Annotated in this window: 38 protein-coding genes; 23 read left to right on the top strand and 15 right to left on the bottom strand. The window is 41.7% G+C overall.

The window, feature by feature from the left end:
• From VK179_15780 to VK179_15755, 6 genes are all read right to left on the bottom strand, one after another.
• On the bottom strand, positions 1-1,366 hold a 1,366-nt coding region (locus VK179_15780), incomplete at its 3' end, for a hypothetical protein (GenBank protein ID HLO60210.1).
• Between the two features lie 39 nt (positions 1,367-1,405).
• Complete coding sequence (locus tag VK179_15775; GenBank protein ID HLO60209.1) at positions 1,406-2,584, bottom strand: glycosyl hydrolase; 1,179 nt, start codon at positions 2,582-2,584, stop codon at positions 1,406-1,408.
• A gap of 142 nt (positions 2,585-2,726) precedes the next feature.
• Entirely contained in the window at positions 2,727-5,105 is a 2,379-nt protein-coding gene (locus VK179_15770; GenBank protein ID HLO60208.1) for an ABC transporter permease, read from the bottom strand.
• 205 nt (positions 5,106-5,310) lie between these two features.
• Positions 5,311-6,231, bottom strand: a complete 921-nt coding sequence (locus tag VK179_15765; GenBank protein ID HLO60207.1) for a T9SS type A sorting domain-containing protein — start codon at positions 6,229-6,231, stop codon at positions 5,311-5,313.
• A 25-nt stretch (positions 6,232-6,256) separates the two neighbouring features.
• Entirely contained in the window at positions 6,257-8,653 is a 2,397-nt protein-coding gene (locus tag VK179_15760) for a PEP/pyruvate-binding domain-containing protein (protein ID HLO60206.1), read from the bottom strand.
• 125 nt (positions 8,654-8,778) lie between these two features.
• Complete coding sequence (locus VK179_15755) at positions 8,779-9,189, bottom strand: hypothetical protein (GenBank protein ID HLO60205.1); 411 nt, start codon at positions 9,187-9,189, stop codon at positions 8,779-8,781.
• Between the two features lie 403 nt (positions 9,190-9,592).
• Between VK179_15755 and VK179_15750 the strand changes: the two genes are divergently transcribed.
• Both VK179_15750 and VK179_15745 read left to right on the top strand, forming a co-directional pair.
• Positions 9,593-10,003: a hypothetical protein gene (locus VK179_15750; GenBank protein ID HLO60204.1), complete on the top strand. Its 411-nt coding sequence runs from the start codon at positions 9,593-9,595 to the stop codon at positions 10,001-10,003.
• Positions 10,004-10,147: 144 nt separating this feature from the next.
• Positions 10,148-13,582 carry a hypothetical protein gene (locus tag VK179_15745; GenBank protein ID HLO60203.1) on the top strand — a complete coding sequence of 1,145 codons (3,435 nt, stop codon included), beginning with the start codon at positions 10,148-10,150 and terminating at the stop codon, positions 13,580-13,582.
• 1 nt (position 13,583) lies between these two features.
• Here VK179_15745 and VK179_15740 read toward each other — a convergent pair whose 3' ends face one another.
• Complete coding sequence (locus tag VK179_15740) at positions 13,584-14,642, bottom strand: alpha-L-fucosidase (GenBank protein HLO60202.1); 1,059 nt, start codon at positions 14,640-14,642, stop codon at positions 13,584-13,586.
• A 210-nt stretch (positions 14,643-14,852) separates the two neighbouring features.
• Here VK179_15740 and asnB point away from each other — a divergent pair, with 210 nt between their 5' ends.
• The 14 genes from asnB to VK179_15670 all read left to right on the top strand — a co-directional run bounded on the left by asnB (position 14,853) and on the right by VK179_15670 (position 32,551).
• Positions 14,853-16,520, top strand: coding sequence for an asparagine synthase B (asnB, locus tag VK179_15735; protein ID HLO60201.1), 1,668 nt, complete (start codon positions 14,853-14,855; stop codon positions 16,518-16,520).
• Positions 16,521-16,594: 74 nt separating this feature from the next.
• Positions 16,595-17,068, top strand: coding sequence for an Lrp/AsnC ligand binding domain-containing protein (locus VK179_15730; GenBank protein ID HLO60200.1), 474 nt, complete (start codon positions 16,595-16,597; stop codon positions 17,066-17,068).
• A gap of 282 nt (positions 17,069-17,350) precedes the next feature.
• Positions 17,351-17,569, top strand: a complete 219-nt coding sequence (locus VK179_15725; GenBank protein HLO60199.1) for a LuxR C-terminal-related transcriptional regulator — start codon at positions 17,351-17,353, stop codon at positions 17,567-17,569.
• A gap of 159 nt (positions 17,570-17,728) precedes the next feature.
• The gene (locus VK179_15720; GenBank protein ID HLO60198.1) at positions 17,729-19,033 is read left to right on the top strand and encodes a S8 family serine peptidase; all 1,305 of its coding nucleotides are present in this window, start codon (positions 17,729-17,731) and stop codon (positions 19,031-19,033) included.
• Between the two features lie 26 nt (positions 19,034-19,059).
• Positions 19,060-21,027, top strand: coding sequence for a hypothetical protein (locus VK179_15715; protein HLO60197.1), 1,968 nt, complete (start codon positions 19,060-19,062; stop codon positions 21,025-21,027).
• Between the two features lie 18 nt (positions 21,028-21,045).
• Positions 21,046-22,071, top strand: coding sequence for a hypothetical protein (locus tag VK179_15710; protein HLO60196.1), 1,026 nt, complete (start codon positions 21,046-21,048; stop codon positions 22,069-22,071).
• Between the two features lie 11 nt (positions 22,072-22,082).
• A complete protein-coding gene (locus VK179_15705; GenBank protein ID HLO60195.1) occupies positions 22,083-24,218 on the top strand; it encodes a hypothetical protein in 2,136 nt (711 codons plus the stop codon).
• Between the two features lie 2 nt (positions 24,219-24,220).
• Positions 24,221-24,391 carry a hypothetical protein gene (locus VK179_15700; protein ID HLO60194.1) on the top strand — a complete coding sequence of 57 codons (171 nt, stop codon included), beginning with the start codon at positions 24,221-24,223 and terminating at the stop codon, positions 24,389-24,391.
• The gene (locus tag VK179_15695; GenBank protein ID HLO60193.1) at positions 24,384-24,653 is read left to right on the top strand and encodes a hypothetical protein; all 270 of its coding nucleotides are present in this window, start codon (positions 24,384-24,386) and stop codon (positions 24,651-24,653) included. Before VK179_15700 ends, VK179_15695 begins: the two co-directional genes overlap by 8 nt.
• Positions 24,643-25,380 carry a hypothetical protein gene (locus tag VK179_15690; GenBank protein HLO60192.1) on the top strand — a complete coding sequence of 246 codons (738 nt, stop codon included), beginning with the start codon at positions 24,643-24,645 and terminating at the stop codon, positions 25,378-25,380. The genes VK179_15695 and VK179_15690 overlap by 11 nt, the downstream gene beginning before the upstream one ends.
• A gap of 12 nt (positions 25,381-25,392) precedes the next feature.
• Positions 25,393-27,213 carry a trypsin-like serine protease gene (locus VK179_15685; protein ID HLO60191.1) on the top strand — a complete coding sequence of 607 codons (1,821 nt, stop codon included), beginning with the start codon at positions 25,393-25,395 and terminating at the stop codon, positions 27,211-27,213.
• Between the two features lie 28 nt (positions 27,214-27,241).
• Entirely contained in the window at positions 27,242-30,067 is a 2,826-nt protein-coding gene (locus VK179_15680) for a glycoside hydrolase family protein (protein HLO60190.1), read from the top strand.
• Between the two features lie 24 nt (positions 30,068-30,091).
• The gene (locus VK179_15675; protein HLO60189.1) at positions 30,092-32,122 is read left to right on the top strand and encodes a papain-like cysteine protease family protein; all 2,031 of its coding nucleotides are present in this window, start codon (positions 30,092-30,094) and stop codon (positions 32,120-32,122) included.
• A gap of 24 nt (positions 32,123-32,146) precedes the next feature.
• Entirely contained in the window at positions 32,147-32,551 is a 405-nt protein-coding gene (locus VK179_15670) for a cupin domain-containing protein (GenBank protein HLO60188.1), read from the top strand.
• Positions 32,552-32,565: 14 nt separating this feature from the next.
• On the opposite strand, the gene VK179_15665 is transcribed toward VK179_15670, so the two are convergent.
• From VK179_15665 to VK179_15655, 3 genes are all read right to left on the bottom strand, one after another.
• The gene (locus VK179_15665; protein ID HLO60187.1) at positions 32,566-32,793 is read right to left on the bottom strand and encodes a hypothetical protein; all 228 of its coding nucleotides are present in this window, start codon (positions 32,791-32,793) and stop codon (positions 32,566-32,568) included.
• Positions 32,780-33,043, bottom strand: coding sequence for a BrnT family toxin (locus VK179_15660; protein ID HLO60186.1), 264 nt, complete (start codon positions 33,041-33,043; stop codon positions 32,780-32,782). Before VK179_15660 ends, VK179_15665 begins: the two co-directional genes overlap by 14 nt.
• 102 nt (positions 33,044-33,145) lie before the next feature.
• Positions 33,146-34,051 (bottom strand): helix-turn-helix domain-containing protein, encoded by a 906-nt coding sequence (locus VK179_15655; protein ID HLO60185.1) that lies wholly within the window; start codon positions 34,049-34,051, stop codon positions 33,146-33,148.
• A gap of 182 nt (positions 34,052-34,233) precedes the next feature.
• On the opposite strand from VK179_15655, the gene VK179_15650 reads away from it, so the two are divergent.
• The 3 genes from VK179_15650 to VK179_15640 all read left to right on the top strand — a co-directional run bounded on the left by VK179_15650 (position 34,234) and on the right by VK179_15640 (position 37,145).
• Positions 34,234-34,770 (top strand): flavodoxin family protein, encoded by a 537-nt coding sequence (locus VK179_15650; protein ID HLO60184.1) that lies wholly within the window; start codon positions 34,234-34,236, stop codon positions 34,768-34,770.
• Between the two features lie 30 nt (positions 34,771-34,800).
• A complete protein-coding gene (locus VK179_15645) occupies positions 34,801-35,775 on the top strand; it encodes an aldo/keto reductase (protein ID HLO60183.1) in 975 nt (324 codons plus the stop codon).
• 95 nt (positions 35,776-35,870) lie between these two features.
• The gene (locus VK179_15640; GenBank protein HLO60182.1) at positions 35,871-37,145 is read left to right on the top strand and encodes a PQQ-binding-like beta-propeller repeat protein; all 1,275 of its coding nucleotides are present in this window, start codon (positions 35,871-35,873) and stop codon (positions 37,143-37,145) included.
• A gap of 7 nt (positions 37,146-37,152) precedes the next feature.
• On the opposite strand, the gene VK179_15635 is transcribed toward VK179_15640, so the two are convergent.
• Positions 37,153-37,380, bottom strand: coding sequence for a hypothetical protein (locus tag VK179_15635; GenBank protein ID HLO60181.1), 228 nt, complete (start codon positions 37,378-37,380; stop codon positions 37,153-37,155).
• Positions 37,367-37,630 carry a BrnT family toxin gene (locus VK179_15630; GenBank protein ID HLO60180.1) on the bottom strand — a complete coding sequence of 88 codons (264 nt, stop codon included), beginning with the start codon at positions 37,628-37,630 and terminating at the stop codon, positions 37,367-37,369. Before VK179_15630 ends, VK179_15635 begins: the two co-directional genes overlap by 14 nt.
• A gap of 200 nt (positions 37,631-37,830) precedes the next feature.
• Here VK179_15630 and VK179_15625 point away from each other — a divergent pair, with 200 nt between their 5' ends.
• From VK179_15625 to VK179_15610, 4 genes are all read left to right on the top strand, one after another.
• A complete protein-coding gene (locus VK179_15625; protein HLO60179.1) occupies positions 37,831-39,090 on the top strand; it encodes a PQQ-binding-like beta-propeller repeat protein in 1,260 nt (419 codons plus the stop codon).
• Positions 39,091-39,199: 109 nt separating this feature from the next.
• Positions 39,200-39,880 carry an ABC transporter ATP-binding protein gene (locus VK179_15620; protein ID HLO60178.1) on the top strand — a complete coding sequence of 227 codons (681 nt, stop codon included), beginning with the start codon at positions 39,200-39,202 and terminating at the stop codon, positions 39,878-39,880.
• Complete coding sequence (locus tag VK179_15615) at positions 39,868-40,896, top strand: permease (GenBank protein ID HLO60177.1); 1,029 nt, start codon at positions 39,868-39,870, stop codon at positions 40,894-40,896. The genes VK179_15620 and VK179_15615 overlap by 13 nt, the downstream gene beginning before the upstream one ends.
• A gap of 3 nt (positions 40,897-40,899) precedes the next feature.
• A complete protein-coding gene (locus tag VK179_15610) occupies positions 40,900-44,019 on the top strand; it encodes an ABC transporter permease (protein HLO60176.1) in 3,120 nt (1,039 codons plus the stop codon).
• Between the two features lie 106 nt (positions 44,020-44,125).
• Here the strand turns inward: VK179_15610 and VK179_15605 are convergent, their stop codons facing one another.
• Genes VK179_15605 through VK179_15595 form a run of 3 tightly spaced genes read right to left on the bottom strand, consistent with a single transcriptional unit; the run spans position 44,126 to position 47,639 of the window.
• Positions 44,126-45,448 (bottom strand): glycosyltransferase family 4 protein, encoded by a 1,323-nt coding sequence (locus tag VK179_15605; protein HLO60175.1) that lies wholly within the window; start codon positions 45,446-45,448, stop codon positions 44,126-44,128.
• A 17-nt stretch (positions 45,449-45,465) separates the two neighbouring features.
• Positions 45,466-46,536: a GTP-binding protein gene (locus VK179_15600; GenBank protein ID HLO60174.1), complete on the bottom strand. Its 1,071-nt coding sequence runs from the start codon at positions 46,534-46,536 to the stop codon at positions 45,466-45,468.
• Entirely contained in the window at positions 46,533-47,639 is a 1,107-nt protein-coding gene (locus tag VK179_15595) for a PQQ-binding-like beta-propeller repeat protein (GenBank protein ID HLO60173.1), read from the bottom strand. The genes VK179_15600 and VK179_15595 overlap by 4 nt, the downstream gene beginning before the upstream one ends.
• Positions 47,640-47,766: the final 127 nt, after the last annotated feature.

Genomic DNA, 47,766 nt, shown 5'->3' with positions numbered 1-47,766 from the left:
TTCCGGAGAGATCAATTAATTCTATTTCCGCATATCCCTTGATTCCGCTAATATTCAGATAAGTGCTAAACGGATTCGGATAGATACTGACTTTGTTTTCGATTTCCGTATCCGTGGGGGTAATATCTTTATTCCAATAGTAAAATCCCTTCGTCCATAATTCCTGTCCAATATAACTATTGTACTTTTCCAGGATATTGTTTTCATCATAGATGTATTCAAACATTTCATCGTTGGTAAATCTGCTGTTATTTGTTGAAATAATAAGATTACCTTTTTCATTATATATGGAGTCTACATTGCTTGTCAATTCCCATCCATAATCCTGCCACCAATATCTGTTTAAATGAATTCTGTGACCTGCATCATCAAATTCATGATTTTCTTTATATTCACCCAGCCAGTCACATGTACTTTGATCCCATTTCCATTGAACTGTCTCGGTCATTCTGTTTAAATCATCAAATGAACAGGTTCTCTGGTAAGTGGGTTCCCATGACGTTGTCACGGAATCCCATATCAGATTTCTGTCCAGAATGCGATTCCCCTTTTTATCCCAGATCTCTTCATATTTCGCATACAGGTTCCATTCTTCGGAATTAGTCTTTCTCGAATAAACGTTGGTAGTTTTGGCCGAATCGGCATAATTGTATTCAAGTTTTGATACACAGACCCATTCGCTGGTTTCATGATTATAATTAAAACTTAAATTGATGCTGTCTTTTTTGTTTTGATTATATAACCATTCACTTTTTGAGCTGATGTTCCATGTGTTTTCTGATGTATCATAAATAAACCCGGTTTCAGTTATTTTTAATCCGGTTTCGTTATATTCTTGATCATTATATGACTGATAATACCATCTGTGCGAAAGTGTGTCCCACATTGAAAATATAAACTTCAGTGTTTTGCCGTCTGCCCTTTTGTACCAGTCCATTTTATATAATCCTTCAAAGTCTTTTCTTTTTTCATTCCATTTTTCATACATAATTTGAGAATCCAATGTGTCACTATAGAAGTGTTCGTCTTTAGCGGATCCGGACCAGTCATTTGTAAAGAAATTCCAGTAATACACAACTTTCAGTATGGTATTACCCTTTTCATCATATTCAAATTCTTTTCTTTCCGCTTCATAGTGGGAATTTTTTTCCTGATCCCAGAAATACATTTGTTCCCGTTTGATTTTGCCGGATGATTCATCATAGGTATAAATAATCTTGGTACTGTTTAAAGAATCATAATCTCCGCCGTAGAAGTAAGAAACCATACTATCATATTGCACGAAAGTTCTGTTCCTGGGTACGGGTATTTGACATGTGGCACTGATGGATAGGAGAATAAAAAACAAGAGAACGATGATTTTCATAAATCTAAATATTTGAGATAACCATAAATTGACACATTGCTATTTTACAACCGAATACTTTCCGTTTATACCATTAAATTCTATTTCGTCCAGCGTAAGGACCCTTTCTGAATTTGTTAATGCTCTTATATTTTCCGGATCATTGAAGGCAAATAATATCCATCCCCACGGCATATACCAGGTCCATTGGGGCTGCTTTTCAAACAGGGCAGGGGTGGGAATGTCACCTACTTCTCCCAGGGCAATGGGTTTTCCTTTTGCCAGGGCCAGGAGGTCGTCATGATGAGATTGTTTATAATCGTTCCTGTACACATCGGCAGCAAGAATATCCACATACTGGTCGCCCGGATAGAATAATTCATAATCCCAGGCTTCATCACCCGGTATATCCCTTGGTGCATTGGTATTCCAAACCCAGATTAGGTTGTTCAGGTGATGGTGATTGGTGAAATAATTATACATCATGATCCAGAGTCTTTTGAATCCCTGTTCCCCTTTCTGGTTACACCACCAGAACCATACACCGTTCATTTCGTGATAGGGTCTCCATAGAACCGGGATATCCTCTTTCTGCAGTTCTTTCAGGTACCCGGCTATCTTATCGGCCCCGGCCTTCCAGGCATCATTCAGCGGAGAGCCTTCAGTCACCAGTGAGTCCCACTGTGAAGCAGACGGCCTGTTTTCCATAGCCCATATCGATGAACCGTTACAGCAGTCCCCTTCGGTCGGGAAACATCCATGCCACATCAGCGTTATGATATGTCCTGCGGCATATTGCTTTTTGGCTTCGCTAATCAGGTTTTGACGGGCTTCATCCAGTGTGATATCAAGAAATACTGCCTTCGGAGAATTGCCTTTCAACGAATCCCTCTCTTTTTTGAACGACTGCCAGTCTATTGCAGGTAGGTTGGCGGGTCCGCAATGCTGGTAATCCATGGCATCAGCTCCTTCAACACAGAAACTGAAATCTGATCCCCATATAACCGCCTGTTTCCCGGTGATTTTTTCAAGCTGGTCGGAATATTCTGATCCCTTCCCACAAAAATTATGTTGCGCTGAAAGGGTATATTTTCCCTGTATGTCCTGTATAAAATAATACAGGTTTTTTGTCCTTACGGATGCATCCGGGTTAACCGGGTCAATATGTTTCGGGGAGTCTTTGCAGGAATTCATGGTAAGCAGAAGAGAGGTTAGTATTAAAAAATAAAATATTTTCATTGTTTGAAATTATTTGTTATAACTCAAACCTGAAAATACAAATTAAACATCAAACGTCAAACCCCAAACCTCAAACATCAAACCTCAAACATCAAACCCAAACCTCAAACTTCAAACCTCAAACCTCAAACACCTAAATACGTCATTCATATTTCAGCGCTTCAACAGGGTTTTTGTTGGAGGCTTTCCAGGATTGGAATCCTACAGTGAGAATGGTAAAAACAACTACAATCACAAATGCCAGGGCAAATACCGGCCAATTAACCGGGGTTCTGTATGCAAAACCTCTCAACCACATGTTGGTAGCATAAAAAGAAAGGGGACTTGCGATTACAAAAGCGATCAATATGAGCCTGATGTATTCTTTCGATAATAAGGTAAAAATTTCGAAAGGGCTCCCGCCATTTACCTTGCGTATTCCTATTTCCTTAATCCTGCGCATCGTCATAAAGGTAGACAGACCTATGAGACCGAGACAGGAAATAATTATGGCCAGGATACTCATAAACCCCAGGAAAGTGGCGATCACCCGCTCAACAGTATACAGACCTTTAAAATCATCCTGAACAAATTTTAAATCCAGCATGTAATCCGGTTTAAGTAATTTAACCTTATTCCTGATTCCAGTTAAGGTCGAATCGGTCTGTTCCGCCTTCATCTTGATATAACATTGATTAGACTTTGAATTTGAACCGATCGGGAATATAATAAGTGGTTCGATGGGTATCCGGAGTGATCTGTAATTAAAATCTTTCACAACGCCTATTATATTTAATTTCCGTCCATCACTTGAAGTCAATTGTTCTCCCAGGGGATCCATGATGCCAAAAAATAATTGTGCTTTTTCATTGATTACAATATTGATCTCATGGTCAGGATTCTCATTAAATTCATCAGCATCCAGATATTGCCCTGCTTTAATAACAAGACCAAAGGTTGCGGCATAGTTCTTATCCGTACTTAAACCGTTTACCAATACAGTGTCTGTCCCGGTTTTTCCTTTCCAGTTCTTTATTCCTACATTCAACTGGTGGTTAATAATACTCTGGTAAAATGTATTGGTTATTGTAATATTCCGGATTCCCGGTACATTATTCAGCTCATTCTTTAATGTCGCAGACTGTATGCCTTCAGGTATTCCAAAATAACACAGGTTGTCAATGTTTTGTCCCAGGTTTGCATCGGTAATATAGTTCAGCTGTTTTCTCACAATAATTGTACTGATAATAAAAAGAAAGGAAAAAGTGAACTGGGCAATAACCAGTATTTTTCTTATCCTGGTTTTACCTGTTTTCTTGTCAGGGATGTTCTTTATTGTGTCCAGTGGATTTAATGATGATAAATAGAAGGCCGGGTAACTGCCTGATATCAATCCGGTAAACAGTATAACAAAAGCAAGGCTTAAATATAATCCCAAACTAAGGTAATTAACCGACAGCTTCATGTGAAGGAGATTATTAAAACCGGGAAGGAGCAACTCTACCATAATCATAGCCAGGATATGAGCTATAAAAACAATAAGTAACGATTCACCGAGGAATTGGAATACTATCTTTTGTTTTGTTGCTCCCGTGATTTTTCGTATACCGATTTCCTTAGCCCTCGCTGTGGATTGCGCTGTAAGAAGGTTCATAAAATTTAAGCAGGCGACTGCCAGGATTAAAAAAGCAAGCAGGATTGCAAATCTTACATAGGCTATGTTACCGGTTGCAAAATCACCTTCCAGTTTTTTTGCATTCAAATGGATTTCCCTGATCTTTTGAAGACTGATTACAGCATCTGTCTGTTTTCTGTTTCTTTGAATAATGTCTCTGAATTGATCTTGCAGCCGCATAATATCAGTGCCTTTCCGCAGTTGAACGAAGGTATAATTGTAGACACTCTGCCATCCCCAAACATTTTCACCACTGGCTTCTCCACTATAATTTACTGCCGGCATGACGCAATCGAAGAAAAAATTACTGTTTTTTGGAACATTCTTAACCACACCGGTAACGGTGAAAAGTTGGTTCGGGTATTGGATCATGGTTTGACCGACAGGATTCTCCTCACCAAAATATTTATGCGCCAGTTCTTCGGTTATAAGAATATCATTCGGTTTTAATAGGGCACTTGATTTATCACCCTTTATGAATTCGATGTCAAACATGTCAAGGAAGTCTTTATCGGCAAATACCCGGAATGCTTTTACAAGGTTTTCCCCTTTTTGCAGGGAAATCTGCATGGTGTGAAACCTTGTGGATCTGATAATATCCGGGTATTGATCCTTTAGGGCTGCAGCAAGCGGGAATGGTGAAGTGGATTCACGGTGTAATCTACCGCCCCAGGTTTCTGTCGTAATAACCCGGTACAGGTTATCTTTATTCTTTCGGAAACGGTCAAAGCTGACCTCATATCGAATCCATAACAGGATCAATATGGCACATGCCATACCTGTGGCCAGCCCAAAAACATTCAGGATGGAATGAACAGAAAACCTCCTGATATTCCGCATGGCTGTTTTCAGATAGTTTCTTAGCATAGCTTGGTACTTTCGAAGATATTCAATTATTAATCAGATAGTATTCCCGTTTCAACCGGTAGTCAAATTATATACCAGCTAAATTAATATACAGGAATACAAATGATTGAATATTAAATCACAAATCAATCCTCGAAATATGTCCAGAATTCAGGCAGTTTCTGTCCATAAGATAGACAGAGCAGATTTATTCAATTACCTTTTGCTATTGTATTACAAACTTTGAACTGTAAGAAATTCCATTGTTACTGAGTTTTACTACATACACGCCCTTTTCAAGCATGCTGATATCGATTGGCGAGGATAAGTCCGATTCTTTGTAAAAGCTTAATTGTCCACTGGTATTGAAAATCTTAATATCCCACATACTGGTCTCCTGATCTGACAGGGTAATACTCATTTTTCCTCCGGGCATGATAACAACCACAGGAACTTTTGATCCAGCCGGATTGTTTGGGGATAAAATAATATCTCCGCAAGCTACCTGCTGATAGCACCGGGATTGCTCTGTCTGGTATTTAACCTCTCCGTCCTCAGAATAACATACCAGGTAAGAACCTCTTACTCCCGGGTGCCCCGAACAGGAATTCCCTTCCAGCAACCCGCCAAGCCAACCTATGCCTTCAATAAAGGTATTCGCACTGCCGCAATGAACCGTCATAATATCCAGTACATATTGTTTTCTTCCATTGGGTAAAGTGGTTATATCCGAAACCGGGTATTCCATTCCGCCTTCAACCTGTATCGTATCACCAACTTCCACGGTGAAATCATAAAGCATTTTCTCCGAATCATCTTCCTTGTCCATGTAATAAATTCGGTCAGCACTGTCCCGGATTGCTCCCATATATTTATGTGTAACAAGAAAGGGGGTTTCCAGGTAGATGATTCCTGTTTTATATAACTTAAAATAGGTTCTGGTTCCAACTACGGTATCCCCGTCTATAAAATATTTGTATTCCTCATCGCCATTATAATGAACGAATACTTCCCCGTCACAACTGTTATTGAACTCAAAATTGATTCTCCATACCGATCCTGTTTTAATCGGGAATCTTGATTGCTGAGCCTGCACAAGAACTATTGAAAGAAAAAAGACTGTAATAATGAGTAACTGTTTCTTCATGATATCCGTCTATATTTAGTAGTGATCAATAAATCCTGGCTTGTTTTATATAAAGCTTCCTTCGGCCATTCACAATATCCACCTTAAATTCGATGTCGAGAGGCTGGCACTCTGAATACAGCCGGCAGTAATGGTCATTGATGGCCTGGCACCAGGCTGTCAGTTCTTCAATTTCAGCATTGCTTAAAACCGTCTTCCCTTCCATTCCCGGGGCGTTGCTATGGTTAATGTACTCAATAACATCTTCAAACGTATAGCGAATGATCTGATCCGGTATATACCCTCCTTCGGGATTCGTTATGCTGATCTCGCCTGCCTGCACATTGATTGTGAATCCCGGGTTGTAAATATTGTACAGATTGGTTGTGATGACCACTCCGTTTGCCGCCTCGTCGGGGAATGACCGGTGCACCAGAACAGCCATGGCAACCGTCTGATGATCAATTTTGAAATACTCGCGTTCCTCAAATGCCTGCAAATTCCACAAACTGGCCCACACCTTTTTAATCGCCTTTTCTATCGTCTTGTCGGGATCACCCGGAATCCCGGTATAGGAATCATACAACCCGGCACCGTTGAAACCTTTCACATCTTCAGAATTGGTGGATGAACGGAACCTGATATTTGTAAATCCACCAGTCTGATTGATTTTTGCAATTACGAGCGCCAGCAGATCAGGATCCAAAGGACAAGATTTAATGCTATCCTGTAACCGGATCAATTGAGATTTCCTGTATTGAAAATCAGTATGAAATCTTGACTCAGAAAGCATTTCTCTCATTAACTTGTCAAGTGAATGGGTACGCATATGCTGCCAGTAATAATAGAAAGGAATGGCAAACGCTCCTTCCGGAAGAGAAATGGATCCGTATGGTGTAACACCGACATTCATTAATTCGGCAAAATTCGCTGCTTTTCCACCGATGGTCCTGACCGATTGAATTCCGGAATTTTCAAGGTTAATCAAGCCCTGCGTAATTGTGTCACACGACAGTTTTGTTATTTTCGACGGTTCTTTGCCATTCCAGAATTGAGTGGCCTCATCCAGCGTGGCTTCACGTAAAATAAACGTATCAAGGGTGACTTTCAGATAAACCAGCTGATTGGTGAGCGACCCAAGCAAAGGATTGGTCCAGCCGTCACGCAATGCCATATTTGGTGCACCGCGATTGTGGCTGAGAACGTTGATATGACTCAGGGGTGTCTGGAATTCAGTTGTAATAATGCCTGCCACAACTGAAATATCGTTAGGTATGCCGTTCAGCACCACAATATCGTGCCTGCCGGCATACTCTGTTTTCAGCTCGTCAAGAGTGAATTTCTTCAGGTATCCATAAGCTTCTTCAGGATTCAGCGGTTGATAATTCTGGCCTGAGAACAATTCATTTGAAGTAATTGATGGTATCGAATTACATTCGTCCCACTTGAGGTTATTGGCGTAAAACCTCAGATTATTCCCCACATATGTCGTTTGTACAACCTTATTGTAAACTTCTTCAATCTGCCTGCAACTCAGTTGGTCTCCCGAAAAGAAGTCGAGTGTATAAATGCCCGAAGAAACAAACAGGTTCAGTGTGGCCAGGATATATTTGCGATCCGGATTATTGGTATATTGTTCCTGGTTGAACATCGCATGTCCTTTGTTGTACCCCAGTACATCCCTGGCAAATTCATAGTGGATGAAATACTTTTCGGAGTTTATATAGTAAACGTCATCGTCTTTAATGGAATAGAGGATTTTAACCGACCGGATTTCGCTGAATACCGGGTTAAGCGGGGGACCCGCCATAAGATTAAAAGATTCAGGCCGGATTAATTTCCTAAGAAAATCTGTGCCTGCAGGGTATGAAGTCTGCATCATGTCATACACTGCATAGGATTGGTTAACCGGGTATTCCTGCGTGTAGTACCCGTTTTTCTGTATGACCAGGGTATCCATGGATGAAAGCCTTGCGGTGGATTTGGTAAGGGCAACCGCGATAACCCGCGTCACATATTGATCAGCATTATAAACAAATTTGGTTTGATACGATTGGCCGGATGCCATGTTGGCTTTTAAAACGTAAATACCGTTCAATAACCTGAGAGTTTCTTCGCCAGTACCTACATTGATCGTAAAATTCCGGATCAGCTGCCCCGACATATTGTAAATACTGATCGTTCCGGATGTGGTAATATTCCATGATAATAAATTACCTCTTATATTGATTTCTCCAACGGTTACGGTATCATTGCCATGACTGATCCTGAATTCTCCCAGGCTATTGGTATAAATGGCACTATCACTGTCTTTAAAATGAACTTCGGCACTGGCAATGCCTTCTCCGGAAAGTAAATCGACCACTTGTCCGGATATAATTTCCTGTGCGGTAGCAAGAAAAGAAATCCAAATCAGAAAGAAAACAAGACCTGCCCTTATCATGTGCGGTTAATCAACGTGTAATTTCTTACAAAGATCAATTTAACCACTTATTGGTTGCGTTAATAGTTGAAATTAATTGCACCATATCCGTGCTTTCTGGCAACCAATGCTTAAGCCGCATTGATTCAAGGTAGTGTTTTATCTTCGTATGCGAGGCTTAAACCGGCACCATCAAATAGTAAGTAGGTAACGACTTTTGAATAAGGACAATAAGTTGACTTGCAGTACCTGAAAAGTTTCAGGTTATCCTGAACCTTGACAAGCTCCATAAAAACCAGTTGATTAGTGGGCTTACCATCTACATACAAGGGTAGTTTTCTAAATTCTTTACCATTGGATGAATAGGAGACTATTTGTTCAAGTGGGAATGAAATTTTGGTCCCATTATTTAATATTAATTTTGCCTGTTTTTCCCCGATAATAAATTTCTTGCCCACGTAAGCACTGTCTTTGGTGACAACCCGCGATTCATGATTTCCTGCAAATCCTAATAGACAATAAGGAATGAAGGCAATCAGAAGGTATAGTTTTTTCATAAAAGTTTCCGATTAATTTCTTAAACATAGTATACTAGAAAATAAAAATCGACAGCCAAAATCTGTCAGCCGAATAACTTACAATTGAAGAACTATAATTGGCAGTGGGTTGAGATATATAACAAAGAAAGAAGATAAGTCTTTTATAACATGGTTACAACAAAGTCAGAATTTTAATGTTTTTTACAATTTGGGTTAAATAATTCCCGGCATCCTAAAAATACTGTCTTTAAAAAGAATAATTCTTTAAAGCACTGCAATTAGAAGAAGATTTATATGTGATATATAAATAGTGTCTATATAAGGTTACTATGCAATATATTTAAGCTCCGGCTATTTTTTTCATTATTGGCCGGAATAATATTATTTTTGGAAAGCACCCGATAAACCAATATTCTCGTCCATGGTAATACTTGAAGATTCAAATGTAAGTTTGGAATTTGTACCTGAAATTCCGGCAATCATCTGGAAACCATTGAGGTACCTGTCAGGTGATTCATGGCGAATTCCATTTGTAAAAGGAATGGATTTTATGGAGGAGAAAATCAAGTCGATTCCCAACCTGGGTCGGATTAATGACACCCGCCAGCTGAAAGTTGTGAAACCGGATGATCTCATTTGGCTGAATGCCAATGTAAACGACAGGGCATACGGCTTTGGGGCCAAGAAAGTAGCGTTTGTTTTGCCTTATAGCGTTTTTGGAAGGCTGGCGGTCAACTTCTATGTTGACTATACCAATAAGAGAACGGATAACCAATTTCAGATCAAGGCATTTTCGACCCTGGATGAAGCACAGAAATGGATTGGTTCCTGATCTTGATGAATTATACAAATCTGGCACAACGAATATAAAGCGACATATTGAAATAGTCTGGTGACGATAAACTATGTCAATGAAATATAGTAACTTTCGTTTTACCAGGTATAATTGTTACACTGGCCGATACAAACTTTACAAATGACTTTCAAAGCAGTTCTCTTCGGAGTTCTTCTTTATCCCTTTTACATGGCAGGGGGTCAAACTCCAACTATTTCAGTTACAACATCGAAACCAGTTGGTTCCCAATTACGATTTGAGGTTTCTTCACTGTCTGACAATACCGTTGTCCAGGTAGACTTCGGTGATGGCATCCTTGTTAATAAAACAATTCATTCGTACACTTCTGTTATTGAAGGGGTTGTTGCCGGGAATAAAACCGTTAAATGGTATGCGCCGACAATAGTATTGTTCGCATGTGCAGGCCAGCAGGTTACTTCCATCGATGTTTCAAACAGTATAGTGCTTAACTATCTGTATTGTTCATATAATCAAATAGGTTCACTCGATGTAAGCAATAACACAAGGCTTGAAACATTGATCTGTATGGGTAACCAGATCGATAAACTCGATGTTCGCAAGAACGACAGGATGATACTTCTTGCCTGTTCATATAATCAACTGGATACACTGGATGTAAGTAATAAGCCTTTTCTGACTACGCTGGAATGCTCTTATAACGCATTATCTTATGTTGACGTTACGGGTGATTCTCAACTGATGAATATCAGGTGTGAACATAATAATCTGACAAATCTGGATTTAAGCCGGGATTCTGCACTTAAAGTTCTTGATTGCAGTAATAACCAGCTTACTTCACTTGAAACTGGCAGTGCTCGTGGTTTATCCGAACTAAATTGTTCTGCAAATAACATTCATTCATTGAATGTCACCAATAACCTTTTACTTTCAAGCCTGACATGCGGCAACAACCAGGTATCCTCTTTGGATGTCAGCCAGAATACTGAACTTATAAACCTGGGTTGCGGATATAACAACATCAGCGAACTTGATATATCAAACAATACGCTCTTAACTACACTGAATTGCAGCGTAAATCAAATAAATCAAATCGATTTTTCGCATAATCCAAAACTATATTACATTTCTTGCGGATATAACCGGTTGACAACTCTTGATGTAAGTAATAACTATGAACTGAGGACATTATTGGCGTTCGATAATTTAATATCGGTTTTTAAACCGGGTGCAATTGGTTCGCTTCAATATCTGTACTTAAACGACAATCAAATCAGTCATTTGGAAGTCTCTGATAATTCAGGATTACTGGAACTTAACTGTGGAAATAACCTGTTGTCTGATCTCGATGTGCGAAGCAACCAGGTTTTAAATATTCTGATTTGCAGCGATAATAAACTTAATTCTTTAGATTTAACCGGAAACACTAAACTCGGTAGCTTATCTTGTGAAAACAACCTGTTGACTAAACTGAATTTAACCGGGTTAAAATTCCTGGATGTACTTAATTGTTCTGGTAATCTCCTGGATACACTAATTCTTACAACTAACCACACACTTGCTTCCTTATACTGCATGAATAATAACCTTATATATCTCGATATCAGCCACAACCTGGTCCTGAAACAAATGGATTGCACCCTTAACCGGTTTAAATTCACCTCACTTCCCGTTAAACAAGATATAAGTTACAACTATGCACCTCAACAAGATATTCCTGTACCAGGCGAGCTCCAGATGGGAGAAGTAATGGATTTATCCGATCAGTTGTCGGTTAATGAAGATACAACTCAGTATACCTGGAAAACAACATCTGGTGAAGTGCTTATAAAAGATCTTCATTACAGGCTGAAAAACGGCAAAACGATCTTCCTTTTTGCACCTGGTGACAGCGTTTATTGTGAAATGACAAATGCAGCCTTCCCTGATTTTGCCAATACAGGAGGGCTGAAAACAGGAAAGATCAAAATTGCCGGACAAAATGCAGATTTGTATATGATTACATCCGGTGATATTAGCTCCGAAATATCTTTCTGCATTCAGGCAGAACATGACAGCACGCCGGTTTTGATTGATTTTGGCGACGGCCAATTTATAAAGGATACCCTTTGTGATACTTTACTCACAAGAATTAAAGGAAAATTGACGGGTAACGACCCTGTTAAAATATTTGGCAACGGAATCACACACTTTATTTGTGATTCGAATCGGCTGACTGCGTTGAACACCCAAAATGACAGTGCTTTAAGGGAACTATCATGCAGGTACAATAACATATCCAGTCTTAATCTTTCCCGTAACCACGCGTTGACCCGTTTAAACTGTGAAGGAAACCGATTAACTATTTGTACGCTGCCTCTGAAGGATACGCTGTGGAATGCTTATTCCTATGCACCACAGCAACCGGTTACTATTCCTAAAACAATTGATGCCGGTAAAGAAACAGACTTGAGTAAATTTCTTTATGTAAGCGGATATCCCACAACGTATCAATGGAAGACAACGAAGGGTGAAATTCTTAAGCAGGATACTGATTATGTAGTTCTTGAGGGCCGTACAGTTTTCTTACTAAACCCACATGACAGTGTTTACTGTGTAATGACAAATAGCATCTTCCCGGATTTCAGGGATAGTTTTGAATTTAAAACAACCAATACAAATATCATATGGCAAGGGGAGAATATAATTTTGACTACTTCACATGTTACCGGGTATGACCTTGTTTTTAAATTTCAAGCCGGTGAAGATTCTACTTCTATCCAGATTGACTTTGGGAACGGAACGCCTTTTAAACGAATTATTAATTCAACACCCACCACAATTAAAGGTAAGCGCAATGGTTATAATCCTATACGGATTTTTGGGAAAGGTATTACTCATTTTACCTGTGATTCCGATAAGATAATAACGCTGGATACAGAAAATGAACCCGAATTGGAGATGCTATCCTGCAGGTATAACAATATTGATTCATTGAATCTCGGGTATAATGAAAATTTGAAACAATTGTTGTGTGAGGGCAATCAGTTAAATTTCTCAACCCTTCCTTTACGGAAAGATGGCTGGACATTTTACTCCTATGCCCCGCAAATAGAGGTTACAATTCCACAGGTTTTGGAAACAGGAATTGAATTGGATCTCAGCCGTCATTATATGGTCAATGGCACAGGTACTGTTTATTTGTGGCAAACAATCCATCATAAACCTCTTTTACCGGATATTGATTATACTTATGAAAACGGAAAATTCGTTTTCACAAAAGCATTAGCCGACAGTATATTCTGTGAGATGACAAATACTGTTTTTGCTGATTTTTCAGGGTCAAATGCCTTGAAAACAACCAATATTAAAATAGTTCCGGGTATTCCAACTGGTAGTTTTGAGGTTGGCACTCCCGAAATATGTGTATTTAAGCATATCCTGCAGATTACCTGTGATAATAATACGCAATTATTTGTCTTTGCTATAGATGGCCGGTTAATAGAAGGAATGAATCTTGCAAAGGGAATAAACAGAGTGCCTGTTTCAGACGGCATCTATATTATCAAACTGGTAAATGATGGAATAGTAATATCAAAAAAACTGGTAATCCTCTAATTTATCGGTCCAACCAAAAGCCTCGAATCAAATTCCCCAGTTTTAAAAGACTATCCCTGTCTTCCTTTCTGTAAGAACCTGTTTTATCCGGTGCTGTGGACAACAGAATGTTGCTTCCGCCACGGGTATAGCTTTGTTTGATATAGTTATATAAACTGTCCACAGGATAAAACCGGCTACCCGGATAGGTAAACCACACAGAGCCCTTCATTAACCCGTTTCCCAGCGAAAGGCTGTCACAACGCTGCGAAGTGATCTCGTATTCAAAGGGCAGATAGTATTGGTTCCCGTCAACTATTCTGGTGCAATTGTGCCCTTTTTCAGGTGGTAACCTTTCTTCACCGTTCAGGATGTCTGTTGGAAAATACCGGATCGTGGTTCCATCCTGCACATGTTGGTTGAAATGTACAACAGTTCCGGGATTTTTTGTTTTAAGCAGACTGTAGATTTCCTGCTCCGAAAGGGTGGTGTCGCACCAGCAATACATGTCGAGCCAGAATTCGGAAATAGTTCCGTAATCAGTTGCCAATTCACTGAGCTGGCTTTTTATAATTTCTTTTGGTGAGGTCTTACTGAGTTCATCCCTGATTATTGGATTCCAGCCAGCCGGGTTCCAGTCCTTTCCTCCCCATAAACAATAATAGAGGCATGGTTTGATATTGTATTTTCTGCAGGCGTCGACGAATAACTTCACTACATCTTCATGAAAGCCGCTGCTGGCCACATCAAAACCGGTTGCTTTGCTGTCCCACAGGCAAAAACCTGAAGTATGGCGTGAAGTAAGCACGGCATACTTAATTCCTGCTTTTTTAAAGGTCTCCATCATTCCCGGAAAATCAATCTGATCAGGATTGAAAATTCCGGGATTTATATTCTGAGATATCTCTTTCCCGATAAAGGTGTTGTCATTGAAGTGTACAAACGCTCCGAAACGGAGATTCTCCCAATCGGCAATAGTGGCTGTTTTTTCTCCGGCAGGCATCGATTCTTTGTTTTCTTGTTGACATGATGTAAAGCATTCAAGAATAAATAGTGAAGCTGCAAGCAAGATTGTCTTCATTCTGATATGGTGTATTTAATCCTATTAAGATAAGAAATTCTGAAAATTAAGCATACTTTAAAACAATTTATAACAAAATCAACCATAATATTTAAATACTGATTATATTTGCATCAAATATGTGTCATATTAAAAGTAAATGGCAATAATTAATTACAGATTGTATAAAAAGATCAGAAATCAATAAATAAACTTCTAAAGTATTGAATCATGTGTGGAATTGTTTGTGCCTTTGATATTAAGGAACCGAAAGCCCATCTTCGTGCTGAAATTTTAAAAATGTCCAGGAAAGTAAGGCACCGCGGACCGGATTGGTCCGGTATCTTTTCAAATGACAAGGCCATTCTGGCTCATGAACGCCTGTCGATTGTCGATCCGGAATCCGGTAAGCAACCGCTCTTCAGTAAAGATGGTAAGCTGGTCTTATCAGTTAACGGTGAAATATATAATCATCAGGAAATCCGCAAACATTTTGAAGGGAAATACGAATTCCTTACAAACTCCGATTGTGAAGTAATCCTTGCGTTATACTGTGAAAAAGGTCCTGCTTTTTTGGAAGATATGAACGGTATATTCGCCTTTGCTCTGTATGATTCTGAAAAAGACTGTTTCCTTGTTGGCCGCGATCATATAGGAATAATTCCTCTATACCAGGGCTGGGATGAACAGGGTACCTACTTTGTCGCTTCTGAACTGAAAGCTCTTGAAGGTAAATGTTCAAAGATTGAAGAGTTCCTGCCGGGACATTATTATTTCAGTCCTGATGGTAAACCCGTAAAATGGTACAAGCGCGACTGGATGGATTACAATGCGGTTAAAGATAACGAATCCAGCATCAGTGTACTTCGCAAAGCTTTGGAAGATGCGGTTCAACGGCAGCTGATGTCCGATGTACCCTATGGCGTATTATTATCCGGTGGACTTGATTCATCCGTTATTTCGGCAGTGGCCAAAAAATTTGCCGCTAAACGTATTGAAACAGGCAGCACCCAGGATGCATGGTGGCCGACACTACACTCCTTTGCTGTGGGATTGAAAGGCTCACCTGATTTGGCGGCAGCCAAAAAAGTAGCGGACCACATCGGTACGGTTCATCATGAAATTCACTTTACAGTCCAGGAAGGTCTTGATGCCATCAGGGACGTTATTTATCATGTTGAAACGTATGATGTGACTACCATTCGTGCCAGCACGCCGATGTATTTGCTGTCGCGTGTGATTAAGTCAATGGGTGTCAAAATGGTGCTTTCAGGCGAAGGTGCGGACGAAATTTTTGGTGGGTATCTTTATTTCCATAAAGCTCCGAATGCAGAAGAATTCCATAAAGAAACCGTACGCAAACTCGACAAACTTCATATGTATGATTGCCTTCGCGCCAATAAATCTCTTGCATCCTGGGGTGTTGAAGGACGAGTTCCTTTTCTTGATAAGGAATTTCTGGATGTGGCGATGCGCCTGAATCCAAAGGATAAAATGGCCGGTAATGGCAAAATGGAAAAGTGGATTTTGCGAAAAGCATTTGAAGATCTTTTACCTGAAAGCGTTGCATGGCGACAGAAGGAACAATTCTCAGACGGAGTGGGCTATAACTGGATCGATACGCTGAAAGAACTGACAAACCGTATGGTTAGCGATGAACAAATGGAGAAAGTAAAGGAAACCTTCCCCGTTAATCCGCCGCTGAATAAAGAAGAGTATTATTACCGCTCGATTTTCACCGAACATTTCCCATCAGAGCAAGCTGCCTTATGCGTGCCGTCAGTTCCTTCTGTGGCCTGCAGTACACCTATAGCTCTCGAATGGGATGCCGCATTTAAAAACATGAATGATCCATCAGGCCGGTCTATTAAAACGGTTCATGAACAGGCATATAAATGATTGTTACGTATCAATTACAGATTGAATATATTTCAGGCGAAATATTTAATATATTTAATTTTTGATTGATAAAAATGAAAAACAACTTTCAGATTGATAGTCTGGACCGGAAAATACTTTCTATCCTTACTAAAAATGCCCGGATACCTTTTCTTGAAGTAGCCCGGGCATGCAATATCTCAGGCGCAGCCGTCCATCAACGTGTTCAGCGGTTGATCAAATTAGGCGTGATCAGTGGCTCGCAATACAACGTGAATCCTAAAATGCTTGGTTTCAAAACCTGTGCTTTTGTTGGGATTTTCTTAGATAATGCCGCTTTGTTTAACAGCGTATCTGAGAAATTGGTTGAAATACCTGAAATCACGCAATGTCATTATATTACCGGACAATGGGCCATGTTTGTTGAAGTGTACAGTCGCGATAATGAACATTTACGAAAAATACTCGCCGATAAAATCCAATCCATAACCGGTGTCTCCCGCACCGAAACCTTTGTTTCGCTTGATGTTTTAATTGACAGGCAAATGCCTTTCCTGGTAGAGGAGTGAAATGCAAAACCTGACAGCGTCGAAGACCTGTGAGCGTTGTTTTTACAATACATACCATATTTCAATAGCCACGCTGGTGGTGAAAAAATGAACTGCCGGTTTCCGAAAATAAACATTCTCCAAAAAACTTTGTTGACCTTCTATCTATAATGACAAGTTACAATTGTCGTTGATTAACCATTAAATCTCAATTATCGTTCCCCGATAATTTTTCGTTATTGCTGTTTGTTGTTTTTCCACTTTCACAGGATTATTGTAATCAATGTTTCAATGCAAAAAGCCATGGATAACAATTCTATACTTACAAAACGCGAATCCCAGATTCTTCAGTTGTTCCGCCTTGGGAAAACCAGCCGTGAATGCGCAGAAGAATTGCACCTGAGTTATTTTACTGTGGAAACACACAGGAAAAATATTCATCACAAACTTGGCACGCACAAGCTGATCAATGCGGTAAATACGCTTGAACAAATCAGTTTGAATGCTAGTCCGGAGATATAAAAATACAAGGAAACTTGTATTGTTCAGACAAAATGAAATAGGGAATTTTGAATAAGATTACTGTTGTTGTAATTGAGAATTTCTTAAAAGTTCCAGGTTGAATGGCAAAGTGATTTTTGATGGATATTTCATCATGATAACTTTAATACTGACATAATTGTGAAACACCATTTTGTTGCGAGGATTGAAAAGGAATTCAAGGACAAACTTACTGTCCATCCACTGCACTGGCAAGAAATGTTGACCGATCGCTCCAAAATGATCGACACTTTTTTCCCTGAATTCGATGCACTGTTTGACTCTTATCAGTTTAAATTCTGGCTGAGTAAGGAATACGGCCGTGATCATCAGGGCACATGGACGGATGAAGAATTATTTATCGGTCTGGATTGTTTTTACCGCATTATTCTCCAGAAAGATTATTCTATTCCTTCAAACTTTATCAATGAAATAAAAAAATTACCACATATAGTTGATGTAAGGGAATTAATTATCGGTGAGGCCCCTATTCCTGCGCAGATTTCCCAACAGGCATCCATAGCCGTTAAAAAGCCGGGTGAACTGATTTACTTACCGTATGCCCACCTTCTTACCAAAGGAACATCTTCTGTTACAATTGCTGTTTTAGATACAGGTGTAAACCCTGACCATCCAGAACTCAAAGGAAAAATTGTAAGGCGTTCAGACTTTGTAAATCTCGAAGGCCTTGATACATCTGCATTCATCAGTGATGTAAAACAATACGAAGATTGGCCGGTGGATGTAGTAGGCCATGGTACTCATGTCTCGGGCATTATTGCTGCAAAAGGGCTGCAAATGGATGAAGGGGTTTGTCCCGACTGTAAAATTTTAGCCGTACGTGTACTTGCCACCATGAAGAGCGGTGACAAACTGGTAGGTGCCGGAATTGTAGACAATATCAACAATGGAATTAAGTGGGCAGTGGACCAGGGTGCAGACATCATCAACATGAGTTTAGGAATAAGGCATACAGGTGGCGGACTGCCGCATCAGGAAGTCATTGATTATGCACTTCATAAAAATGTCAGTATTATAGCTGCCAGTGGCAATGATGGTACTGAAGAAAAATATTACCCGGGCGCTTTGCCGGGGGTTATAGCTGTTGGCGCAGTGGATGACAGCGGTAATGTAACCACTTTTACCTCTTATGGTGCAAATATTACGGTGGTAGCTCCTGGATTGAACGTGTACAGCTCGTTCACCAATAACGGCTATGCTTTTGCATCAGGTACCTCACAGGCTTCTCCTTTTGTAACGGGCATGGTAGGCTTGTTGAAATCCTATGCTCTTAAAAAAGGAAAAAAACTTGGAAATGAACAGATACGATTCATTTTAAAATCTACTTCAGACAAGATCAATAGCCGGCTTCGGGACCAGCGAGCGGGTTATGGATTAATCAATCTCGCGGATGCATTCAAACTTCTTGATTATATGGTAAACTGAATTTTTAAAACTTAAAAATAATAAATATGGTAACCAATATTCTTACAAATGGTGCTTCAGCCTTTAAAATCAGAAGACCATTAATCACGTCCAATGGTTTTACCGCAGACATTGCCCCGGAAATTAAAGAGCAAATTCAGGAGCTGGACAATTTACTCGGGCTTCGCCTTTTTTCAGTCAAGGAACTTACTAAACCAGGTACTGAAGAAACTACAATTGAATCGGCAATCCTGGAAAATGAGCATGAAAATGCATCATTAAATCTTATTTCCGAGTTGCACAAACCATTATTAGCAAAGAAAACAACAAAGGACAGGTTTGAAAATACCGGAATATTAAATGATTTATATAATAACTCAGAAAAACAAAGCAATCAGTTTTTAACAATTGGTGACTGCATTGACCAAACCAATATGCTTGCTTCTCTGAAATACGATTTCCAGAATCAATGCAGTTTGAACTGGAATTATTATGAGTATAATACCAAAGCAGTTTTATCCTTCAAAAACGTTTCTGATTATCTCATTGCTTATGCTTTTTTTGTAAGAGGCATTTCGGAAGTAAACGGACTCATCAACTTTGTCCGCACTCACAAAGAAGGGGTAAACAATATAGTCAAATATGCTGTAGTAAGCGCTGCACGTAATTTCATTAAAAGCGAATCGTTGAACATTGCAGAGGCAGAGGTTGAAAACACTAAGGTAACGTATAATAATGATCAACATCCCCTTATTCAAAAAATCACTTCCTCACAACTTTCTATTTCTTCGGCTTCCTTTAAAGTATCCCTGCAAAAAGTGATTGATGATTATATTTTCAGTGGAGAACAAATGGATATTATCGAAAAAGCCGGAATCGGTAATATTGATGAGGAAATAAAACCTTTGCTGGTTAAATACCTGAAAAACTATAAGAAAATATACAATATCACCCCGAAAAACGCTAAATATTTTATTCCGCTCTTTATTTCCCAGATCAAAGGAACTTCAATGGTTGCTGATGATACAGTGGCAGATCCGGTGCAATCGGATAAGGACTTTGACGTGGAATTTTTCGAAGACAGTGCATCTGCCGTTCAGATCAGTGTATCGAATGTAAAATGTGCAGCCCAGCTGTTTTACTGCATGGTGCTGGGTGATGAGCTGGATGTTTTTGGCGTGGTGAACTATTTCACTCATAAGTTCCTTATCCGCGGCGGCATTGAAATTCAGGATCACCGGCTGCGCGAAAATCTTCAGCAGTACGTTTTCTCGAATAAGTTTACCGATGTGGACACTGGCAGGTTGCTCGATCGTACACGACCGGCTGAGAGACAAATGTTTTACAAGCAGGTGTTCAATTTCGGAAATGCCAGAACTACCCAGGATGTGATTGTGAATGATGAATTCTCAACACTTTGGAAAACCTTGATGTTCGAATCTGCAAAATATATTGAAAGGGCACAGGAAAGTCCGAATCCTGTTAATTACGTTTCACGTCAGACTGTCATGCAGGCCGTGGAAGATCTGCAGTATAATTTATCCACGCATTGCAGCGGCATGGCTAATGTGATAACGCCCCTGATCTATGATGAGTTGAATTTTGTCATTAAAAATATCCTTATGCATCCGGAAGTCACACGGCAGGTAGTGCCTGTAAGCGGTACCTGGTGGCGTGTAGTGGAAACTTTGTATTCAGCTATGAAGTCTTCAAGACCCAAATCTACAGTGCTGTACAATAAGGCCAAGTTGGGACAGACCATACTCAAATCCATTGCAGAGTACAATCCATCCTCTTTCGAAGATGATGCCAGCTTCTCAGGTTTCATCAGCAATGTAGATGCTTTTATTACCACGCAAAGCATATTGCAGGAAACATTGCCTCACGATATCAGGCTTGAAAAAAAGAAACGGCAGGAAGAAGATGAAGACGAGGAGCATCCCTCGTCCGCCTATAAAAAGCCTGAACATGACCAGCAACCTGCAAAGGCGGGCAATGATGAGTGGGATTTCTAATTCAAAAAACTAACCTCTATGAATGAAATGACCTTGACGGAAGTAATGCCTTCCATAAAAGAATATGCCCGGGATAAAGCGAAACAGGTTCTTTCCAGAAGCCAGTCATTCAGCACATTGCCGGTTGAGGATCAGAAAAATTTATACCGGTCGCTTGTAGATGAGTACATGGTGAAGGAAATGAGTAAACGGGGTGTGTCACAATCCATGGCAACCGACAGTGGCAAGGAAATGGGTTATAAAGGTTATGACCCTTCATTTGGCGGAGATACCAGGTCCTTTAAAGAACTGGTTGATTCTGTTGATTTTCCGAAGTTTGTGGCAGATTTACTGAAAGCTGTCTTTGATGCCAACCTTCATGTAATGAAAGTGCAAACGGACAGTTACATTAAGCTGATGAAAGAAGCTACCAAGTCTTCAGCCGAATTTATAAAAAAAGTGAAGGATGATGATACGTTTGGCAAACTAATTGAAAAACATCCTGATAAATACAATCTGACAAAGAAGCCTGACGGATCTATGGAATTAGTCAATGCAGACAATGAAAAAGCTGACATGGAGGATGCCGAAGTGAAGAAGCACATCATTGATGCAAAAATTGAAATGGCTAAAGAGCACAGGGCTGCCTTGCGTGAAGTTTTACTGATGGGCGTGACCAGACTGGTAGTGGAAAAAGGCGAAATTGATGCCGCTGTCGAATTCACCATGCATGCCACGAGAGAAAGTAAGGCGCATCACGACGATCAGAACGTGAATGTCACATCGGTTGACCTGGAATATGGCGGGGGATTGATGGGATCAATATTCGGCGGTCCAAGCGGCAGCATGAATATGACCAATACCAATATTCAGGTGAACTCCTCAGATAAAAAGGCAACGGACGACCTGTCTGCAACACTCAAAGGTCACGTAAATATTAAATTCAAGACCGATTACTTTAAGCTTGACAATTTTGCAAATATGTATGCCGATGGGGGTGTGGCTGCACTGAAACCGCAACAGGGCCAGTTACCCGCTGGAGGTGTACCGGCCGGAGTAAAATAAATTAAAGAAATATGGCTCTAGCCATTCTTGAATTTATTGCCTTTGAAAAAAAAGGAGCAAGGTTCCGGGTTGATACAGGTACCAATCCATTCTATCGCATTAAAGTGGGAAAAAGCTTTGCTGAGACAAATGGATTGAAATGGATTGACGAAGTCGGACACAGCACACCATTGCATCATGAGGACCGTGGGGATTATCTTTTGAATACCAGTAAGGAGATACTGATCCCCTCCTCCTATTTTGACAGGGATAATTGCTATGCCCAGCTATTCAGTTATAAAAATGCCGAAGGGAAATCACCGGCTTTTTCCCGCATGGTGAAAGTTCCGGTAGGATTGAAAAATACGATTGGCATTGATTATTTACTATCGCTTTCATTAATAAATGCAGAGGCTATGACAGGTGATACAACGAGTTCAGATATGAATTTTAAAGATTGCCGCTTTGTTGACATGTCAAAAAACAATGGCAATTATTCATCTCCCCAATCCTTAGATATCCTGAATATCATAAAAACGCTGGCTCCTGTTGTGCAGGATTTGTTAGCCGGTGCTCAAAACGGATCGGGTAAAGTGAATGGAGAAGCAAATCCATTGACAAAATTGCTGCCTGCAGGTTCGTGGAACACAATTCTGAATGTGTTGCTGCATGGATTGCCTGCACTTACCGGGACGACACCAACTTCAACCCCCGACGCCAAGCCGGCTACCGGAAATGACGCTTCAAAAAGTGGTGCTAAGTCTCTTTCGCTTTCAGTCAATGGGAATGACAACCGTTTTGTAAGTGCAGAACAGGAGGAATTCTCCCACCCCTTTATTTTTGGTATTGACGATGCGTTGATTGGTACTCTTGCCGGACCGGTACTTCAGGTATTGCCACAGTTGCTCACGGCAGTCAACCAGCAAAAACTGCAAAAACAGGCCCAAAACAACAAGCTTATAACCGATCTGCTTGCCGATACCAACAAACGGAGAATCCTTGAGCAGCTTCTACAAAGCCAAAGTGAACAGGCAAATGCCGCAAAAGCACAATTGGCAGCCCTGTTACAGCAGGCTTCAGACGCTCAGTTCAACCCGTGGCCGGAAACGGCAAAAGCCTCTTCCTTAAGCATTGATTCATCCGATTACCCATACATGTCTGCATCACTCAGCACCAGCACCGTGGTTTCTTTTGAAACAGGAAATCTTTCGGATTGGAGCGGATTGAAAAGGACAGTGTATAGCAAAAACAATCCGGTTACTTTAAGAATAAAATTGAATGCACCTGAGCCTGCCCCGAAATCTCCGTTACCAAAGGCCATTATTACATTTTATTTCAAGGAAGCCGAAGGCGCAAAGCCTTTGATGGAAAAAAAATTCAGGCAAAAAAACGTGGCTGCCGGCACGATGTTGTCCTTCAGTTTTTCAAAAGAAGAAATTGCCGTACTGCCTCTGAACACGAACTTAATGGTATTTACAGAAATAAGATGGCTAAACAAAAATGGAAAAGAAATAAAAGCGCTGGGTTCAACCGAGATTGTTTTTGCAGGAAATTATTTTTTGAAAGAGCAGGGCAAGCCCGCATCGGAGGAACGTGAACTTACCGACATGAAAACATACAGGGCTTTCTGGAACAAAATATGGGAATCTCCGCTGCTGGATTCGATCAATCAAAAAAATCCCGATCAAAAAAAATACATGTGGGAATTGGATGCGACATTGAAATATGATTTCAGGCTTACTGCCAATCATGATTCCAATGGTTTGATGCCTACAAAAATGTTGAAAGGCGCGGATGATAAGGAAAGCCTCACCGATAAGCAGGAAGGCCGCATGAAAGGCGGATTGGAAATCAGTATGGACGAGCTCAATAAGCTGTGCACTCTTTGGGATAAACAACCCGTTTTGCCCGGTGAGAAATTGGACCCGTTGAAAAATGCAATGTTCATGAAAAACAACGCGTCTGAATGTATTTACCATGCAAAACTCAAAGGTAAGGCTTCTCAGCGGGGAATGATATGGGTAGGGCCGGTGCTGAAGCTTTTTTCGTGCAAACTCAATAAAGTAAAAACCATCAATGAATCCGGTGTGGTTACGGAAGTGGAGGAGGAAACCATCCAGTTTCCGCTTCCTGTTTCTGCACGAATCATTGGCATTAAATCGAATTAATTATGTACGACACGTATTCGCAATCCTATAGCGAGGCCTGGGACAGTGATGAAAAGGAAGAAACCGGCAAACCCTCGTCCGAATATTCTTTCCAGGGATTTGCTATTGACTTCAATGAAAAGGTAATGCTTACGCCGGTTCAGGAAAAGAAAAAAAACAATCCAAATGGATGAAGCCTTTATACCATTAAGCAAAATGATCGAAAGCATTATCGATATAAATGGAGAGATCTATACCGATGATCAGGGTATTCATTCCTACATATATGCTTTCGATGTAAGCACGCCAATCGAGCTGGATGTTTTCACGGATGAAAACGGAAAAATAAGGATTGGAAGTGTGCCGCCGATATACAGGGTGCCTACTACATTTCGGCCGTTGTATCACAGCATTTCGTTGAATATGAAAAAAATAAACGATACTGATGGCAACTGAAAATACTGCATGGAACCTGGAAGATTTTGTCGACTCTCTTGTGGTTGAGCTCGACAAAACAAGGGAAACGCTTGCCATTAAAGCCATCAACAAACCTTTAACCTATACGGTAAAGGACATGGCGATGGACATCAATATTTTCCCCACTTACGATGGTGAGCAGGTAAAGTTTGTAACTGCCCAACCCGGACAAACAGGTGCATCGAAAGTGACCATACAATTAGGTTCCATCACGGATCAGCAGGTGAGAGCTACGAGTAAGATACCGGGATTGAAAAAGGATATCAATATAGATGATATTGATGTCGACAAAAAAACTAAAAAGCAGCTGCGGAAAATGGGTGTTACGTCAGTTGACGACATTAAACAAATCGAAAACAAACAAGTCGACCTGGGTAAAGCCTCTGACAACACAATTGATTATACCCGGCTAGCCAACCAAATCCAGAAATCGAGAAGAAATACAAATCCACCCATTGTAAAATCAGTTAGCCTTTCAGTGGATGATAATAAAAAACCGATCCTGGTTGTATCCGGAAAAAACCTTGCAGTAGATCCGAAATTCAAACCGGTGGCGGTGGTGAATCAGGCGTTGGCTGAAGTCAGGTCCCACGGCGAAGATAAAATTGAAATACAGCTTGACAAATCCCATGGCATCAGCAATACCAATGAACTTGTGATAACGTTTGATCCATTTGCCATTATGAAATTAAACATTAAAGTCTAATTGCAACCAGTTATGAAGAAGACAAGAAAAAAAGTCACTTCGTATGACGACATGATAGCCACTTACTATGGCAAACCTCCGCAGGAAAGAACATATAAGTTTCATGACAGATTTCATCATCATAAAAACAAGGCTCTTGTTGTATCAAAAAGTTTTGACAATGGCGAAGTACTTGTTCAGGATACAAAGCCCCTTGAAGAATATGTGGTACAAAGTTCTGTTGAAGAACCCCGGTTTGAAGAGTATGTGGTTTCCAAAAGCATGGCTTCAACCGGCTGGCAACCAGCGGATATAACCGATGTTTCTTTTGAAATGGTCCCGCCGGTTGAAAGCAATCCGGTAAGCGATCTTCAGGTGGATGTGTTGAATCCCCTCAGGGAAGGCAATAATTCAGAAAGTACAGCCGCTCCTGTTTATGCTTCCGCAACATCTGCTGAAGAACCGGTGGCTGTCGTGTATGTTGACGAGGAAAAGAAGCCTAAAATATCGGAAGATGAATTGCTGGCTGATATGAAATCCATTCTGAACGGGGAAAAACTTTATGACCCGGTAACCCGGCAAACAGTTACCCGCGATCAATTGAATAACCCCAATTCCCGCCCTCCGCAAACAACTTCAAAAAAGCAAAGTGAAGAGACGCCACAACCTGAATTTAAAAATGAACATGCCATATTTGACCGCATTGCACAAAGTATGCAATATGCCAATGCGTATGACATGGGAACCATGGAACTGGATAACCGTTTTTCCGATTTTGACCGGTTATTCGATTATGAGGAAGAAAGCAAAAACAAGATAAAGAATACAACCGGCAATAAAGTTGTTCCTGATCTTAAAACCGGCAATGAAGAGTTTATTCAGGATATGGATGAAATCAGGCAAAAAGCCAGCGACATTCAACATTCCATTGTCGACAATGCAAAAAAAATGGCGGATGATGCCAGAGAAGCTTCAAAATCTCAAAGTGAGGATATAAACCCAACTGCCATCCTGGATGATGGAAACAATGAGCAGTCCGGTTTATCGTTGGGTAAAAATGTCAATCAGCCGGATGATCGAACGGTCGTAAACGATACTGCTGCCATACCTTTCCGTTGGATATGCAAAATAGAACCGACCTTCAAACATCCTGATACGGGCAATGAAATAGCCTTTGTTCCGGGAACCGGCTTGCTCATAGGTCCCCGTCATATTCTGACGGCTGCCCATGTGGTGGAAAATTTTATCGACACAAGAGGAACCAATAAGCACGAATGGCAAAAGGCAGTCAAAGTAAAAATAACGCCAGGATCCAACGGTGTGGGAAATGAGCCATTCGGGTCTTATATCACGACAAAGTATTTAATTCTTCCGGCATGGTCATCTGCTCAAAACGTAAATAACAGGCATAATGACTTTGCTGTCATTGTGCTGAATGAAGATATCGGATTCAAAAAATTCGGTTTACTTAATAATCAACCCTTAGGGCATTTCGGTGACCCGGCTACAGGGGGAAACACGCATATGACCACGCTCGTTCCCGACATTATTAAAGGTGTACCTGTAGAAACAGCAGGCTACCCGCATGACCTTCCCAATACCCAGTTGGGAAAACAATGGAGAGCTATGGGAATGATCCAGGCTTTCCCCAATGATGATCCTGTCTTTTTGCATACGATGGATACCGGCGAAGGGCAATCCGGGTCTCCGATCTGGAAGAATGACAATAGTAAAGGAGAGAAAATCCTTGTGGGAATACATAATGGCTCCATCACAAATTCATCAGGAACAAACAATTTTGGAGTAATGATGACTGCCAGTATAGTAAACCAGGTAATAAAATGGCTGGCATAGAATCTAATAACCAATTAATACAGGTGACGTGGAAAATCGATTTATTGAAATGGATGAATACCTCGAGCAATTCACCCGTACCAAAAAGAGACATCAGAACGCGCTGACCCATGCGCCCGGGCCGTCCGGGGACAACAGTTATTCCATTTCTAAATCCTTTGAGTGGTCAGCACCTTTTACTGTACAAAATCGCGTGCTTGTTGTACTCATGGAAAATGGCGGGGTTGATTTAGGTCTTCCGCAACTGGTCGACAAATTGCTGGTTGCCCTGCACGTGAATTCTGTGCCGGAGATCATTAAACAAAAAGTAGCAGGTTACCTCAATGAAAAATTCAAAAGTCTTACGGATAATTTGCTTGAAACGGCTGAACTCACCATTAACAGGTATTCATCTGCCAAACCCGCTTTGTTTGGAGATGTGATTGTGCTGAGAAATGGATCAGCCACTTTTCAGCAATTAGAAGACACACTTATCAGACTTTCGAAAGAGAAAAATATCATTGACCTCTTTATACTCACCCACGGTTCCGACAAATACATTGCACTTTCAGACGGTGATGGTGTCGATGAAGGAAAGATCGCCAGTATTAAAACAGCCAATGGTGCACCTTTGAATATACGCAGTGTATATATGATGAACTGTGTGGGATCAACTTTGAATAAAGCATGGTTGGATGCAGGAGCCAAAGTTTCCTCAGGCGCAATCAGGAATAATTATTTGCCTGAGCCAACCATGTTTTTCTTCTGGAGTGCATGGAAAAGCGGACAAAATTTTGAAACATCCGTAACTGGGGCTTATCGGAGAACCGTCAACCTGATGAATGATACGGTAAAATCGGTCTTTGGTAAAATACCCCTTCTGTCATCCTATGTTTCGTCAATCAATTTTGAAAATTTTGATTTTGTGAAAGACAGCTCACCGGTAATCCAGGGTCAGCGATCACTGACGATCAGTTCGGACGAGTTAAACTTTGCGCAAAGTCTTTATAATTCCATGGCCACTACGGTTCTTCCCGTAAGCACTCTGCAATCGCTTACTGTGTCAAGGAGTCTTGAAGCCGATACTTCCCGTCCATGGAAAACCTCGAAGCACGGTATTGATCTCATTAAAAAACTTGAAGGCTTTCGTTCACAAATGTATAACGATCCTGCCGGTAACTGCACAATTGGTTATGGTACACTGCTGCATCAGGGGTCATGCAATGGAGAAGAATCGGAAAACCAATTTAAAGAGGGTATTTCCGAGGATAAGGCAACCGATTTATTAATGCAGAAAATAAAGCAATTTGAAGATACGATTAATGATCATGTAAAAGTTGAATTGAACCAGAACCAGGTAGATGCATTGGTCAGTTTCACATACAATGTAGGCAGCGGTAATTTCAATGACTCCACTCTTTTAAAAGTGCTGAATCAAAAAAGGTATGAAGACGTTCCTTCGGAAATTAAGAAATGGACGAAGGCGAAAAAAGAAGGGAAGTTGGTTGATCTGCCCGTGCTCGTTAACCGAAGAAATGCAGAAGCTACATTGTTTGCCATGTCCGCTATTGCAAATGCACAAAGTATAATTGACAACTTCAGTCATCCTTTTTACGATACCGGAGAACATGCTTTGTTCGGAGAATTTATTGATAACGCGCATTCCGGTCCGTTGGCAAATGTTGCGGCCCTGCAGCCTTCCACGACATTCAACATCAACACGGTTGCCTTCACTTATGGGCAAATTATTACAATGGGAGATTTATATGACAAGTACGAAGATTTTAAAAAGGCTCCTGCTTCGGAATTGTTACGAGTTAAGAAACTGGTTGAGAAGGACGAAGCACATTACAGGAGCACTGTCCTGCACCTGGGAAGATATATTGAAGGTGTTCCGAATAAAGACTGGGGAGACAATACAATTGGAATAGGAAGGCGCTATATCGATCTAGCTTTGCTGAATAATTCACATTTTGCTCCGCCACCTGCCGGAGTTTCTTCCGCACAAAAAAATAACAGGACCGAGTGGGAATACTATCATAAACAAGCAATAGATGCCGCAAGAAGTGGAATGCCTTTCGACCAGGTGTATCCTATTAACGCATTTGGCGATCATTTTCTGACCGATGCTTTTTCGGCAGGGCATTTAATCAATAAGGAAATTGTCATGAATAAATTCATTGACAATGTAATCACCAATGGTAAAATAAATGATGCGGGTGATAAACTATTCGAAAAAGTTGCAGCAGGTGCTCTTGCTTTATCTGAAGTTAAAAAGGAACTGGCCAAATATGAAGTGACGGAAACCCATTGGTACCTTGCGGGCAAGCATTTGAATCTGGATGATACCGTCCCAGTCCATGTTTTTTACAGAGTGCTGAAAGGAATTATGGAAGACACGGACCATGGTGGCCGGAAACAAATTGCAGGTCTTGCAGCCAAAGCCATTCACGATTTTTTAAATACATACCAGAGCAATGGGAAAAAAGGTGTTCCCGTAAAAAATAACAAAGGCATGTCATGGAGTCTTTCCGGCGATACCACGCTGGAATGGAATGCGGGTAATCATGTCAATAACCTGGAAATCATTCAACAGGCTGTAAAACAATCGGTGGAAAATATTCTGGATGCTGTGGCAAATAAAAATACACCCATATCGGTGTATTTTCAGAAAGTGTGGGATTACGTGCCTATTCTTACCGATCCAGCGACAAAAGCAATTATCGATAATGCCATTGCTGTCTATACCAATCCTTCATCGCAGCCTTTAATCGACAAGTCGATCAGCCTCGTTAAGGATGAAATAAAAACGCTTTTAAAAGCGCTGGAGGATGCAAATAAAATAAGAAGTATCAATACAACCCGATGGGGATAAAAACCTTCATAAAAGACAAACAGTATGGAAAATCGTTTTATTGAAATGGATCAGCTGATCACTGCTGCCGGAAAAAATAAAAATATTTCTCATGCATCGTCATTAACCGATACAATCGCCCGGTCATTTGATGCTGTTTTTTACCGTGTTCCGGGAATTGTGAGTCCTATAAGGCAACCATCCAGCATGGTTTGCTGGGCCACTGTCACTACAATGATGATTTCATGGAAGCGTCAGCAATCTCTGTCCATTGAAACGGCCGTTGGGGGCATTGGGGCCTATTATTTAAGCAAGTATAAAAATAACCAGGGGCTGACTTCCGAGGAAAAAATTCCTTTTCTGAATGCCGCCGGTTTTTTATTTGAATACCCTCAAAGCCTATCTATTGGAGGCTGGGAACGCTTGTTAAAAAACAATGGACCGATTTGGATCACGACAGCCGAGGGTTCGGATGCAAATTTTGGAATCCATGCCCGCATTTTGACTGCCATCAATGGGGATGGCACTGCCGATGGAACCACTATAACCGTTGTGGATCCTGCATCAGGAACTGCCTACAATGAAAAATTTTCCGATTTTCTTGTAAAGTTTGAACGTGAAGTGAGAGTCAGTTCTGCCTGGGATGGACGGATTCAAATTGTTTACTGGCCTGCCGGTACATCCGTTGCCAAAACCTTTACTGCAGAAAAATCATGGAATATATCCGCGCAGGGTGTTGACCTTATAAAAAAATATGAAGGCTTCTTTAGCAAAATGTACAACGACCCTGTGGGACATTGCACAATTGGTTACGGAACGCTTATTCATCAAGGCAATTGCAATGGTGATGAAACTGAAAAAGTGTTTACGAATGGCATCACGGAAACAAAAGCTTTGGAATTATTGCGGGATGAAGTAAATAAACATATGCAAACCATCCGGAAAAATGTTAATGTTGATTTGAACCAAAACCAGATAGATTCCCTGGCAAGTTTTACATACAATGTCGGAGACGCAAATTTTTTACAGTCGACTTTATTAAAGCGGTTGAATGCCGGGAAATATAGCGATGTTCCCTTAGAAATAAGAAAATGGACAAAAGGCAGAATTAACGGGAAGCTGGTTGATTTGCAGGGGCTTGTTAACCGCAGAAATGAAGAAGCTGCACTCTTTGAAACTCCTCTTGCAACCAGCCAGTCCTATACATATTATGCTTTCGGACAAACGGTTTTGAGTGATGCCGATTTGAATAATTACTTATCCGATGCTCTGCCGGTAAGAACTTTAACATTGACCCGGGCCCGCGATATTTTACAAACGCTCGCCGCAAATTCATCTTCAGGCATAACACTGGATGCACCTCCTTTTAATGCTTCTCTAAAGGTTTCTTCTACAAGGAAGTGGATGAAAAAAATAAAAGATCAGCCGGATCAGGAAGTAACCGAAACACATGATGTGCCAAGAACTTATACAGTAAAACCATCCGTTATCAATGGAGTTGAAATCAAGTACATGAATACAGCAACTGGTGGCATATTATTGCCAAATCTCAACAACCTTGATCCCCGCATGGTTGTTTTTCTGTACAAGTTTACTAAATGGCTGAAGAACACCTATGGCGTTGACACGTTGTATCACATGGGCATTGGCCATGGCAGCGGTGCGCAGTTCGATTGTCACAATACGGGACGGGCATTAGATCTTGGTGGACTGAAAGGAACTTATAATGGAACTGCTTTTGAAGTTTTTGTACAAAGAGATTGGGGCAGTAAGCCTGCAAAAATAAACGGAGGGAAAATCTATTACCGCCTTTCTTCATCCGATGGATTTGGATATACGCTGTTTAAAGAGGTGCACCGCTATATCGTTACCCAAATGAGCGATACTTCCAATTATTACGAAGCGGCAAAAACCGGAAGTGACCTGGATGCACGAGTGATTCAGGATGGTGTGGCTATTCCATCCAGTTTTATTATTCATCCTGATCACCCTGATGCAAGCCTGCGTTCGGCCCACAGCAACCACTTCCATTGCCAGGTGGGTACTACTTCATACGAAGCCAATCCGCCGGTGTAATGGTACTATTCAAAAAGGATCAAAATGAACAAATTTGAAACTAAGCTTTTGCCGGCAAATTTAGATGCCATAGCTCCCGATGGTTCAGATGTAAGAATTCTTTTAGGATTAAAGGGTGGAGGTATGGCGCATTTTGAATTGCCACCGAATCAAATATCGAAAGCGGTTACTCACAGAACAGTTGAAGAAATTTGGTACATAATCGCCGGAAGGGGCCAGATGTGGAGAAAGCTCAATGAAATTGAAGAAATAGTAGACCTCTATCCCGATATTTGTATCACCATTCCTTTAGGTACCCGTTTTCAGTTCAGAAGTTTTGGGTATGAACCACTTTCTGCCATAGGAGTTACAATGCCTCCATGGCCAGGTGAAGATGAAGCCATAATGGTTGAGGGTATTTGGAAAAGTACGTTAAATGGGAAGGTATAACTTCTACAGATATCTCAGGCGATTTTACTGCTGATTTTCTCGGATATCCACATTTTAATTATGGATTGCCTGGTAATACCAAGCCGCATAGCTTCTTTATCAAGCTGGTGAACCATCCATGCGGGGAAGTCCACCGTTATTCTTCTTTGTTCCAAACCGGGCCTTTTTAACTGCGTTTTTTCCAGATATTCAACCGTACTCTCGCCTGCTTCAAAAAGGTCATCAAACTCAGATGCTTTCATATATTTCTTTTTCATCTTTCCTGGCTTTTCTGACTGATATCAATCTTATGTTTTTATTACGAATAGTATAAATACCAGCCCAGATCGACTGACCGATTCTTCCGATAATCATTATTCGTGGTTCTTCGGTTGTTCTGGCAGGTATTTCAACTCGCTCCGGATCATTCCAGATTTGTTGCGCTTCAATGAAATCTATTCCATGTTTTGATTTATTCTTTGAACTTTTTTGTTCTTCAAATTCAAATTTCATTGAGACTATTTTGGTACAAATATATGTAATAAATATATAAAAAGAATATATTTATTACATATTAATTTTAGATTTTTCATTTAGTATAACACCGAATACCGGTTAATTCATCCCCCTATATCCCAATGGTGTCATTCCTACAATTTGCTTAAACATCCTGCTGAAATGCTGCGGGTTTTTGAATCCGAGTTCATAGGCTATTTCGCTGGCTGACTGCCTGCCGTCCATAATCCTGTCCTTTGCAATATCGGCTATTTTGAATTGAATATGATCTAGAGGTGATTTACCGGTTTCCTTCTTAATAAGGTCACCGAAGTAATTGGCAGAAAGATGCAATTTATCGGCACAATATTTCACTGAGGGCAAACCAAGCGAACGCGGCTTATCTGTATTGAAATATTCATCCAGCAGCTTTTCAAACCGGATAAGTATATCCTGGTTGACAACGGTACGGGTTATGAATTGCCTGTCGTAAAACCGCACACTGTAATTCAGCAGGAGTTCTATATTTGAAATGATCATGGTTTTGCTGTGCTTATCAATTGTGTGCATCAACTCAGCCTCAATATTCGCAAAGCAGTTATTAATTACCTGTCGTTCCTTTTCTGAAAGATGAAGGGCTTCATGCACTTCATAGGAAAAGAAAGTATAGTTCTTCATAGTATGACCCAGAGAAGTTCCTCGAATGAGATCCGGGTGGAATAACAGGGCTTTCCCTTTAGGACGGGGAGCGTTTACATAATTCTCAACGGTCAGGACTTGTCCCGGGCCAATGAACACCAGTGTTCCTTCCTGGTAATCATAATAATTGCAGCCATATTTGATATTGCCGCATTTTATTTCCTTCAGTGCTATAAAGTAAAAGTCGAAGGACATTTTAACCTGTTCACCTGATTTGGGAGGGGGAGCTTTTGAATAATCCACCATGCTGATCAGCGGGTTGAGCGTTTCTGCACCCATGCTGTCATTATATTCCGAAATGCTTCTGATCATGTTTTTCTCTTTCATGAATCATATGATTTGTGGTCAAAGGTATACTTTGTTTTATTATTAAAACGTCATCACAGTCATTACCAGTAAATCAGGTAATAGAAACAGTAAAACAGATAATCATGGGACTGATTATTCAAACCAATTTTGTACCTGAAATTTTGGTAATTTTTATACCAGGAATCTAATTAAATACCAGTATGAAGAAAAGCATTGTTGTTATTTCATCAAGTCCGCGCAAAGGCGGAAATTCAGACCTCCTTTGTGATCAGTTTATTTCCGGTGCTGTTGATTCCGGACATAATGCTGAAAAGATTGTTCTTAACGATAAGAACATTAATTATTGTACAGGTTGTGGTTATTGTCTTAAGAAAGAAGGGTGTTCGCAAAAGGACGATATGACTGATATTCTTGAAAAACTGGAAACGGCTGATGTAATTGTTATGGCAACTCCGGTATATTTTTATTCGATGTGCGGCCGGATGAAAACGCTGATCGACAGAACCTGTGCCGGGTACACGCGAATCAGCAACAAGGAGTTCTATTTTATTGTAGCTGCTGCCGATTCAAATCATTCAGCAATGGAAAGGACACTCGAAGGTTTTCGCGGATTTACCGACTGCCTGGATAATCCGGTTGAAAAAGGTGTTATATATGGAACTTCAGCATGGAATAAAGGCGAAATAAAAAACAAGCCCACTATGAAGCAGGCTTATGAAGCGGGATTAAATGTATAAGCATTTGGAAAACATAAAAAAATTCAAATTATGAAAAAAAGAATGTTGGGTAACGGTTTAGAAGTTTCCGAAATTGGCCTGGGATGTATGGGAATGAGTTTCGGCTATGGCGTTGTAGCCGATAAACAGCAATCCATCGACCTGATCCGGAAGGCTTATGAATCGGGTGTTACTTTTTTTGATACGGCCGAAGTATACGGACCTTACATTAATGAAGAGCTCGTTGGCGAAGCACTGGAGCCTTCTAAGGGTAAGGTTGTCATCGCCACCAAATTCGGTTTCAATATCGGCGGAGAAGGACTTAATAGTCGCCCCGAACAGATAAGAAGAGTAGCCGAAGCATCACTGAAACGTTTACGGATCAATTGCATCGATTTGTTCTACCAGCACCGCGTTGATCCTGCCGTTCCCATTGAAGAGGTTGCAGGCACAGTGAAAGATCTTATAAAAGAGGGCAAAGTGAAGCATTTTGGATTGTCAGAAGCCGGCGTGAATATTATTCGTCGTGCCCATAGTGTTTGCCCTGTTACTGCTCTTCAGAGCGAATACTCTTTATGGTGGCGTGAGCCGGAGAATGAAATCCTTCCTGTGCTTGAAGAGCTCGGAATTGGTTTTGTGCCTTTCAGCCCGCTTGGAAAAGGTTTTTTGACCGGGAAAATGAATGAAAGCACGACTTTTGATTCTAAGGATTTCCGCAGTACAGTTCCCCGCCTGAGTCCCGAAAACCTTAAAGCTAACCTGGTATTTGTTGATTTAATCCGTGATGTGGCAGGTCGCAAAAAGGTCACTCCGGCACAGGTTGCCATTGCCTGGATACTGGCGCAGAAACCCTGGATGGTGCCGATTCCCGGGACTACAAAAATGGAACGTTTAGAAGAGAATCTGGGTGCAGCCTCTGTTGAATTTTCATCCGAAGATCTGCGTGAAATCGAAACCGCCGCTTCAAAAATCAGACCTGCAGGTGATCGGTATTCAGCAGGTAGCGCTAAGTTAATCAACAGGTAAGAAGCAGGAGGTGAGGAAATGGGAAGGGTGTCCTTATAGCATTATAATTTCCGCTATATTAGTAATTGTATTTGCACTGAATAATACAATTACCTATGAGGCCATTTATAATTTCCCTGTTCGTTAGCTTATTCATTTTGGCTATTCCCAAAGTCAGTTCACAACAAGCAGACTGGACACATTTTCGGGGAAGTAACCTGGATGGAATTTCTGAAGCGCGTGATGTGCCCATTCTCTGGAACGATTCAACCCATATAAAATGGAAATCGGACATTGAGGGTAAAGGATGGTCGTCACCTGTTGTTTACGGTGACCAGGTGTGGTTGACTTCTGCCAGTGAAGACGGTAAAAATATGTGGGGATTATGCCTTGATTTCAACACGGGGAAATTGATTTACAGGATAGACCTGTTTCAGCCGGATTCTGTCTATGGAAAGCATTCAATCAACACCTATGCAACTCCGACACCCTGTATTGAGGATGGTTTTGTTTATATGACCTTCGGAACTTACGGTACAGCGTGTATTGATACAAAGAACGGAAAAGTTAAATGGAAAAGAACTGACCTGAATTGTGATCATGTGCAGGGAGCGGGCGCTTCACCTATTCTCTATAAAAACCTGCTCATCCTTCATGTCGAAGGGGTCGATGTTCAATACCTCGTTGCTCTGAATAAAACGACCGGCGAAACGGTATGGAAGACCGACCGGCCTGCAGAGGTGTATGAGCCATTGGAGCCTATAGGAAGAAAAGCCTATATTACCCCGATAATTGTAAATGTGAATGGACTGGATTTACTGATATCAAACGGTTCTGCCGTTTGCATAGCCTACAATCCGTTAACGGGGAAGGAAGTCTGGAGGGTGGTGCAGGGTGAGGATTCAACCATTTCAATGCCCTTCTCAGAGAACGGAACCGTATATTTTTACACCGGCTTTGTTACCGGACCTGAAGACGAAAAATACTGCGAATTATTGGCTGTGGATCCTGCTGGTAATGGAGATGTTACCAAAACGAAGGTAATTTGGCGATTTAAGTCCCCCATTCTTCAACTGCTCACACCGGTTATTAAGGATGGCCTGATTTATACAATCGACACCCGCAACACGCTCTATTGCCTGGATGCCAAAACGGGCAGTGAAGTTTATTCAATGAAACTGAAACGGAAATACAATGCATCACCTGTTTTTGCAGGCGGAAATGTTTATTTCATTTCGGTGAATGGCGAAACATTAATTATTAAAGCCGCCAAATCGCTCCAGGTTATAGCCGAAAACAAATTACCGGGTGAAGTGTATGCCACTCCGGCTATACTCCGGAATTCAATCCTGGTAAGAACAGATGAAGCCGTGTATAGGATAGGGAACTAGGGATTGGTCAGGCGATTTTACTGCTGATTTTCTCGGATATCCACATTTTAATAATGGATTGCCTGGTAATACCAAGCCGCATAGCTTCTTTATCAAGCTGGTGAACCATCCATGCCGGGAAATCCACCGTTATTCTCCTTTGTTCCAATCCGGGCCTTTTCAACTGCGTTTTATCAAGGTATTCAACCGTACTTTCGCCTGCTTCAAAAAGGTCATCAAATTCAGATGCTTTCATATATTTCTTTTTCATCTTTCCTGGCTTTTCTGACTGAAATCAATCTTATGTTTTTATTACGAATAGTATAAATACCAGCCCGGATCGACTGACCGATTCTTCCAATAATCATTATTCTTGGTTCTTCGCTTGTTCTGGCAGGTATTTCAACTCGCTCGGGATCATTCCAGATTTGTTGCGCTTCAATGAAATCGATTCCATGTTTTGATTTATTCGTTGAACTCTTTTGTTCATCAAATTCAAATTTCATTGGGACTTATTTGCTGCAAATATATGTAATAAATATATAAAAAGGATGTATTAATTACATATTAATACAGGACGATATGTTTTAACAATATTTTAGGTTTTTATAAGAAGGTTATGTCTTAATTTCTTTTACATTCGAATCAGAAAATCAAGCGAATACTTATCTGCTTACAATGAAATTCACCTGTAATTAAAATATCAATGAAAACCTTTATTTTTAAAACCGCCGGATTATTGTTATTTGCTATGATTATAGGCACATCAGCCGTTTATTCACAAGGAAAAATATGGCCCTGTTTTCACGGTTCTGACCGTCAGAATATTTCAGCTGAAACCGGGCTTTTAAATACCTGGCCGGCATCCGGACCGGCTATTGCCTGGAAAGCCACCGGTATTGGCGAGGGATACAGTTCCGTTGCCATTGCTGACGGACTCATTTATACGGCAGGCAAGGCAGATAACCAGACTTACATTTTTGCCTTTGACATGAATGGTAAATTAATCTGGAAAAAACCAAACGGTGCCGCCTGGGACGTGGAGGTTTCATGGGCATCCAGTTATAAAGGGCCCCGAAGCACTCCCACTTATGATAAAGGCGTTGTTTACCACCTGAGTGAAGCCGGGCGACTCGCAGCTTATAAGGCAAAAACGGGTGAATTAATCTGGGCAAGGGAACTTACCAAGGATTTCCAGGCTGAAATCCCTATGTACGGTTATTCGGAATCGGTATTGGTTGACGGAAATAATTTATATGTGCGACCCGCCGGGAAACTGGCCCACCAGGTTTGCCTGGATAAAATGACTGGAAAAACCATCTGGACCAATAAGGAAATACCGGGAGAATGTGGTTACAATTCATTGGTGACCTGTGATTTCAATGGAATTCACCAGATTATCGGTGCCAGTTCGAACTGTTTTTACAGTGTGGATGCCAAAACAGGTAAGCTTCTCTGGAAATTCGATTATGAGAACCAGCACAGCCTTAATTGTACGGATGTGGTTACCTATAGCAACTATGTATTTATTACCACTGTTAACAAGGGATGCGCGCTCTTAAAAATGGCCCCGTCAGGAACAGGTATTTCCGTTCAACCGGTATGGCAGAATGACCAGGTTATGGATTGCTATCATGGCGGTGTTTTGCTCCACAACGGTTATGTTTATGGGTCGGGAACCAGCACAAGGAGCTGGTTCTGTATAGAACTTCTTACCGGTAAACAGATGTGGAAAACAACCGGAACAGGATCATTAACCTATGCCGACGGTATGGTATACCTGTATGATGAAAAGGGAACTCTTAAACTGGCAAAGGCATCACAAAACGGGTTCGAAAAAGCAGGAGAGTTCAAATTGCCTGCTACCGGAAAAGGACCGTATTGGGCCCATCCTGTTGTATTCGGAGGAAAGCTTTTTGTTCGTTATGATGATAACCTCTTTGCTTACGACATTATAAAAAAATAATCATACAAATCATACCGTTTCTTTAAGGCATCGCTTTATCATACATTGCGTCCGGCTGCTTTTTTGCTAACAATTTCATAATATTGTCAGGATTAGATATTAATTGTTTATGCAGCTTGAATTAGACCGCATCACCAAACAATACGAAGGTAACCGGCCCGTATTGGACAATATAACCCTTACGCTCGATGAAGGAAGTTCGCTGGCCATTGTCGGACCATCGGGATCCGGCAAAAGCACCTTGCTGAATATGATGGGAACCCTTGACTTTCCGACTACCGGTGAAGTGCGGATCAACGGGAAATCAACCCGGGATTTGCCGGCAAACGAACTGGTTGAGCTGAGAAACATCAAAATAGGCTTTGTTTTTCAAACCCACCTTCTTTTGCCACAGCTTACAACCCTTGAAAATGTATTGCTTCCGGTTATTCCCCGGGGTAAGAACTGTCAGAAACTGGCACCCGAAAAGGCCCTGCAGATGCTCGACTTTGTTGGTTTGTCCGACAAAATCAACCGGCTCCCGGGAGAAATGTCGGTGGGTGAATGTCAGCGTGCAGCGGTTATAAGGGCCCTGATCAATGATCCTGAACTGCTGCTGTGCGATGAACCCACCGGCTCACTTGACCATGACTCGGCCGCATCATTGGGTGAAATGCTGATCAGGCTCAGAACTGAAAGGACTTTTACACTCATTACGGTCACACATTCACCTGACCTGGCGGACCTCATGGACAAAACCTACAGGCTCGTAAATGGTAAAATCTCAGAAAACGGCACGTGGAAAAACTGAAAACAACATCTTCGCTTTCCGCTATAAATGCAGTGTTGCTGATTTTTCCCTGCTGGCTGATGGTGTTCTGGTTCAGAAATGAAATAGCAGTCACCCTGGTATATCGCTTTATACATCTGTCGCAACCGACCGCTAGCACCATACATTTTTTCATTTCCACCTTTCTCAAAATCTCATTATTGCTTTTCATGCTGATCTTTATTCTGTCACTTGTCCGCACCTGGCTGCCGGCTTATAAAGTAAAGAAATTCGTACAGGACAGAAATCCATTTGTATCTGCGATACTGGCAGGATTGGCCGGAGTGATTACCCCATTCTGCTCCTGCTCAGCCGTTCCTGCATTTATTGGATTTCTTGAAGCCGGCATTCCCCTTGGAACAACCTTCACCTTTCTGATCGCTTCGCCGCTGGTAAATGAAATCATCCTCATTATGCTCGCTGGTTTATTCGGCATAAAAGTCATGCTTCTGTATCTGTTATTCGGGCTGATCATAGCGATTGCATCAGGACTGCTGATAGGCAGACTCAATATGGAACGGTTTTTACCCGCCTGGCTGTTGACTTTCCGGAATGAAAAAATTCCTGAACATTTTCCGATGACATTGAATGACCGGTTCACAGTAGCTTTTATTTCGATTAAGAAAACAGTCGGGCGCATATGGATTTTTGTACTTGCCGGTATGATTACAGGCGCTTTACTGCATGGTTATGTCCCTGAAAACTGGCTAAAGAATGTTCTTTCAGGTGCAAACTGGTATAATATTCCTCTTGCCGCCTTAGCCGGCATTCCACTTTATGCCTGTTCTGCTGCCGTGGTTCCCGTTGCATTTGCACTTACCGATCACGGTATTTCAACAGGAACCGCTATGACATTTATTATGTCGATTGCAGCCCTGAGTCTGCCGGAGTTCATTATGCTCAGGAAAATCATAAACACCCGGTTAATCCTTGTATTTATCGCAATCGTTTTCCTGGGTATAGTAAGTATGGGTTATTTATTCAACTGGCTTTTGTAGAATATGAATCCGTTGAAATTCATTGTCCGAAGCCTGTTTTTTTACAGGAAACAACATGCAGGTCTCTTCCTGGGAATGGTTGTCAGTGCGGCGGTTTTGACGGGTGCGCTGATTATAGGCGATTCCATTCAGTTCAGCCTTGAACGAATGGTTGATAAACGGCTTGGTAAAACCAGTTATGCGGTTATCGGAGGATCGAGATTCATGGAGAGTAAACTTGCTTTGAATCTTAACAACGATCTTCAGTGCCCCGTTTCACCAATGCTCATGCTGAAAGGTATAGCCCTCAATCCTGAAAACGATGCCCGCGTTAACCAGGCCATGATACTGGGCATTGACGGTTCGTTCAATTCCATATCATCAATGCCTTTACCCGGCCTTACCGGTGATGAAGCCCTTGTAAACACCAACACAGCAAACCGGTTGAATTTAAAGGTAGGTGATGACCTTATCATCAGGGTTCAGAGTGCTTCCATGATACCTGTAAACGCTCCCTTTTCAAGAGAACCTGCCCCCAGTGTGGCCATCAGGCTCACGGTAAAATCAATAATCAGCGATGACCAGGCAGGCGGTTTCAATCTGTCCAACAGCCAGTCTGCTGTATTTAATGTATTCACATCCGTTGACGTGCTGGGAGATAAAATGAATCTGCCCGGATTGGCTAATATCCTGCTGATTTCACAAGGCCGTAATCCTATAAATAATAAGGTGATCAGTGAATCCATAAACCGGGTATGGACCCTAAAGGATATGGGGTTGTCACTTAAATTACGGAATAAAGGCCAGGATTACGATGTGGTATCCGACCGGATTTTTATTGATACTATTGTTCAGTATACAGTTAAAAAAGCCGGGATACCCAACGAGGAAATTCTCACCTACCTTATAAATGACATTGCCTCGCATGGGAACCATACACCATACTCTTTTGCTTCCGCAGTTTCCTCCGCCATTTCAGGAAGTAAACTGAATGAGAATGAAGTACTGGTGAACCGGTGGACCGCCGACGACCTGGGTGTTTTAAAGGGTGATTCGGTCAGGTTGACCTGGTATCAAATCGGTCCCAGGCGCACGCTCCATGAAACCACTCAGCAATTCCTTATAAAAGAAATTGTAGAAAACGATAACGGGGCCGACAGTACACTAATGCCCAAATTTCCGGGTCTCTCGGAGGCCGGCAATTGCAGTGACTGGGATGCCGGTGTACCCATCGATATGGAAAGAATCCGCGATAAGGATGAAAAGTACTGGGATGATTACAGGGGTACACCAAAAGTCATTTTGTCTTCTTTGCAGGGCTTAAAAATGTGGAGGAATTCCTTTGGTTCCGCTACGGCATTGAGATTCCGCGAAGCGTATGTCCCGGCAACCCGTTTGACGTCCCTGTTACTAAGCAGTATAAAGCCCTCAGATTTGGGAATACAAATCGTACAGGTTAGAAAAGAAAGTATGAATGCAACGGAAAACTCAGTCAATTTCACGGAACTGTTTCTCGGAATGAGCTTCATCGTCATTGCGGCCGGTTTGTTGTTAAGCGTACTTCTCTTTTCACTCCATTTCGATAGAAGGTCAGCTGAAACGGCCCTGCTGTCAGCGTTAGGTTACAGCCAAAAAAGAATTACGGGAATGAGAATGGTTGAGGCAAGTTTCGTAATCCTATCGGGAAGCACTGTCGGGGCACTTGTGGGAATATTTTATAATAAGGCTTTGATTGAAGCCATTAACACCATCTGGCAGGATATGGTGAGAATGAATGTGCTGACCGTTCATGTGAAAGGAAGTACATTAATTTTGGGTATTCTTACCAGCACTCTGTTTGCAGTGGTTCCGGTGGCATTTGTTACAATGCGTAAGCTGAAACAGTCTCTGGTTACTTCATTGAAAGGCATTGCACCGGATTATCCTCATCTGCGGAGAAAAAAGAACAACCGGAACCTGCCCGCGATGTCGGTTACACAACTAGCCATCAGTAACGTAAAGCGAAACAAGAGCAGGAGTCTAGCCGTTATCATCCTGTTGGCTCTCGGAACTTTTACAATTGTTCTCACCGGTGCCTACAGGAAAACTTTCTATGGAACCGAACAAATAAGAAAATCAGGAACAGGCGGATATTTACTGTGGGCCGAAACGATGAGTCCCGTGTTATTCGATCTGAACGACAGCACCGGAAAAGAAAGACTGATTACTGAAAATCCTGACGACCTTGAAGGCATTAAATTCCTGCAGTTTGAAAAACTGTCGGGTGATAACGCCAGTTGCCTGAACCTTAACCAGGCACAGCATCCTGCCATCCTGGGAATAAACCCGTCCGCCTTTGACTCTGTCGGGGCATTTTCATTTTCTCATTCACCATACGGGAATAAGGAACATCCATGGCTTGAACTCGAAAGGTATCTGAATGACAGTACTTTTCCCGCATTTGCCGACCAGACTGTGCTGCAATACAGCCTGAAAAGGAAAACGGGTGATACGCTTTTTTATATCAGTGAATCAGGAAAAAAAATCGGCCTGGTACTGGCAGGTTCTGTGAACAATTCAATATTTCAGGGTCACATCCTTATATCAGACAGGGTATTCCGTAAACTCTTTCCGTCATCGGGCGGAACACAGGTAATGATGGCTGACGGGCCTCTGTCTAAACAGGAGAGCCTGGCCGGGATATTGTCGCAAAGTCTTGCCGATTACGGAATTGATATAATTCCCGCAAGTCAACGTCTGGCTGAATTTAACAGCGTTGAAAATACGTACCTGTCGGTTTTTATGGCCCTAAGCGGACTTGGCTTCATTATCGGCACAATCGGACTCGGTATTGTTCTGCTTCGCAATGTGCATGAACGACGTCGTGAATTAGCACTTATGATGGCTCTGGGTTACGGTCGTCGACTCATTTTCAGGATGGTATTTATTGAAAATTTGTTCCTGCTTGTAACAGGGTGGGGAACAGGCCTTGTGGCGGCTTTCCTGGCAATCCTGCCATCGCTGTTATCCCCGTTGTTTGATCTGCAGGGCGGATATATTGCAGTACTTACTTTGGGAATCTTTATCAGCGGGGTGATATGGATTTATTTTCCGCTGAAAAGCACATTGAAAAAACCGTTAATACAGGCGTTGAGGAATGAATAATTCAAGCCGTCATTGCGATGACCGATTCCTGCGGTCAGAAGCAATCTGCCCGAACAGGCAGAGCGTTGAGCTTCGAATGACGGTCTTCCTTTGCTGGCAGATTGCTTCACACCGTAGGAACCGGTGTTCGCAATGACGGCATGTTGTTGGCCAATTCCTCATAAACCCCTACCAATTCCTTAGCCAGTTCATTGATATTCAAATACATTTCCGCCCCTTTCCTGGCGTCGTCGCTCAATCGGCGCAATTGATCCGGGTTATCCAGCAACTGTTTCAAAGCTGACATCAACGCTTCCGGAGTATTTTCCTTATAAATGATTCCGCCGCCGGTCTTCTGTATTATTTCAGGAAACGCTCCCAAAGCTGGCTGAACAACCGGTATTCCCGATGCCATGGATTCGGCTATATATATTCCGAATGCTTCACCATTGCGCACAGGAACACATAACAGGGTTGTTTTTTCAAAAAACTTCCGGCGTCCTTCCCCTTCAAATTCCTTATGAAAATCCACATGCTCATTTAACCGGTTCCGGTTTATCTTTTTTTGAATTTCCTTCAGAAAAACCTTATCATCACCCGTATGTCCACCTGTTAATATGAGGTTTACATCCTCATAACCGGGTAGTCTTTTAAGCAAAATAAAGGCGTCTGCGAGTATGTCCATTCCATTCTCGTGACACATTCTTGAGAGATAACCTATATTCCGTTTTTTATCTGCCACGTTACGATAGATATAATCATCGGGGTCAACGCCGATGTGAATGGTGGATATTTTCTCAGGCGACAGGCTCATTTTTTGCATTACCACTTCAGCAAAATAGCGGCTAACCGATACAAAAAGATCAACATGTGCTGAATTTTCGGCCATCAGGTTCCATACCGTTTTCCGACTTTGATCGGTCATCACATCAACCCAAACATCTTCGTCCTGCAGCGTGCACACAACAGGCACCTGCAGCTTTTCTTTAAGTCTTTTTGCCAGTCCCAGCAATAAAGCATTCGACAGGTGTACCACATCCGGTTTGAAATGATCCCGCATCCAGTCAGTCATTTTTTCGAGTTCCTCATGCTGCTTTCCTTTTTCGCCTTCGAGCATCGAAATGGTCATTTCTTCCAAGCCTTTAGCCCTTGTACTTCCGGCCATCGAAGCTGCCAGCCTGAGCATAGGTTTTGAATTCAACAACCTGTCGAACCATGCCGGCGCTTTTTCAAAAACAGGATATAGTTGTTTCAGGTAAATGCTGATGGCCCCGTAAAATACAGGTACATCGGATATATCATGTTCATCCGAAAAAATGGGAAGGTACATGGGCACTTTAATGACATCGTGTCCCATTTTTCGAAGGGCGTCAAAATATTTGCTGTCACGCAGGCAGTTCCCGCAGTAGAAACTGCCCCCTGATCCGGGTATGATGTGAATTATTTTCATATTAGCACATTAGCACATTACTTTTTATATCGATAGGTGGGTTTCGGATACCCCGGGCTTATACTCCGGATTCGATTTATATGAACTTTTACTGTATCACCAGCCACCCATTCAAATTCCTTTACAAACAACTTCTGCAATTCTTCCGGGGGCATTTCCACCCTTGCATTCAAAATCATTTCGGCACGATCACCGGTTCCAGCCGACCATCTTGACGTCAGGGTTTCTGATTTTCCGGTAAGGTTTGCCGAAATATACCGGTCGCCGTTCTCAACAATGATTTTTACATGACCCACATGCAGCTTCTTGTTGTCGAATTCACCGGCCAGTGCCTTCATCAATCTCACTGTAAAATCGTCCCAGTTCACTTTATTGCCTGACAGGCTTGCCAAACAATTCAGCCACCCCAGCACAGCCTCGCCTTGTGCATAACGGTCATAATCAATATCGGGGATGTGCTTCCCGGCATCGTCGCGACTGAGAACACAGTCCAACCAGGATTCTATGCCTGAGTTGGTTTTTGAACTGATGGTTATGATTTCATTCTCAGGGAAATTCTTTTGGAGTAATCCGGAAATCTCTGAAATCTCCCGTTCGGTATAAAGATCTGTTTTAGAAATCGCAATGATATCACTTTCCTCAAGTTGCTTTTTGATGATATAAGCAGCGGCTGGATGCAAGGCATCGTCATCTTCTTCAAAAATAGCCTTTAACCGGGCTGGATCAGCCAGTACAGTCAGCGGCCCTACCGACAGGTCGGTTTTCATCATATCCCTGATAGGATTAATGAGTGTGGCGGAAAGATCGGTGCAGCTTCCCACTGGTTCGGCAATGATTACCTCGGGCTTGCCTGTTTTCTCAATTGCCTTTCGTAATCCTTTAAAATCGCAGCAAAAACAGCTTCCGGCGACCTCAGCCACAGTAACATCCTGGTGTCCGAGAAGGACGGTATCGGCAAGGTCGGTCGCCTGGTCGTTTGTGATTAAACCTGTTGTCAATCCCCGTTTTTTAAGAATAGCGGTGGCTTCAAAAAGCAGGGAAGTTTTGCCTGCGCCAAGGAATCCTCCTGCAAATATCAGCCTGGTCATTTCAAATTGAGGTTAAATCCGAAAACATGTCCGTCCTGTGCGGCAACCACCATCAGTCCTTTGACTATGGCAGGAGTGCTGGCCGAAGGGCTGCCCATATCGTAAGACCAGCTCAGTTTTCCTGTTGAAAGGTCGATCACATACAATCTTCCGTCACCCGAAGTGATCACCACATGGTTTCCGGATATCACCGGTGATCCTGCAATTTTACCCAGCGTTTTATATTGCCAGAGCAATTTGCCATCGGCTTTATTATAGCAGAAAACAATCCGGTTTTCAGAACCAATTACCACCCTGTTTTCTGAAACAGCAGGTGAACCAACGAAAGATCCACCGGTTTGCTCCCAGACTTTTTTCTTTGTTGCATAATCAACACAATAAAAACCACCGTCATAATCCCCGAAAAATGCCTGGTTTCCTGATAGGGCGCAGGAAGAAGCAATATAGGTGCCGCTGTTGATCTTATGACGGAGCTGGCCTTTTATAAGGTCCACCACGTGCAGGAATCCATCGCATCCACCGAAAACCGCGAGATTTGAAGATACTGCCGGTGCACAATTGATGTAATTGTCCGATGTGTAGTTCCATAGCATCTTACCGGTGGCATCATCAATACAATGCAATGAATAATCGTAACTTCCGACAATGATCCTGACGGCATTTCCCGAAAGGAAATAGCTGGGCGATCCTGAGATTTGTCCTTCGGTGGCATATTTCCACCGTTGTTTGCCTGTTGCCGCGTTCAATGAATACACTTCGCCGCCCATGGTTCCAAAGTACACGTTGTTGTTGTAAAACATAGGTGGTGCTTCAATGGCATCGGCGACTTTAAAAGTCCACATTGCTTTGCCGGTTAACGAAAGGCAATAAAGCGTACCATTGTCCGATCCGATGAATATCGTGTTGTTGCCTATAACCGCCGAGGATTTTGTACCACTTGACATTTTTGAAACCCACGCCACCTTTGCTGATTTGGGAATCGGTATGGCTGAGGAGCCGGTAAGATTCCGATTCCCCCTGAAAACCGGCCATGAATCAGTACCTTGGGCATTGGTTAACAAAACCGTCCCAAATAACAGCCATATCGACAGCATTTCCTTCATTTCTTCATTCTTTCATTCCTTCATTCCTTTCATTCCTTCATTCCTTTCATTCCTTCATTCCTTCATTCCTTCATTCTTTCATTCCTTCATTCCTTCATTCCTTCATTGAAAGCGCCCCGGTTGGACA

Source organism: Bacteroidales bacterium (assembly GCA_035299085.1).
Classification (GTDB): Bacteria; Bacteroidota; Bacteroidia; order Bacteroidales; family UBA10428; genus UBA5072.
This window is presented reverse-complemented; position numbering and strand designations above follow the sequence as displayed.

What these genes read in the sequence shown, in the direction of transcription:
- VK179_15775 (HLO60209.1), bottom strand. Translation starts at nt 2,584, where the DNA reads ATGAAAATATTTTATTTTTTAATACTAACCTCTCTTCTGCTTACCATG.
- VK179_15770 (HLO60208.1), bottom strand. Translation starts at nt 5,105, where the DNA reads ATGCTAAGAAACTATCTGAAAACAGCCATGCGGAATATCAGGAGGTTT.
- VK179_15765 (HLO60207.1), bottom strand. Translation starts at nt 6,231, where the DNA reads ATGAAGAAACAGTTACTCATTATTACAGTCTTTTTTCTTTCAATAGTT.
- VK179_15760 (HLO60206.1), bottom strand. Translation starts at nt 8,653, where the DNA reads ATGATAAGGGCAGGTCTTGTTTTCTTTCTGATTTGGATTTCTTTTCTT.
- VK179_15755 (HLO60205.1), bottom strand. Translation starts at nt 9,189, where the DNA reads ATGAAAAAACTATACCTTCTGATTGCCTTCATTCCTTATTGTCTATTA.
- VK179_15750 (HLO60204.1), top strand. Translation starts at nt 9,593, where the DNA reads ATGGTAATACTTGAAGATTCAAATGTAAGTTTGGAATTTGTACCTGAA.
- VK179_15745 (HLO60203.1), top strand. Translation starts at nt 10,148, where the DNA reads ATGACTTTCAAAGCAGTTCTCTTCGGAGTTCTTCTTTATCCCTTTTAC.
- VK179_15740 (HLO60202.1), bottom strand. Translation starts at nt 14,642, where the DNA reads ATGAAGACAATCTTGCTTGCAGCTTCACTATTTATTCTTGAATGCTTT.
- asnB (HLO60201.1), top strand. Translation starts at nt 14,853, where the DNA reads ATGTGTGGAATTGTTTGTGCCTTTGATATTAAGGAACCGAAAGCCCAT.
- VK179_15730 (HLO60200.1), top strand. Translation starts at nt 16,595, where the DNA reads ATGAAAAACAACTTTCAGATTGATAGTCTGGACCGGAAAATACTTTCT.
- VK179_15725 (HLO60199.1), top strand. Translation starts at nt 17,351, where the DNA reads ATGGATAACAATTCTATACTTACAAAACGCGAATCCCAGATTCTTCAG.
- VK179_15715 (HLO60197.1), top strand. Translation starts at nt 19,060, where the DNA reads ATGGTAACCAATATTCTTACAAATGGTGCTTCAGCCTTTAAAATCAGA.
- VK179_15710 (HLO60196.1), top strand. Translation starts at nt 21,046, where the DNA reads ATGAATGAAATGACCTTGACGGAAGTAATGCCTTCCATAAAAGAATAT.
- VK179_15705 (HLO60195.1), top strand. Translation starts at nt 22,083, where the DNA reads ATGGCTCTAGCCATTCTTGAATTTATTGCCTTTGAAAAAAAAGGAGCA.
- VK179_15700 (HLO60194.1), top strand. Translation starts at nt 24,221, where the DNA reads ATGTACGACACGTATTCGCAATCCTATAGCGAGGCCTGGGACAGTGAT.
- VK179_15695 (HLO60193.1), top strand. Translation starts at nt 24,384, where the DNA reads ATGGATGAAGCCTTTATACCATTAAGCAAAATGATCGAAAGCATTATC.
- VK179_15690 (HLO60192.1), top strand. Translation starts at nt 24,643, where the DNA reads ATGGCAACTGAAAATACTGCATGGAACCTGGAAGATTTTGTCGACTCT.
- VK179_15685 (HLO60191.1), top strand. Translation starts at nt 25,393, where the DNA reads ATGAAGAAGACAAGAAAAAAAGTCACTTCGTATGACGACATGATAGCC.
- VK179_15675 (HLO60189.1), top strand. Translation starts at nt 30,092, where the DNA reads ATGGAAAATCGTTTTATTGAAATGGATCAGCTGATCACTGCTGCCGGA.
- VK179_15670 (HLO60188.1), top strand. Translation starts at nt 32,147, where the DNA reads ATGAACAAATTTGAAACTAAGCTTTTGCCGGCAAATTTAGATGCCATA.
- VK179_15665 (HLO60187.1), bottom strand. Translation starts at nt 32,793, where the DNA reads ATGAAAGCATCTGAGTTTGATGACCTTTTTGAAGCAGGCGAGAGTACG.
- VK179_15660 (HLO60186.1), bottom strand. Translation starts at nt 33,043, where the DNA reads ATGAAATTTGAATTTGAAGAACAAAAAAGTTCAAAGAATAAATCAAAA.
- VK179_15655 (HLO60185.1), bottom strand. Translation starts at nt 34,051, where the DNA reads ATGAAAGAGAAAAACATGATCAGAAGCATTTCGGAATATAATGACAGC.
- VK179_15650 (HLO60184.1), top strand. Translation starts at nt 34,234, where the DNA reads ATGAAGAAAAGCATTGTTGTTATTTCATCAAGTCCGCGCAAAGGCGGA.
- VK179_15645 (HLO60183.1), top strand. Translation starts at nt 34,801, where the DNA reads ATGAAAAAAAGAATGTTGGGTAACGGTTTAGAAGTTTCCGAAATTGGC.
- VK179_15640 (HLO60182.1), top strand. Translation starts at nt 35,871, where the DNA reads ATGAGGCCATTTATAATTTCCCTGTTCGTTAGCTTATTCATTTTGGCT.
- VK179_15635 (HLO60181.1), bottom strand. Translation starts at nt 37,380, where the DNA reads ATGAAAGCATCTGAATTTGATGACCTTTTTGAAGCAGGCGAAAGTACG.
- VK179_15630 (HLO60180.1), bottom strand. Translation starts at nt 37,630, where the DNA reads ATGAAATTTGAATTTGATGAACAAAAGAGTTCAACGAATAAATCAAAA.
- VK179_15625 (HLO60179.1), top strand. Translation starts at nt 37,831, where the DNA reads ATGAAAACCTTTATTTTTAAAACCGCCGGATTATTGTTATTTGCTATG.
- VK179_15620 (HLO60178.1), top strand. Translation starts at nt 39,200, where the DNA reads ATGCAGCTTGAATTAGACCGCATCACCAAACAATACGAAGGTAACCGG.
- VK179_15610 (HLO60176.1), top strand. Translation starts at nt 40,900, where the DNA reads ATGAATCCGTTGAAATTCATTGTCCGAAGCCTGTTTTTTTACAGGAAA.
- VK179_15605 (HLO60175.1), bottom strand. Translation starts at nt 45,448, where the DNA reads ATGAAAATAATTCACATCATACCCGGATCAGGGGGCAGTTTCTACTGC.
- VK179_15600 (HLO60174.1), bottom strand. Translation starts at nt 46,536, where the DNA reads ATGACCAGGCTGATATTTGCAGGAGGATTCCTTGGCGCAGGCAAAACT.
- VK179_15595 (HLO60173.1), bottom strand. Translation starts at nt 47,639, where the DNA reads ATGAAGGAAATGCTGTCGATATGGCTGTTATTTGGGACGGTTTTGTTA.